This is a genomic window from Variovorax nivicola, from assembly GCF_051216475.1.
Classification (GTDB): Bacteria; Pseudomonadota; Gammaproteobacteria; order Burkholderiales; family Burkholderiaceae_C; genus Variovorax.
In genome coordinates, this window is record NZ_JBPJZK010000018.1 from 1 (window position 1) to 54,774 (window position 54,774).

The 54,774-nt window shown below is 62.6% G+C and carries 56 protein-coding genes, 5 pseudogenes and 1 riboswitch (1 of these 62 only partly in view); of the genes and pseudogenes, 35 read left to right on the top strand and 26 right to left on the bottom strand.

Annotated elements, in window-relative coordinates; translation table 11 throughout:
- Window positions 1-407: 407 nt before the first annotated feature.
- The 3 genes from lhpI to ACSFBF_RS34230 are packed head-to-tail and all read right to left on the bottom strand — an operon-like array spanning window position 408 to window position 6,352.
- A complete protein-coding gene (gene lhpI, locus ACSFBF_RS34220) occupies window positions 408-1,352 on the bottom strand; it encodes a bifunctional Delta(1)-pyrroline-2-carboxylate/Delta(1)-piperideine-2-carboxylate reductase (RefSeq protein WP_435462642.1) in 945 nt (314 codons plus the stop codon).
- A gap of 40 nt (window positions 1,353-1,392) precedes the next feature.
- Window positions 1,393-4,857: a molybdopterin-dependent oxidoreductase gene (locus ACSFBF_RS34225; RefSeq protein WP_435462641.1), complete on the bottom strand. Its 3,465-nt coding sequence runs from the start codon at window positions 4,855-4,857 to the stop codon at window positions 1,393-1,395.
- Between the two features lie 16 nt (window positions 4,858-4,873).
- On the bottom strand, window positions 4,874-6,352 hold the full coding sequence (locus ACSFBF_RS34230; protein ID WP_435474786.1) for a short-chain fatty acid transporter: 1,479 nt from the start codon (window positions 6,350-6,352) through the stop codon (window positions 4,874-4,876).
- A gap of 142 nt (window positions 6,353-6,494) precedes the next feature.
- Here ACSFBF_RS34230 and ACSFBF_RS34235 point away from each other — a divergent pair, with 142 nt between their 5' ends.
- Window positions 6,495-7,436, top strand: a complete 942-nt coding sequence (locus ACSFBF_RS34235) for a LysR family transcriptional regulator (protein ID WP_435462639.1) — start codon at window positions 6,495-6,497, stop codon at window positions 7,434-7,436.
- A 188-nt stretch (window positions 7,437-7,624) separates the two neighbouring features.
- A complete protein-coding gene (locus tag ACSFBF_RS34240; protein WP_435462638.1) occupies window positions 7,625-7,786 on the top strand; it encodes a hypothetical protein in 162 nt (53 codons plus the stop codon).
- Window positions 7,787-8,230: 444 nt separating this feature from the next.
- Here ACSFBF_RS34240 and ACSFBF_RS34245 read toward each other — a convergent pair.
- Window positions 8,231-8,413 (bottom strand): annotated as a pseudogene (locus ACSFBF_RS34245) (IS110 family transposase); the annotation flags it as partial.
- A gap of 273 nt (window positions 8,414-8,686) precedes the next feature.
- Between ACSFBF_RS34245 and ACSFBF_RS34250 the strand changes: the two are divergent.
- From ACSFBF_RS34250 to ACSFBF_RS34260, 3 genes and pseudogenes are all read left to right on the top strand, one after another.
- Window positions 8,687-8,914, top strand: coding sequence for a hypothetical protein (locus ACSFBF_RS34250; protein ID WP_435462637.1), 228 nt, complete (start codon window positions 8,687-8,689; stop codon window positions 8,912-8,914).
- Between the two features lie 321 nt (window positions 8,915-9,235).
- Complete coding sequence (locus ACSFBF_RS34255) at window positions 9,236-10,567, top strand: ABC transporter substrate-binding protein (protein ID WP_435462636.1); 1,332 nt, start codon at window positions 9,236-9,238, stop codon at window positions 10,565-10,567.
- 299 nt (window positions 10,568-10,866) lie between these two features.
- Window positions 10,867-12,270: pseudogene (locus tag ACSFBF_RS34260) on the top strand (IS701 family transposase).
- 22 nt (window positions 12,271-12,292) lie between these two features.
- Here the strand turns inward: ACSFBF_RS34260 and cysC are convergent.
- The 9 genes from cysC to ACSFBF_RS34305 all read right to left on the bottom strand — a co-directional run bounded on the left by cysC (window position 12,293) and on the right by ACSFBF_RS34305 (window position 22,390).
- Complete coding sequence (gene cysC, locus ACSFBF_RS34265) at window positions 12,293-12,883, bottom strand: adenylyl-sulfate kinase (protein ID WP_435462635.1); 591 nt, start codon at window positions 12,881-12,883, stop codon at window positions 12,293-12,295.
- Window positions 12,884-12,969: 86 nt separating this feature from the next.
- The gene (locus ACSFBF_RS34270; protein WP_435462634.1) at window positions 12,970-14,397 is read right to left on the bottom strand and encodes a glycosyltransferase; all 1,428 of its coding nucleotides are present in this window, start codon (window positions 14,395-14,397) and stop codon (window positions 12,970-12,972) included.
- Window positions 14,394-15,128, bottom strand: a complete 735-nt coding sequence (locus tag ACSFBF_RS34275) for an HAD-IA family hydrolase (protein ID WP_435462633.1) — start codon at window positions 15,126-15,128, stop codon at window positions 14,394-14,396. The genes ACSFBF_RS34270 and ACSFBF_RS34275 overlap by 4 nt, the downstream gene beginning before the upstream one ends.
- Window positions 15,129-15,141: 13 nt before the next feature.
- Entirely contained in the window at window positions 15,142-16,389 is a 1,248-nt protein-coding gene (locus ACSFBF_RS34280; protein WP_435462632.1) for an aminotransferase class III-fold pyridoxal phosphate-dependent enzyme, read from the bottom strand.
- On the bottom strand, window positions 16,390-17,889 hold the full coding sequence (locus tag ACSFBF_RS34285) for a GMC oxidoreductase (RefSeq protein WP_435462631.1): 1,500 nt from the start codon (window positions 17,887-17,889) through the stop codon (window positions 16,390-16,392).
- Window positions 17,886-19,160 carry a condensation domain-containing protein gene (locus ACSFBF_RS34290; protein ID WP_435462630.1) on the bottom strand — a complete coding sequence of 425 codons (1,275 nt, stop codon included), beginning with the start codon at window positions 19,158-19,160 and terminating at the stop codon, window positions 17,886-17,888. The genes ACSFBF_RS34285 and ACSFBF_RS34290 overlap by 4 nt, the downstream gene beginning before the upstream one ends.
- Before the next feature lie 184 nt (window positions 19,161-19,344).
- The gene (locus ACSFBF_RS34295; RefSeq protein ID WP_435462629.1) at window positions 19,345-20,679 is read right to left on the bottom strand and encodes an MFS transporter; all 1,335 of its coding nucleotides are present in this window, start codon (window positions 20,677-20,679) and stop codon (window positions 19,345-19,347) included.
- Window positions 20,676-21,647, bottom strand: coding sequence for a sulfotransferase family protein (locus ACSFBF_RS34300; RefSeq protein WP_435462628.1), 972 nt, complete (start codon window positions 21,645-21,647; stop codon window positions 20,676-20,678). The genes ACSFBF_RS34295 and ACSFBF_RS34300 overlap by 4 nt, the downstream gene beginning before the upstream one ends.
- A 56-nt stretch (window positions 21,648-21,703) precedes the next feature.
- A complete protein-coding gene (locus tag ACSFBF_RS34305; protein WP_435462627.1) occupies window positions 21,704-22,390 on the bottom strand; it encodes an acyl-homoserine-lactone synthase in 687 nt (228 codons plus the stop codon).
- A 599-nt stretch (window positions 22,391-22,989) separates the two neighbouring features.
- Between ACSFBF_RS34305 and ACSFBF_RS34310 the strand changes: the two genes are divergently transcribed.
- Complete coding sequence (locus ACSFBF_RS34310) at window positions 22,990-23,703, top strand: autoinducer binding domain-containing protein (RefSeq protein ID WP_435462626.1); 714 nt, start codon at window positions 22,990-22,992, stop codon at window positions 23,701-23,703.
- Window positions 23,704-23,773: 70 nt separating this feature from the next.
- Here the strand turns inward: ACSFBF_RS34310 and tnpB are convergent, their stop codons facing one another.
- Complete coding sequence (tnpB, locus tag ACSFBF_RS34315) at window positions 23,774-24,265, bottom strand: IS66 family insertion sequence element accessory protein TnpB (protein WP_435462625.1); 492 nt, start codon at window positions 24,263-24,265, stop codon at window positions 23,774-23,776.
- A 22-nt stretch (window positions 24,266-24,287) separates the two neighbouring features.
- Complete coding sequence (locus ACSFBF_RS34320; RefSeq protein ID WP_435462624.1) at window positions 24,288-24,776, bottom strand: ParB N-terminal domain-containing protein; 489 nt, start codon at window positions 24,774-24,776, stop codon at window positions 24,288-24,290.
- A gap of 70 nt (window positions 24,777-24,846) precedes the next feature.
- Window positions 24,847-25,108, top strand: a riboswitch (cobalamin riboswitch).
- A 154-nt stretch (window positions 25,109-25,262) separates the two neighbouring features.
- On the opposite strand from ACSFBF_RS34320, the gene cobM reads away from it, so the two are divergent.
- The 11 genes from cobM (at window position 25,263) to ACSFBF_RS34375 (ending at window position 33,881) form a co-directional block, all read left to right on the top strand.
- Entirely contained in the window at window positions 25,263-26,132 is an 870-nt protein-coding gene (gene cobM / locus ACSFBF_RS34325) for a precorrin-4 C(11)-methyltransferase (RefSeq protein ID WP_435462623.1), read from the top strand.
- On the top strand, window positions 26,129-27,076 hold the full coding sequence (locus ACSFBF_RS34330; RefSeq protein WP_435474793.1) for a sirohydrochlorin chelatase: 948 nt from the start codon (window positions 26,129-26,131) through the stop codon (window positions 27,074-27,076). Before cobM ends, ACSFBF_RS34330 begins: the two co-directional genes overlap by 4 nt.
- A complete protein-coding gene (locus ACSFBF_RS34335) occupies window positions 27,073-27,762 on the top strand; it encodes a precorrin-8X methylmutase (protein ID WP_435462621.1) in 690 nt (229 codons plus the stop codon). The genes ACSFBF_RS34330 and ACSFBF_RS34335 overlap by 4 nt, the downstream gene beginning before the upstream one ends.
- Window positions 27,759-28,862, top strand: a complete 1,104-nt coding sequence (locus ACSFBF_RS34340; protein ID WP_435462620.1) for a cobalt-precorrin-5B (C(1))-methyltransferase — start codon at window positions 27,759-27,761, stop codon at window positions 28,860-28,862. The genes ACSFBF_RS34335 and ACSFBF_RS34340 overlap by 4 nt, the downstream gene beginning before the upstream one ends.
- A gap of 14 nt (window positions 28,863-28,876) precedes the next feature.
- Entirely contained in the window at window positions 28,877-30,202 is a 1,326-nt protein-coding gene (gene cbiE, locus ACSFBF_RS34345; RefSeq protein WP_435474796.1) for a precorrin-6y C5,15-methyltransferase (decarboxylating) subunit CbiE, read from the top strand.
- Window positions 30,199-30,996 (top strand): precorrin-2 C(20)-methyltransferase, encoded by a 798-nt coding sequence (cobI, locus tag ACSFBF_RS34350; RefSeq protein ID WP_435462618.1) that lies wholly within the window; start codon window positions 30,199-30,201, stop codon window positions 30,994-30,996. Before cbiE ends, cobI begins: the two co-directional genes overlap by 4 nt.
- Window positions 30,986-31,738, top strand: a complete 753-nt coding sequence (locus tag ACSFBF_RS34355; protein WP_435462617.1) for a cobalamin biosynthesis central domain-containing protein — start codon at window positions 30,986-30,988, stop codon at window positions 31,736-31,738. The genes cobI and ACSFBF_RS34355 overlap by 11 nt, the downstream gene beginning before the upstream one ends.
- Complete coding sequence (locus tag ACSFBF_RS34360; protein ID WP_435462616.1) at window positions 31,735-32,139, top strand: cobalamin biosynthesis protein; 405 nt, start codon at window positions 31,735-31,737, stop codon at window positions 32,137-32,139. Before ACSFBF_RS34355 ends, ACSFBF_RS34360 begins: the two co-directional genes overlap by 4 nt.
- Before the next feature lie 69 nt (window positions 32,140-32,208).
- Window positions 32,209-33,189 (top strand): precorrin-3B C(17)-methyltransferase, encoded by a 981-nt coding sequence (cobJ, locus tag ACSFBF_RS34365; protein ID WP_435462615.1) that lies wholly within the window; start codon window positions 32,209-32,211, stop codon window positions 33,187-33,189.
- A complete protein-coding gene (locus ACSFBF_RS34370) occupies window positions 33,186-33,542 on the top strand; it encodes a (2Fe-2S) ferredoxin domain-containing protein (protein ID WP_435462614.1) in 357 nt (118 codons plus the stop codon). The genes cobJ and ACSFBF_RS34370 overlap by 4 nt, the downstream gene beginning before the upstream one ends.
- A 108-nt stretch (window positions 33,543-33,650) precedes the next feature.
- A complete protein-coding gene (locus ACSFBF_RS34375; RefSeq protein WP_435462613.1) occupies window positions 33,651-33,881 on the top strand; it encodes a hypothetical protein in 231 nt (76 codons plus the stop codon).
- 120 nt (window positions 33,882-34,001) lie between these two features.
- On the opposite strand, the gene ACSFBF_RS34380 is transcribed toward ACSFBF_RS34375, so the two are convergent.
- The gene (locus ACSFBF_RS34380; RefSeq protein WP_435462612.1) at window positions 34,002-34,448 is read right to left on the bottom strand and encodes a universal stress protein; all 447 of its coding nucleotides are present in this window, start codon (window positions 34,446-34,448) and stop codon (window positions 34,002-34,004) included.
- A gap of 412 nt (window positions 34,449-34,860) precedes the next feature.
- Here ACSFBF_RS34380 and ACSFBF_RS34385 point away from each other — a divergent pair, with 412 nt between their 5' ends.
- From ACSFBF_RS34385 to ACSFBF_RS34420, 8 genes are read left to right on the top strand one after another with little or no spacing between them, the layout of a single operon-like run.
- Window positions 34,861-35,232, top strand: a complete 372-nt coding sequence (locus tag ACSFBF_RS34385) for a hypothetical protein (protein WP_435462611.1) — start codon at window positions 34,861-34,863, stop codon at window positions 35,230-35,232.
- Window positions 35,233-35,234: 2 nt separating this feature from the next.
- Window positions 35,235-35,804 carry a GTP-binding protein gene (locus ACSFBF_RS34390; RefSeq protein WP_435462610.1) on the top strand — a complete coding sequence of 190 codons (570 nt, stop codon included), beginning with the start codon at window positions 35,235-35,237 and terminating at the stop codon, window positions 35,802-35,804.
- Window positions 35,801-37,189 (top strand): ATP-binding cassette domain-containing protein, encoded by a 1,389-nt coding sequence (locus ACSFBF_RS34395; RefSeq protein ID WP_435462609.1) that lies wholly within the window; start codon window positions 35,801-35,803, stop codon window positions 37,187-37,189. Before ACSFBF_RS34390 ends, ACSFBF_RS34395 begins: the two co-directional genes overlap by 4 nt.
- Window positions 37,190-37,212: 23 nt before the next feature.
- On the top strand, window positions 37,213-37,617 hold the full coding sequence (locus ACSFBF_RS34400) for a hypothetical protein (RefSeq protein ID WP_435462608.1): 405 nt from the start codon (window positions 37,213-37,215) through the stop codon (window positions 37,615-37,617).
- An 18-nt stretch (window positions 37,618-37,635) separates the two neighbouring features.
- A complete protein-coding gene (locus ACSFBF_RS34405; protein ID WP_435474802.1) occupies window positions 37,636-38,043 on the top strand; it encodes a roadblock/LC7 domain-containing protein in 408 nt (135 codons plus the stop codon).
- A complete protein-coding gene (locus tag ACSFBF_RS34410; RefSeq protein WP_435462606.1) occupies window positions 38,040-38,588 on the top strand; it encodes a hypothetical protein in 549 nt (182 codons plus the stop codon). Before ACSFBF_RS34405 ends, ACSFBF_RS34410 begins: the two co-directional genes overlap by 4 nt.
- Window positions 38,585-39,019: a roadblock/LC7 domain-containing protein gene (locus ACSFBF_RS34415; protein WP_435462605.1), complete on the top strand. Its 435-nt coding sequence runs from the start codon at window positions 38,585-38,587 to the stop codon at window positions 39,017-39,019. Before ACSFBF_RS34410 ends, ACSFBF_RS34415 begins: the two co-directional genes overlap by 4 nt.
- Window positions 39,016-39,681, top strand: coding sequence for a DUF2621 family protein (locus ACSFBF_RS34420; RefSeq protein ID WP_435462604.1), 666 nt, complete (start codon window positions 39,016-39,018; stop codon window positions 39,679-39,681). The genes ACSFBF_RS34415 and ACSFBF_RS34420 overlap by 4 nt, the downstream gene beginning before the upstream one ends.
- 131 nt (window positions 39,682-39,812) lie before the next feature.
- Here ACSFBF_RS34420 and ACSFBF_RS34425 read toward each other — a convergent pair whose 3' ends face one another.
- Both ACSFBF_RS34425 and ACSFBF_RS34430 read right to left on the bottom strand, forming a co-directional pair.
- Window positions 39,813-40,556, bottom strand: coding sequence for a response regulator (locus tag ACSFBF_RS34425; protein WP_435462603.1), 744 nt, complete (start codon window positions 40,554-40,556; stop codon window positions 39,813-39,815).
- Between the two features lie 101 nt (window positions 40,557-40,657).
- Window positions 40,658-41,704 (bottom strand): LysR family transcriptional regulator, encoded by a 1,047-nt coding sequence (locus ACSFBF_RS34430; RefSeq protein ID WP_435474805.1) that lies wholly within the window; start codon window positions 41,702-41,704, stop codon window positions 40,658-40,660.
- 524 nt (window positions 41,705-42,228) lie between these two features.
- On the opposite strand from ACSFBF_RS34430, the gene ACSFBF_RS34435 reads away from it, so the two are divergent.
- Window positions 42,229-42,384 carry a hypothetical protein gene (locus ACSFBF_RS34435; protein WP_435462601.1) on the top strand — a complete coding sequence of 52 codons (156 nt, stop codon included), beginning with the start codon at window positions 42,229-42,231 and terminating at the stop codon, window positions 42,382-42,384.
- Between the two features lie 165 nt (window positions 42,385-42,549).
- On the opposite strand, the gene ACSFBF_RS34440 is transcribed toward ACSFBF_RS34435, so the two are convergent.
- Window positions 42,550-42,816: a hypothetical protein gene (locus ACSFBF_RS34440; protein ID WP_435462600.1), complete on the bottom strand. Its 267-nt coding sequence runs from the start codon at window positions 42,814-42,816 to the stop codon at window positions 42,550-42,552.
- A gap of 79 nt (window positions 42,817-42,895) precedes the next feature.
- On the opposite strand from ACSFBF_RS34440, the gene ACSFBF_RS34445 reads away from it, so the two are divergent.
- On the top strand, window positions 42,896-44,320 hold the full coding sequence (locus ACSFBF_RS34445) for a glycoside hydrolase family 28 protein (protein WP_435462599.1): 1,425 nt from the start codon (window positions 42,896-42,898) through the stop codon (window positions 44,318-44,320).
- A gap of 885 nt (window positions 44,321-45,205) precedes the next feature.
- Here ACSFBF_RS34445 and ACSFBF_RS34450 read toward each other — a convergent pair.
- Both ACSFBF_RS34450 and ACSFBF_RS34455 read right to left on the bottom strand, forming a co-directional pair.
- Window positions 45,206-45,499 (bottom strand): addiction module antidote protein, encoded by a 294-nt coding sequence (locus tag ACSFBF_RS34450; protein WP_435462598.1) that lies wholly within the window; start codon window positions 45,497-45,499, stop codon window positions 45,206-45,208.
- On the bottom strand, window positions 45,471-45,791 hold the full coding sequence (locus tag ACSFBF_RS34455) for a type II toxin-antitoxin system RelE/ParE family toxin (protein ID WP_435462597.1): 321 nt from the start codon (window positions 45,789-45,791) through the stop codon (window positions 45,471-45,473). The genes ACSFBF_RS34450 and ACSFBF_RS34455 overlap by 29 nt, the downstream gene beginning before the upstream one ends.
- Before the next feature lie 178 nt (window positions 45,792-45,969).
- On the opposite strand from ACSFBF_RS34455, the gene ACSFBF_RS34460 reads away from it, so the two are divergent.
- The 4 genes and pseudogenes from ACSFBF_RS34460 (at window position 45,970) to ACSFBF_RS34475 (ending at window position 48,712) form a co-directional block, all read left to right on the top strand.
- Window positions 45,970-46,209, top strand: coding sequence for a hypothetical protein (locus ACSFBF_RS34460; RefSeq protein WP_435462596.1), 240 nt, complete (start codon window positions 45,970-45,972; stop codon window positions 46,207-46,209).
- A gap of 125 nt (window positions 46,210-46,334) precedes the next feature.
- Window positions 46,335-46,706, top strand: coding sequence for a hypothetical protein (locus tag ACSFBF_RS34465; RefSeq protein ID WP_435462595.1), 372 nt, complete (start codon window positions 46,335-46,337; stop codon window positions 46,704-46,706).
- Between the two features lie 674 nt (window positions 46,707-47,380).
- Entirely contained in the window at window positions 47,381-47,854 is a 474-nt protein-coding gene (locus ACSFBF_RS34470) for a hypothetical protein (protein ID WP_435474809.1), read from the top strand.
- Window positions 47,855-47,940: 86 nt separating this feature from the next.
- Window positions 47,941-48,712 (top strand): annotated as a pseudogene (locus tag ACSFBF_RS34475) (SDR family oxidoreductase).
- On the opposite strand, the gene ACSFBF_RS34480 reads toward ACSFBF_RS34475, so the two are convergent.
- The 3 genes and pseudogenes from ACSFBF_RS34480 to ACSFBF_RS34490 all read right to left on the bottom strand — a co-directional run bounded on the left by ACSFBF_RS34480 (window position 48,697) and on the right by ACSFBF_RS34490 (window position 49,854).
- A complete protein-coding gene (locus tag ACSFBF_RS34480; RefSeq protein ID WP_435462593.1) occupies window positions 48,697-48,945 on the bottom strand; it encodes a hypothetical protein in 249 nt (82 codons plus the stop codon). The pseudogene ACSFBF_RS34475 and the gene ACSFBF_RS34480 sit on opposite strands and share 16 nt — an antisense overlap.
- A pseudogene (locus ACSFBF_RS34485) lies at window positions 48,942-49,410 on the bottom strand (transposase); the annotation flags it as partial. The pseudogene ACSFBF_RS34485 and the gene ACSFBF_RS34480, both read right to left, overlap by 4 nt.
- An 18-nt stretch (window positions 49,411-49,428) precedes the next feature.
- A complete protein-coding gene (locus ACSFBF_RS34490; RefSeq protein WP_435462592.1) occupies window positions 49,429-49,854 on the bottom strand; it encodes a MerR family transcriptional regulator in 426 nt (141 codons plus the stop codon).
- Between the two features lie 146 nt (window positions 49,855-50,000).
- Here ACSFBF_RS34490 and ACSFBF_RS34495 point away from each other — a divergent pair, with 146 nt between their 5' ends.
- Window positions 50,001-51,050: a hypothetical protein gene (locus ACSFBF_RS34495; RefSeq protein WP_435462591.1), complete on the top strand. Its 1,050-nt coding sequence runs from the start codon at window positions 50,001-50,003 to the stop codon at window positions 51,048-51,050.
- 76 nt (window positions 51,051-51,126) lie between these two features.
- Here ACSFBF_RS34495 and ACSFBF_RS34500 read toward each other — a convergent pair whose 3' ends face one another.
- A complete protein-coding gene (locus tag ACSFBF_RS34500) occupies window positions 51,127-51,918 on the bottom strand; it encodes a winged helix-turn-helix domain-containing protein (RefSeq protein ID WP_435462590.1) in 792 nt (263 codons plus the stop codon).
- Between the two features lie 276 nt (window positions 51,919-52,194).
- A pseudogene (locus ACSFBF_RS34505) lies at window positions 52,195-52,707 on the bottom strand (IS110 family RNA-guided transposase); the annotation flags it as partial.
- Between the two features lie 8 nt (window positions 52,708-52,715).
- On the opposite strand from ACSFBF_RS34505, the gene ACSFBF_RS34510 reads away from it, so the two are divergent.
- The 3 genes from ACSFBF_RS34510 to tnpA all read left to right on the top strand — a co-directional run.
- Window positions 52,716-53,015 carry a hypothetical protein gene (locus ACSFBF_RS34510; protein WP_435474812.1) on the top strand — a complete coding sequence of 100 codons (300 nt, stop codon included), beginning with the start codon at window positions 52,716-52,718 and terminating at the stop codon, window positions 53,013-53,015.
- 213 nt (window positions 53,016-53,228) lie between these two features.
- Window positions 53,229-54,380 carry an ATP-binding protein gene (locus ACSFBF_RS34515; RefSeq protein WP_435462588.1) on the top strand — a complete coding sequence of 384 codons (1,152 nt, stop codon included), beginning with the start codon at window positions 53,229-53,231 and terminating at the stop codon, window positions 54,378-54,380.
- 95 nt (window positions 54,381-54,475) lie between these two features.
- Window positions 54,476-54,774, top strand: the 5' portion of a protein-coding gene (tnpA, locus tag ACSFBF_RS34520; RefSeq protein WP_435462587.1) for an IS66-like element accessory protein TnpA. 103 nt of this gene lie beyond the right edge of the window; 299 of the gene's 402 nt are visible here — the first part of the coding sequence; its start codon is at window positions 54,476-54,478; its stop codon lies off the right edge, out of view.

Sequence of the window (54,774 nt, forward strand, 5' to 3'; positions counted from 1 at the left end):
CTCCATCAATCCGCACAAACTTTGTCATCCGTTCCCGTTGGCAGAGTCCTCTCGCGAGGAATAACGGGAATCTCGATCATTCCGTGGACCGCTGAGACGCCAGACTTGTGGGTAATTGAAAGGTCCACCGCACGCATACATGATATGAGCAGGGAATCAGCTTGGAATACCACAAATGGGTGAGAGGCTAAGGTGCGTATTGCTACCGCTGAAAATAACGAGCACGGCCTGCACTGAGATTCCTCAACTTAGGGGGCCTACTCAACGGCGCACCGAATTCGCCATGTTCGCTCGGCGAAGGTCCGCACCATCCAAGACCTGCCGCTGTTGGCGCGACCTGTCGAACGATTCAATGACGGGAGCGTGCTCGTAAACGCCCACTTATCGAGTGTTGGTGCGCTTGCGCCTCAGTTCGGATCGGAAGCCTCGTAGACCACCACCGCAGCGGCCAAGTCCTCCAGCGCGGTACCCACAGCCTTGAAGACGGTCCGCCCGTCACTCTCGGCTCGTCCCGGAATCCTGCCCGCGGCCAAATCGGCCAACTCCCCTGCCACATCTGCGGCGGCGAACACGCCGCGCGACATGGGCCCGAGCAGTTCACCGCTCTTCTGCAACGCTTCTTGCGTATCGACAAACAGACGCGCGCCAGCAAAGCAGGCATCGTCGGCCTCGCGCATCTGCGGCGTGAAGCTGCCGATCAGGTCGAGGTGGCTGCGCGGCCGCAGCCACGCGCCCTGCACAAGCGGCTGCGTGGCGAGCGTGGCGCAGCTCACGATGTCGACATCATTCACCGCCTTGGCGAGGTCCGGCGCGACGGCCGCCTCGATGTTCTGCGCGCACAGCCGTGCGGCGAGTACCTTCGCTGCAGATTCGTCGCGGTCCCACACCACTACGCGTTCGATGGGACGCACGGCACGGTAGGCCTCGGGAATAAGACTGCCGACACGCCCGCAGCCGACGACCAGCAGACTGCGCGCATCGGTAGGCGCGAGATAGGAGGCTGCCAGGGCCGATGCGGCAGCAGTGCGCCGCGAAGTGATCTCGTTGCCGTCGATCTGCGCCAGCGGCTCGCCCGTGCTTGCGTCGTACAGCACATAGGTCGAGAACAGTCCGGGCAGGCCGCGCTGCGCGTTGTCCGGGAAGATGGTCACGGTCTTGATGCCCAGGTAGCGGTCGTGCTGCCACGCCGGCATGACCAGCACGGTGCGGGGCGGGTCGTCCGCCCCGGCCTGGAGCGAATGCGTGTGCCGTAAAGGCACCTCGCAGCCAGCGACGAACTTCTCCCGAAGTGCCGGGATCAGGCGGTCGAAGGGCAGCGCACGGCGAGTGCTTTCCGTATCGATGATTTTCATAAGGTTGCGGATGGAATCAAGTGGATGGAAGGGCCCGCAGTCATGCCTCGAGCACCACGTCTTCGAGGGGTACGGCTTGGCAGGTCAGGCACATGGCCAGGTCTTCAGGCTCGCTGCCGTGCAGGTGGCGGACCTTGCCGGCCAGCAGGCGCACGGCGCAGCTCTCGCATTGGCCCACGCGGCAGCCGCTGGCCATCTGCAGGCCGAGCGATTCGCCAAAAGTCAGGAGCGTGCCCTGTCTGGGCGTCCACGTCGCGGGGGCGTGGCCCGAGCGCGCGAAGCTGACGGTGAAGTGCTGGTCGCCGTCGGTGGGCGGCGCGGTGGGCGAGCGGAACACTTCGCTGAAGATGTCGAAGCGCGGAACGCCCCGCGCCATCAACCCGTCGGTCACGGCGTCCATCATGGCGGGTGGTCCGCACATGTAGAAACGGGCGCGCTGCGCGATCAGCGCATCGTCCACCACGCTCGCGTCGATGTAGCGGTTCGACTGGTAGTCGATGCCCAGGCGCTCCTGCGGCCGTGGTGCGTTGTAGTGGTCAACGACCCGCAACTGCGGCAGACGCGCGCGGTGCTGCGCAATGCGCTCGCGAAAAGCGTGGGTCACGCCGTTCTGGTTGGCGTAGTAGAGCCAGATTGCTGGCCCCTGCGCACCGTCGGGCAGCGATTCGAGCAGGCTGATGAAGGGCGTGATGCCGATGCCGCCCGCGAAGAAGACCAGCGGTTGCGGCGAGTGGCGCGGCAGCACGAAGCCGCCTGACGGCGCACGTAGCGCGAGGGTGTCGCCAACCCTCAGCGCGCGGTGCAGATGGCTCGACACGCGCCCCTCGTGCGGCGTGCCGTCGGCCGAGTGGCCGCGCTGGTGGCGCACGGCCACGCTGTAGCTGCGCCGGCCCGGCACCTCGGCCGCGCCCGTGAGCGAGTAGGCGCGTGTGACTTGCGTGCCGTCGTCGAGATGCAATTGCATCTCGACGTGCTGACCGGGGCGGTAGTCGGGCAGCTTGCCGTCGTCGACCGGCTCGAAGTGGATGCCCTGCACACCATCGGCCTCGGGCCGCAGCTCGCTGATGCGGAAGGGACGGTAGCCGGGCCACTTGCGCTGCCGAGTCTCGGTAGCCGGGTCGCGTTCGATGTCGCAGAGAAAGGAGCGGTGCGGCACCGAGCCGCTCACCGGGTCGCGGCTGTCGGCGGATATCAGCGCGTTGAAGTTGCTGCCCAGCGCGCCTTCGACCGGCAGGCCGTCGCGGTCGAGCTCGGGGCAGCCCTGCCACCAGCCGAACTCGGCCACGATGACGTCGTCCGCCAGATGGGGCGTGACGCGTGCGACGAAGCGGGCCTCGCCCACACGCGTGCGGATGCGCATCCAGTCGCCGTCCACGATGCCCTTTGCGGCCGCCAGCGCGGGGCTCAACTCGGCCACCGGATCGGGCGCGCGCTTGCGCAGCGAAGGCAGACTGCGGTGCTGGCTGTGGCAATAGAAGCCGTTCTTGGCCGAACTCAGCACATAGGGAAAGCGGCCCTGACGCGTGGCCTTCGCATCGCGCGGCGTGTCGGCCGGTTCGATGAAGGTGGCGACCGGCGGCTGGCCGTGGCGCAGCAGGGTTTCGGAGTAGAGCTCGACACGGCGCGTCGGGGTGTCGAAGCCGCGCACGCCGGTGGGCGTGGCGCGGGCGTATTTCTGCTCGCTTGCGTCGATGGCGCAGGCAATGCCTTCAGGCCGGGCGCGCAACTGGTCGACCGTGAGGCCGAGCGGCTCGAGAATGTGGTTCCAGCCAGCATCGAGACTGCCGCCGAAGAAGCCGTCACCCATGCCAAGGCGGGTGGCCAGATCGAACAGCACATCGTTGTCGGCGCGCGATTCGCCGCGCGGCGCAACCATGCGCTGGCGCAACTGCACCCAACCGGCCGCGCGGTCGTCGATCTCGAAGCCGATGCGCAGGCCTTCGCGCTCCCATGGCGTATTGACCGGCAGCAGGATGTCGGCGTACCGGGCGGCGGGTGTTTCGAACAAGTCGCAGTGCACGTGGAATTCGAGCTGCGACAGCGCCCGGTACGCGAGCGCGGTGTCGGCCTGCGACACGGGCAGGTTGGTGCCGAAGGCCATCATCGCGCGCACCCTGTAAGGCTCGCCTTCGAGAATCGCGCGGTAGGTGTCGCGCGCCGTCACCCAGCCGTGCGCGGGGGGGCCGATCGGGCGCTCCGCCAGACCGAGCGCCTTTGCGCGCTGCGCGTCAGGCAGCAGTGAAAGTGCGTTGACGGCGTTGACGCGCGGACCGACGCGAACGCGGTTCGCGCCGATGCGGTCGAAGCTGCCGCACAGCGCATACAGCGTGGCGACCGCGCGTTCGGCTTGTGTGGCGTTGGTGTGCTGGCCGATGCCAGTCCAGGCGTGATAGGCCACGCGGCGGCAAGTGCCGAAAAGGTCAGCGACCGCGCGCAACGAGGCTTCAGCAACGCCGGTGATGCGTTCGACATCCGGCGGCGTATAAGCGGCGCAGCCTTGGGCCAGCAGCTCGAAAGCCGGAGCGCACGACAGGCGATGTGCGCCCACATCGATCTCGACCGCGCCGCGCAGGCGAAAGTGGGCTGCGTCCTGGTCTTGCGCCGCCTGCGCGGTGTCATAAGGCACCGCGCAGGCGAGCGCGTCGTTCCACGCCACGAAGCGGTTGCCCTCCGCATCGGGCCACAGGTCCTGCTCGCGCAGGAAGTGTCCGTTGTCGCCGCGCACCAGCAACGGGGCATTGGTCCAAGCGCGCACGAAGTCTTCGTCGAAGCGCGCGTCCGCGATCAGCAGGTGGATCAGCCCCAGCGCCAGTGCCGCATCGGTGCCGGGCCGCACGGGCAACCAAGTGTCGGCCTGCCGCGCGAGCGCCGTGGGGCGCGGATCGATCACCACCATCTTCGCCCCGTTCGCGCGGCCTCGGCCGATGGCATTGGCCTGTGCCAGCCAGGTGTTCGCGGGGTTGTGACCCCACAGCACGATCAGTTCGGCCTGCGCGTAGTCGGCCGCGGGCATGCCGCAGCCGAAGGTGAAGGCGTGCGCGAAGTCCTTGTGCCAGTTGCAGACCTCGGTTGCGTAGCAGATGTTGGGGCTGCCGAAGAGGCGCACGAAGCGCTCGATCCAATCGATGCTGTCCGTCAGTGGTGTGCCGCTGGGCGTGGTCACGGCGAACACCACCGACTCGGCGCCGCTCTCGGCCTTGATGGTGCCCAGGCGCTGCGCGGTCTCGGCCAGCGCCTCGTCCCAGCCGATGCGCACCCAGCCCGGATCCGCTTCGGTCTTGGGCCTGGTGCGGCGCATCGGGTAGCGCAGGCGGTGCGGGCTGTGCACAAGCTCGGGCGCGGCCTTGCCCTTTATGCACATCGCCTGGCCGGTGGGGTGCGAGGCGTCGGGCCGCACCGACACCAGCATGTCGCCGCGCACCTCGTTGAGCGTGCCGCAGCGCGAACGGCAGAGCGTGCAGTAGCCCTGCTTGGTTTGCGTTGCCGCCGTCGTCGTCACTTGCATCCGGAACCTGCGCGACTCAAGGAATCACCGGCGCGACATAGCTCAGCGTGCGACCGAAGAACCAGAGCATGAAGAGCACCAGCGGCGCATGCACCAGCAATTGCAGGAAAGTAAAGCCCACGATGTCGCGTGCCTTCAGCGAGAGCACGCCCAGCAGCGGCAGCATCCAGAACGGGTTGATCAGGTTGGGCAGCGCCTCGGCCGCGTTGTAGACCTGCACGGCCCAGCCCAGGTGTACCTTTAGGTCGTTGGCCGCCTGCATGACGTAGGGCGCCTCGATGATCCACTTGCCGCCACCCGAGGGAATGAAGAAGCCCAGCACGGCGGAATACGCCCCCATCACCACGGCGAAACTGTCGACGTTGGAGATGTTCACGAACAGGTGCGCGATGCGGTCCGACAGCGTGATGCCTCCGTCGCCCTTGGCGGCGGTCAGCATGGCCGCGATGGCACCGTACAGCGGGAACTGGATGATCACGCCCGCCGTCGACGGCACCGAACGCGACACCGCGTCGAGAAAGCTGCGCGGGCGCCAGTGCAGCAGCAGCCCGATCATGAGGAACAGCAGGTTGTAGGTGTTGAGGCCCGAGATCGCGATCAGCGGGCTTTTGACCATGAACTCCTGCGCCAGCCAGCCGAAGCCCAGCGCGCACAGGAGCAGCGTGAGCAACGGGCTGCGTTCGAACCACTCGCCGGGGCGGCGCCCGGCGGACTCGGGGGGCGCCGGCTTCGCTTCCGCGAGATCTACGCCCAGGTCCTGCGCCGTGACCGCGTGCTTCGCGTCGGGCGCCGACCACAGTGCGATGGCCACCGACACGACGATCAACACCAGTGCCATGACGACCGACTGCCACAGAAAGATGGTCTGGCTGAACGGGATCACGCCGGTGATGTCAAGAATGCTCTTGGGCAGACTGCTGGCGTTGGCCTGCAACTGCGCCGCCGACGAGCTGAGCCCCAACGCCCAGGTCGCGCCCATGCCGAGGTAGGCGGCCGCGCCGCCGGCACGGTAGTCCATGCGCAGGTCGAGGCGGCCGGCCAGCGCGCGCACATAGAGCGCGCTGAAGATCAGCGAAATGCCCCAGTTAAAGAGCGACAGGATCATGCTGATCGCCGCCACGTACGCGATGGCCTGGCGCCCCGACACGGGCAATGCGGCCAGCTTGCGGATGAGTCGCGCGGCCGGCGGCGAGATCGCCACCACGTAGCCGCCGATGGCCACCAGCGCCATCTGCATCGTGAAAACAATCAGGCTCCAGAAGCCATCGCCGAAGGACTTGGCCACCGCCTGCGGGCTCGATCCGTTGAGCAGCGCGGCGCCCGCGACCACCACCACGGCGATGGCCGCGAACACGAAGGCGTCGGGAAACCAGCGCTCGGCCCAGGCTGTGAAGCGCAGGCCCAGACGGCTCAACAGCCCAGCATCGGCCGGGGCGTCTTGGGGTAGAGGAGGGTGGGCGCCGGAGCCGGCGGAAGTCTGTGATGTCGATGGCATAGGTTTCTCCTGCTGCTGCTGCTGCTGCTGGAACTGTGGGCGTCCTCGTCACACGCCTGACACGGCGTGCTGCTCGGATGTTATGAATTGCCATCGACAATTCATAATCTCTATTTTCAATAGAGCGATATAGGGTGTATCTATGTCGATAACGATCAAGCAACTGCAACACTTCGTGGCTGCTGCGCACACGGGACAGGTGTCCCGCGCGGCCCAGCGCTGCTATGTGAGTCAGCCGTCGCTGACCACTTCGCTCAAGAACCTGGAGTCCACGCTGAAGGTGCAGCTCTTTACGCGGCACTCCGACGGGCTGCGGCTCACGGTGCAGGGCGAGGGCTTTCTTCGGCACGCGGAGCACATGCTGCACACGCTCGAGGCGGCGGTGGAGGAAACGCGTAACTCGGTGTCCTCGGTCGAGGGGCGGGTGCAGATCGCCATCACCGACACCGTGTCCGAATACATGCTGCCGAAGATCATCGGCGCGATGCGCAGGCAACTGCCGCTGGTCGAGTTCGAGCCCGTGGAGCGCAACCGGCTCGAGATCGAGGATGGCCTGCGCAGCGGCGAGTTTGACCTGGCCGTGGTACTGGTGTCGAACCTCTCTCGCGCGCCGGACATCCGGCGCGAGAACCTGCTGAAGTCGCAGCGCCGCCTGTGGACGTCGTTCGACCATCCGCTGGTGGCGCAGAAGTCGGTGTCGCTGCGTGAGATCGCGCAGTTGCCCTTCGTGCTGCTGGACATGGACGAGCACGTGGACACCGTTGGCCGCTACTGGGGTGCGATGAAACTCAAGCCCAAGGTGGTGTTCCGCACCAAATCGATCGAGGCCGTGCGCAGCCTCGTTGCACAGAACGTGGGTGTGACTATCTTGTCAGATCTGGTGTTTCGCCCTTGGTCGCACGACGGCGGGCGCATCCGCAGGACGGTGATGTCGAGCGCGGTGCCCTCGATGGACCTGGGGCTGGCCTACCGGCGCGGGGCCGTTCTTTCCGAGGCCACTGCAGCCTCCGCGAGTACCTTGCGGTTGCTGGCCAAGACGCTGACGAGAGAGTCACAACCGCGTATGGGCGACGAGCCGCAGTAGATTTCGAGTTTGGTCACTTCCGCCACCGGCGGTCACAGCTTTCGCTCCGCCAGAGTTCGTGTCCTGGCACCAGTGACCAGTCCCATTTGTATGGACTCCGCTGGAGGCGCGGCGAGGGCGAGGCCACTTTCATGATCCGATCAGATACCGCAAGACTAGCAGCACGGGAGACTTCCAGAATACTGGGCATGAACAACCAGCGCTCTGCCGTTTTTGCGGCGTTTGTATCGGTTCACAAGATGTCCGGTTCGCGCCGCTCATCGCGAGGGGCGTTCCGTCACTGTGAAGATGCCGCGCCGCTCCTGCTGAACGTGTTGCCAAAACTGAGAAAACATGACGTCGCAATTTGAACTGACCCCGACCAACAAGAAACCCCGGCGCAAGCACAGCGTTTTGCCAAAACCGAGCTCGCACCGCTGCTGGCGCGCATGCGTTGCCAACCATTCCATCAAGTAGTCCCATTGTTGCGCCTCCGAGCTCAATTGATCATGCGACCGTTGGAGGTCTTCAAAAGCTGTGCGATTAGGGAACGTCTTATATGGGCGCCTCCCGGATCGCAAGTAACTCGTGGATGTGAAGAAGCAGGAGGCAGGGCTGCAGTCTTATATCCGGCCTGTTGTGCAGGCGGATATGCCTGCTGGCCCTGATGGTTTTCGCTGACAAGGTTCCCATCTGAACATCGAGCTTGGTGCTCTCGTTCCCTATCGGAGTGTCCTCGTCCCGGTCCGACCTGTCTGGCCCATCACACGCGTGGTCGCTTGCTCTCCTTTAAATCGGGTGCAAAGACTTCCCTGTCAGTGCGATGCCTGCCAGGCCTCGGGCCGCCAGGCTTGTCCGCGCGCCAGCACCGCCCAGATCGTTCGCGCCAACTTGTTCGCGACCGCGGCGACAGCCACGCTGTACGGTCGGCGCTGCAACAGAGCTGCCAGCCATGGCCATGTCGAGCTGTCCTTTGCTCTGATCACGACGGCTCGAGCGACTACTACCCCAGTGGCTGTAGAGAAATTGAGGCAGCAGGATTGGCGGTTGCATCGGGTGTATGGAGGACTCGCGTACCGTGCACGCCGGATCTGGCAAGCAGAGGATTGCCCCCAAAAATGAGCAGCTGCATTTCATTGCGACTGACTAGTCGAGAGCATTCCTCTTTGTAAATAATCCCCACATCGTAGTTTCTTGATGATGCGCATGCCTGTGTTGTCCGTAGAGCCGATTTTTGTGACAAGGACAGCAGCGAATGCAGATGCCGACTTTTGGCGATAGTGAAGGCGCAGTGTGCGAGCACCATTACCGGCCGAGGAATCGCTGGCTTTGCGTTGATCGGCGTCGTGATCGCGATGGTGATCGTGGCCGTTCCTGCGGCGATCACCACACGCAACTATCGCGACGATGTGCTGCGCGATCAGTTCGGGGGTGGCATCGTCGCCCGATTTTTAGTCCCATGGCCTTTCACTGCACGGTGGTCTTCCTCAGCCTGCTGATCACGGGCACCCCTGCAGCCTGTCGAGGCAGAGCCGGGCGTATGCCGACAACTATCGGGACCGGCAAATTGATCCTGCCGTCGCTGGTTGCACGCTATATGGTGATCCCCTGGGCCATGCAGGACCTGCGCCTCGTCAGTGTCGGCAGACGCGCGCGCTGCCGGTGGCCGCATCTCTGTTCATCACAGGTATGGGCGTAGGCTGGGGCGAGGTGATCGCAACGGACGGCCTCATCGCCATTCCGCCACTGGTCTTCACCTTCGCGGCGGCTCGACAAATTCCCACAGGACTGACCGCGAGTGCGGTGAAAGGATGATCCCCATGAAACGACGCGACATGCTGGCGCACACAACGCTGGCCGTTTTCGGCGCCAGCCTGCCGCTGGCCTCTACCCGCGCACAAGACCGATTCTCACGTTACCGCGGACAGGTCGTGAGAATGAGTATTCCGGTGCATCCGCACTACGATGCGATGCTCGAACTGCTACCGGTGTTCACACGCGAGAGCGGCATCAAGGTCGAGGTTGACCGGTTACCGATCCCGAAAATGAAGGAAAGACAACTCGCTGAGCTCGCCAAGCCGCAGAGCATTTTCGATCTGGCATGCTACGTGGTCATGTGGAAGAGCGAGTACGTCCGCAAGAACCTCGTGCACGAACTCGACACGTTTCTGAAGAACCCAGCTCTCGCGGATCCGGCTTTCGACATGGCGGACATCGCGCCCAACTACTTGGAGAATTTGGGACTGGTTGGCGGCTGGCGCGGCTACCTTGCGGGACCGACGGCGAAACTCTACGGACTGCCCTACGGCGCGGAGACATCGATTCTCGCCTACCGCACCGACATCTTCGCGAAGCACGGGCTCGTTGTGCCTGCCACGTATTTCGAGCTCGAGCACCTGCTGCCGTTGCTGCGCGACAAGTCCGGCATCGGCGCACTGAGTTCGCGTGGGCGGGTGGGCCATCAGTGTGTGCATGCATGGCTGCTACACCTCAATCCGATCGGTGGCAAGGTATTCAACCTCGATTGGTCGGCGCGCGCCAACGATGCCAAGGGTCTGCGTGCGCTGGAGTTGCTGAAGTTGGTGATCGAAACCGGACCGAAGGACGCCGTCGAATTCGATCAGTCGGCCATGATGAACGCTTTCCTGCAAGGCGAAGCCGCGATGTACCTCGATTCGACCGTGATCTTCGGTGCCGTGCGCGACCCGCAGCAATCGAAGATCGTCGGCAAAGTCGCATATGCGCGGCACCCGAAAGCCTATGTCCATGCCTCGCAGTCGGGTGGCCTCGGCCTCGCGATTCCTCGCACCGCAAGGAATGCCGAGGCTGGCTTCCTGCTGATGCAGTGGCTGACCTCAAAAGCGCAGGACAAGGCGGTGTGCCGCTTGGGCGGCGCACCCACGCGGCTGTCGACGCTCCAGGACGAGGCGTTGACGCGGCAGTACCCGGAGTATCTGACAATGCGTTCGCAGATTCAGGATGCCTCGCCCGATTGGCGGCCGATCATCGCGGAGTGGGACGAGATCAACACGCAAGCGCTAGGCACGAGTATCGGCGATGCGCTGCACGGCAAGGTTTCATCGCAGCAGGCACTTGACGGTGCGAACCAGAAGATCGCAGCCATCATGCGCCGCAGCGGCTACAAAGGTTGACCATTCGTACGCTTCGAAGTGAGCCTATTGCCCGGTGTTTCCTTTCCTCTCTTCTCAGGTGAGGCGGCCGACCAATACTGTCTCAGTATCCGGGCGTTCTTGCTGGTCAAGGCAAGTGCCGCTTCTGCCACCCAGATCTTTTTCTCAAGCGAACTACCCATTGCGATATTGGTCGCTTCGCTTATCGGCAGGCAGTTCGGGAACCTCGACCGTGGAGCCGAAATTGAGCAGCAGACTGTTAATCTTACTGTGTCATAAATGAAATAATGCGATCCTCTCGTCTTCGCACCGGAGGATTGATGAATGCAGCAGAGCGCTTCGATAGCTACCTGGAGCACTTGAGCGCAGGCTTGGGTCACATGGACCGGCACGCCGGCCTTCGTGGTTACTGCACGGGCCTGATGCTCCCCCTGTCGCGCAAGAGCGTGGAGCCCATGGCCGCGCGGGTGGATCCGACGCATGCCAGCGCGCGGCACCGAGCACTGCATCACTTCGTGGCCAAGGCCGAGTGGTCTGACACGCAGATGCTCCGTCGCGTGTGTCAATGGGTGATGCCCAGGATGGACTTCAGCCAGGGCGGCTGGTGGATCATCGACGACACCGAGTTCCCGAAGAAGGGGTGCCATTCGGTCGGGGTCACGCGCCAGTACTGCGGGATGCTGGGCAAGCAGGACAACTGCCAGGTGGCCGTGAGCATCTCGCTTGCAAGCAACCAGGGCAGCCTGCCCGTGGCTTGGCAGTTGTACCTGCCCGAGGATTGGGCGTCAGATCCTGAACGTCGCGCCAAGGCCGGCGTTCCCGATGAAGTGCGCTTCGCCACGAAGACGCAGATCGCGCTGCAGCAATTGCGTACGCTGCTGGATGAAGGCGCGCCGCGCCATTGCGTGCTGGCCGATGCTGGCTACGGCGTGGACAACGCTTTTCGTCAGGCGCTCAGCGATATGGGCTTGCTCTATGCGGTAGGTGTCACATCTGCCGTTGTGGTCTGGCCGCCTGGCGTTCAGCCGCTGCCACCCCAGCCTTACAGCGGCATGGGCCGACTGCCAGTGATGCCCAGGCGCACGGCGGCACTGCATGAGCGTCAAGGCATTGGCGCAGTCCCTGCCAAGCCGAGCGTTCCAGAACATCAGTTGGCGCGAGGGAACCAACGACACACTGAACGGCCGCTTTGCGGCCGTGCGGGTGCGCCACGCCGGCGGCAATACGGGCAAGGCACGCCTGCGTCCCGAGCAGTGGCTGCTCATCGAGTGGCCGGCAAGCGACGCTGAACCGAGCAAGTACTTCCTGTCCACCTTGCCAGAGGACACGCCGATCAACGAGTTGGTCGACGTGGCCCATCAGCGCTGGCGCATCGAGCGCGACTACCAGGATCTGAAGCAGGACTTCGGTCTCGGCCATTACGAGGGCCGAGGTTGGCGAGGGTTCCACCACCATGCCGCCTTGAGCATCGCGGCCTACGGGTTCCTGATGGCTGAACGCCTCGTCGCCGACAAGTCTGTCGGCGGTAAAAAAACTTCATCGAACGCCAGGTGCCTGCCGTTCCCGAGGATTACGTCCCCCGCGGAAGTCCTGCGCGCGCAGCGCCACGTGGCGACGTCGATCACGACACTGCGCCATCGACTGAGCTACCAACTGATCGCTCGTCTCGGGCAGTGCCCCTGCTGCGGAAGGGCGGGCGTAAAGCTACTCTTGTGACACAGTAAGACTAGAACTCGGGTTTTCGATTTAGCAGGTCGAAAGCAGCAAAATTTTTTGCACTGCCTCCTCAACAGTAACTTCAGCCGTGTCGATTTTAACGTCGGGCGATTGCGGGATTTCGTAGGGGGCATCCCAGCCTGTTAGTTGGCATAATTGACCTTGACGCGCGCGCGCGTACAGTCCCTTGGGATCGCGCGCGATGCAGGTCGTCAGACTGCTGCTTACATGCACTTCGAAGAATTGGTGTGGCTGGAACAGTGCACGCACCAGCCCTCGATCTTTCGAGTATGGAGAAATGGCCGTGACAATCACGATCAATCCGGCGTCGACGATGCTGTGCGCCAGGTAGCCGAGGCGGCGCACGTTTTCGCTGCGGTCGGCTTGGCTGAATTTCAGATCGGCATTTAGTCCTTGTCGGGCGACATCGGCATCGACAACATAGGCGTGTTTCCCGTTTTGCCAGAGGCTCAACTCCAGCGCGCTGGCAATGGTGCTCTTGCCCGCACCAGATAGCCCCGTCAGCCAAAAGCATGCAGGGCTTTGCTTCAGCCGCGCTGCACGGTCATCTGGCCCAATCGCTCGGGACAACGGTACGGTGTGGATTGCATCGGGGAGCATGGTATTCCTTTCGCTGTTTCAGGTTGGGGCGGACGCTGCAAGCGGGTGCAGACGCGCCTTGCAGGCCATTCAATAGGCAGCGCGCGTCAGCGCACGCCAGCCGGATCACGCCGCTCAAAACTCGTCAGAGCCGACCGAATCGCTCTATACCATTTTGGAATTTGTGAGATCTGCGTACTCGAGTGCAAACAGTTTGCGCGCCCGGTTTTGGCCATCAATTCGAAGTCACCATAACGGGTCGCAAGGCGATGCATCATTTCTGCCGCTTTGACCTCGATGTCCGGCTCGTCGAGGACAACGCCATTCAGTCCATTTGTGATTTGCGTTTTCAGACCAAAGGCGGACGACACCACAACTGGTTTTCCTCGGAACAAGGCCTCCGTTGTTGTCAGCCCGAAGCCCTCTTCGCGGGAGAGCTGGAATACCCCATGCGCGCTCTGTTGTAGCCGACCGACAATTTCGGCATTCGCGTCGTTGTCCTTCATCGAGACACAGGCCAGGTACACGCGCAGCCGCACCTGCTTGGGTAATTGGGAGCACAGGGTCACACATTGCTCGAAATACGCCCGCCCTTCCGGATCGTCAGCAACGGCCATGGGATCCGGTCCAGCGATCACCAGACGCATATCGGACACCTCGTCGAACGCCGCCGTCATGAAGCGCTCGAAGGCAGCAATGATCCGGTCAATACCTTTCAGTCCATCCCACCTGGATACGTGCAAAAAATACCGCGAGTCGAGAATGTTCTGAAGTGTTGGGCCGGGCTCTGAATCGCAGTTGTTAAACAAAACCAAATTTTCCAGCGACTGGCCAACTGGCCCCGTATGGTTGCGGTTCTTGCTTGAGAACGGACTGATCGATGGCTGGATAATGTCTATAGGGCGGCTTGTTTCAAAGGCATATCTCTTATTGCTTAAGACAATGCGCTCAAATGGATGGAGATATTCCCCCAAAAGCTGCCATATTTTGTCGACCGTAGAGGTCTGTTCAGGGTAGCCGATATGGCATCGCCAGATGGCTGGGTGCGGATGAGAATCCAGAAACTGTGATACAGCACAAAGAGGCTGAGGATCATGAGTAACCAGAAAATCATCAGGCTCGATGATTCTCTCCAGCTCCATGGCGCCTTGATTTGATTCCGCCAAGTAGTGCGGCAACAATTCATTCAGGCCTACCGCCGCGGCGTTGTGAAGGGAATTGTGAATTCCCTTGGTGAATTGAAAGAAATGTTCTTCTTTTGGTTTGAAGATGAGCCAGCGCGCATCAAAGCCAAGTTCTCGAAGGAGGCATATGTGGTGCGGAAGCATTTCGGCCACCCCGCCGCCGAATGCGGTGGAGTTTATATGCCAAATACAACGATTGCCGATCTTGTCTCGAGTTTCTCTGGAGGAACAAAATAGCTCAGCGAGAAGCTCCTTGTAGTCCTCGGGCTTCGCGATGTACTTTTCAAGTACCGAGCCTTCTACCAGCACCTCATCAAATAGCGGTGTGCGGCCTTGTGTTGATACTTTCATTGCGTGGCCTTTATTTTTATCTGGTCGGCAAGTTCGGCGCAGCCGCTTACAAAGGAAATCTTACGAAAATCCTCTATCCAGCCGTCGATGTCGCGGTGGCCTTTGGCATTGAGGCCGACACCGATGCAGGCGCACCCTGCAGCGATTGCCGCTTCAATTCCGGTTCGGGAGTCCTCAAAAACCAGGCATCTTTTGGGAGAGATACGCAACATGCGCAACAGCGTTTGATAGGGTTGCGGATGCGGTTTTCCCTGGCTCACGTCCTCGGCCGCAATCATGATTTTTGGGCAAGAGATTCCGACCGTCGCGAGCCGGGCAAGCGCAGAAACCCTGGCCGAAGAGGTCACGATGGATTTCCGTGCGGCAGGGATCGAGCCATAGAACTCTGCGGCGCCCCGGATCGGTTGCAGCAGTCCCATCGCCTGGATCTCGTAATTCGCAATGCGGGCTGCTTCGCGTTCGGGCGAGAGGCCGGGCGCAATCGACGCCACCAAGTCGACATCCCGGCGGGAGGCCGACATCCGCATGACGTGATCCGGAGAAATCTGCGCTTCCCGCGCCCAGCGGCGGAGTGCGCTTTCGATCACTGCCTCCGAATCCACAAGGACTCCGTCCAGATCAAAGGCCACGTGATCGTAGTCTTCGATCCGAATTTCGGTCATGGCTTCTTCCGGGGGATCTCCCAGCCACGGGACGAACCGGTGGTGGGTCTTTTTTGTTTGATCCTTCACGGCGCTGTTCCTGTCATGCCCAGTGATGCTTGTTGGACAGACATGCTTTTTCCGTGGCACGAAACGCCTCGGCGCAGTATTCGGCCACGGACGCGGCAGTGACCTCGACAGCCATGTCCTCGTCCTTGCGGTAGTCTGCGAGCGTTCGCTCAAGTGCCGGCTGCAAAGCTTTGAAGAACGCTTCATGCATGGACACATTGCTCATGTACGTTGCCGGGTAGCCGGTGTAGATGCCATGTTGCAGACATCTCTGTGCGAAGGCCTTTCCATGCCTTTTTGTGGGCAGAACAATGTCGAACATGGTGTCGCTGCCGAGAACGCGCGCTGGTATTTCGCTGCGCTCGAACGAGGTCTGGAACAGACTTTTGAGCGTTGAGCCAACTTCGGCGAGACGGGCCGCAATTCCGGCTTCTTCAAAGATTTCCTGTGTCAGGTTGCCAGCCACAAAGGCCCGGTTCTCGCGCAGGTAGGTATTGCCGAGATAGGCCCTGTCGGCTCCCGCCATGGCATCCATGGTGCCGACCACCGCGGAAAGGCCGACACCTTGTGCGATCCCCTTGGCCAACGTAATGAGGTCGGCTTTCACGCCATGTTTCTGGCAGTAGCCCCCCTTGGCGTAACGAAGTCCGCACAGGACCTCGTCGACGATCAGCAATGCGCCATGCAGCCTTGCCAGCCTGGAGATTTCCTGCAGCAGTTCAGGGGGAAAGACCGAGGGCTCGGGCGTGAAAAAAATCCCTGCGACTTTCCCCTCGTTCTTGGCCAGTTGCTGCTCCAGGATCTCGAGGTCATACTGAAAATCGTGGATGTGCTGATCGCTGGCTGGCGGATTGTCCGACCAGGGATGCTGCTGAAAGATGTCGTGCCATCCATGGAAGCCAGCCGTCAGGATGATCGACTGGCCTGTTCGGTGCCGGGCGATCCGAACCGCTGCTTCCGTTGCACAAGACCCCGTCCTCAGAAAGAACACTCTGGGCGTGTCTGGGAACATCATCGAGATTTTCCGGGCCAGCATCTGGCGTTGCAGGCTCACCGGCGATGGCAAGATGTCGGCTTCCTGCTCCATCGAACGCGCCAGCTTGGCCTTGAATACCGGATCATTGCTGCCGAACGGTGAAGCCCCGCTGCAGGACGTCATGTCCATATAGGTTTTGCCGTTGATATCCTCCGCCATCGCGCCGTTGGCTGAGCGAAACAGGATGGATGAACGGGTTTCACGTTCCCATTCGGCCAAATGTCCGGTAGCTTCAAAATCGAGCATTCAAATTACCCTTTCATCGAGTGACATGGCCATTCGCCTCGCATTGGCCATGATGGTGTGAGTCGGATTGCTGTTCCCTGCGAAATTCATGACGGAGCCATCCATGACATGAATGTTTTTGAATCCATGGATGCGTCCGCAGCTGTCTACGACCGAGGTCCTGGGGTCGCACCCGGCGCGCATCGTGCCGTGCAGGTGGGAGCTGCCTTTTGAGTGGGCAAAAGGCTCTCGCTCGATTCGACCTGCGCCAAGGTGGCGCAGAATTTCATCCGCGCGGTCGGCGAGAAAACCAATTCGCGCGCGATCATTTTGCGAATTGGCGTATTCGAAACGAATGCGAGGGATACCGTGGTGGTCAACGGTCTCGTCCAGCACGACGCGGTTGTGTGACCATGGTTCCTCACCGGCGATGTAGTGCAGGCGCACAAGACCGGTGTTTTCATGCGGCGATGGGAGATTCGCCTCGTAGATGAGGCCGCCCAACCCGCAAGGCACATCGACATGCTCGTAGAACTGGTCCGTATACACGGTCGCATGAGTTCCCCAGTGAGGGGCCAATGCAGCGGAGTTGCAATCGGCAGACTTCACGTGGCCGACCGAGTAGCCGCTGATCTTGAATGAGAGGCCTCGTCCGACAAGGTCGGAGCCGTTGCCTATTCCCTTCGGCGCATGCACGCTCTTCGACCGAAGCATCAATGCGGCTGTTTGCACGGCGTTTGCGCAGACGATCACCCTGTCGACCGGGATGCGGATCAGTTCCGATGAGAGCGGCACATAGCACTCAAGGGCTTCCGCCGTGGCGTCGTTGCGCAGCGCGATCCGATTGACAAAACAGCCATACAGAACCGAGATCATTCCCGGCAGGGCGTCGTCGTCCAGGATGTTCCTGGCCAGCACGGATGCTTTCGCCTCCGTGGGGCACACCAGTTCATCGCAGGCTGAACATGCGATGCATCCCTTGCGGGTCCCTGGCGGGCGGATTGCCAGTGGAATACGCTGCGGTCTTATTCCGAGCTCCCGCATCGCGTTGGACAGCATGAGTCCGCGAGGGCTGGCCGGATACGATGGAAATCCGTTCGAACCACTGACCTCCAGGAGATGCTCGATCTCCGCGTAGAAGGGTTCGAGGTCCTGGAGGGCGATGGGCCAGTCGACCTCCATGTCGGTCGCAAGATATCGGGAGGCCGACAGATCCGCCTGCCGGTATCTCAACGTGATCGCGTTGTAGAACTGCATTCCGCCGCCGACACCGCACGCGGTCCATGGATTGCCGTCGGCGGGGCCATCCGAAGAAGTGAATGCGCGGCTGTAGGCTGCTTGATGAGGGCCGTACATGGCGCCCGGGGAAACCAGGCCTCCAAATTCCAGGATGGCCACGCGGTAACCTTTTTCCGCCAGTGTCCGCGCGGCGATCGATCCAGAGGGCCCAGAGCCAACGATGATCGCGTCGAAGTTCGTGTAGTCACAGGAGGCGGCCGAAATATGTCTGATGCTTGTCACAGACAGTGGTCCTCGCCTCTGGGTCTGGGTGTGGCGGGCCAGCAGCCGGTGCTCGCGACGGTGACCAGGAGGTGCTTCGTACGTGCCACGTAGTGGGAAACCGCAATGCCCGCTGGGTCGGTGGCGGGGTGGCGGTAGTCGACGAATAGGCCGTCGTGAGTTCGCGAGATCCAAAGGCACACCTCGTCCGGATCGGTGCAGCGGCTACGCAGGGCGATGGTTCGCCAACGGTTCCAGTCGCGACTGCCGCGGGTACGGCGAGCGTCCATGTACGAGATCATGAAAGGATCGCGCAGGGGGTGGCCCAGCAGTTCCGCCACCCGCAACATCGGTGTCCGGGCCAACTCCTTGGCTTCGTCGAGACTGGAGAACGCGGCACTCACCGCCTCGTCAAAGGAGTCGGTTGCGCTCAAGGGGAAGGCAACCGGGACCATTCCCACATACCAGCCGATGGACCATTGCCAGGCGCTGGTCTGGGTATTGATGGGGACCATGGTGCGAAACTCGTCTGAGCCGGTGATTTCATGGCCGACCTTGGCGAAGCAGGCGAGCAGCCCGGATGCGGCGTCGCCTCCGGCTGCGCGGCAGACTCGGTCGAAGGCGCGTGCGGCGGATGCGTCAAGCAATTCGCTGCGTCCACTTGTCTGGGTGCCGGAGCTGTTGCTCAGATCGCTGACCGGTAAAGGGAACTCCGGCAGGCGGCCGCTGCCCTTGGCGAGGAATCGCCGCCAGTGGACGATGGATTCGTGGTCGGCGGTCAGCGCATCGGCGGCGGTCCGTTCGGCCTCAGCGAAATCAAGATAGCTGGCCGCGGGGGGAAGAGGAGGCGGGGCAGGCGTGCCATTGGAAATGGCGAGTGCTGCGGCGTACAAGGCTTGGATCTCATATATGGTCTGGCAAACCGAGTAACCATCGATCAGGCTGTGATCGGCGGCGAGACAGACCGTGGTCGCCTCCGGGCCGCTGATGGTGGTACAGATATATCCAGGCCAAGCGAGGGGACCGGCCTCGCTGTCGAACAACTCCTCCAGGTGCCACGCCAGTTTCCGGCCGTCGGCAAAATCTCCCTCTGCACTGGGTTGAATACTCACGGCACCGGCCGATAGTGTCATGCGCTGCAGGCCGGCCTCCGGGGTGGAGCTGGATGCAGGAGCAAGGTGACTGCGCAGGGTTTCGTGGCGATTCGCCCAGTCGCACAGGGCCGTGGCGAAGGCGTTCGCATCGAGCTCGGCGGGCAGTTCGAAGGCGCAACCCAGCCAGGACGGTGGCATAGGACCTTCGCCTGCCGCCTCGATTGCGCATGTGATGAGTGCTTCCTGGACGTGGGACGCTCGCCGGAGATCGGCTACCCAGGCCGCCGCGGACCTGTCCGGGGCGCGGGCTCGCCAGACGGTGAGGCGGCCTGGAGACAGGCTGAGTGACGACATGTCAGTGAATTTCATGATTGGGCATGTCCTATCTGCGAGGAATGAAAACGGTTGGCGCGGATGTCGGCGCGACTTGTGCTTCCGCAAGCTGCGGCGTGCGCACTGTCCACAGGTCGGACGCCAAAATCCAAGCGGTGGCTGTCGCGATCAGGGCGCCGCTGAACAGCAACGTTGTTCGGGAATCCAGCCACATTCCACAGGCGCCTCCCAGCAGGGCACCCAGCGAAGCCAGACCCCAGACGACTGTGCGGATGCTCGCGTTCACCCGGCCGTGCAGCTCAGGTGGCGTCAGTGCGTAGCGGATCGGTACCTGGTGGACGTTGTAGACCTGCTGGCCGGTCCATAGCAGGAGTTGCGACAGCCCTGCCGCCAGCCATCCCGACTCTTGAAGCACCGGGGTAAGTACCGCGCCGACGGCGCTGGCGAGGAGGGCTGCGACCAGCACGCGACCCAAGCCCAGCACCCTGGCAACTGGACGGGCGAGCAACGAGCCTGCGACAGCTCCAACCGCAGCGATGCCCGTGACTGTGCCGACCTCGGCGCCGGTCAGTCTCAGCGCTTCGGTCAGGTACACCAGGAAGACCGCAGAGTAGGCGCTGTAGCAAAAGATGAGCGTGCCGGTGGCAAGGGTGACCGCGCGCAGTCGAGGCGTGCGCAGCACGAACAATGCACCCTCGGCCGCCTCCGAGAGGACGCGGCCGATACTGCTGCTGCCTCGCATGACGCTCCGATGGTCCTTGCAGCCCTCCGTAGCCGACGAGGCTCTCTCTGGCCTCATCGCCACGTACGGGAGCAGCGCCGTCGCTAACAGGAACGACGCTGCGTCCGCGAGTATCGCAATGGGCGCGGAAACGGTGGCGATCAGCCAGCCCGCGAGAGGCAGGCCAAGCACCAGCGCCGCCGACTGTCCCAACTCCAGTCTGCTCTGCGCCTTTACCAGTTGCGGACGCCGCACGACGGTTGGCACACACGCCAGGAAGGCCACATCGGCGATCACCGTGGCCGCACCCACAAGAACGGCGACGATATACAGGTGAAGCATGCTGACGTTTCCGTGCAGAGAAGCAGCCAGCGGCACGGTGGCCAAGGTGAACGCCATTGCAGTGTTCGCCGTCATCAGAAGGATCCGGTGCGAGACCCGGTCGACGAGGACTCCAGCGGGCAGGCCCAGCAACAGGTACGGAACCCGTCCGCAGGCGAGCAATACCCCAGTCTCGAGCGGCCCCGCGCTGTGCAGTTGGATCGCGGTCAGAGGAAGGGCGAGAAGCGTCACCTGAGAGCCCAAGAAGGAGACCACCTGGCCTGTGAGAAGCAGGTAAAAGCTGCGAGACAGTCGAGGCGCTTCGTGCGTCTTCTGGCTCATCTCGCGTTCTCGGTATGCGGTGTCGATAGGCCGTAGCCCAGGCGTTCCAGTTCCTTCCCTGCGATCTGCTCGAACGCCTTGATTTCCCCGGACGTGAGGTCGTGCAGATATCGGCCGTTACGCCCCGTGTACAGCGGTTTGTTGGCGGCTTTTGCCGCAGGATGGCCCCAGGGTTTGTCGAACAGTGCGTGCTTTTGCTCTGCGTGGTGCAGGACTGCCTCGTCCCATGGCAGTCCGAGATAGTCCAGCATCTGCCCGATGGTCTGGCGAGGCTGGCTGACCAAGTCCTCGTACCGTACTTCCAGATAGCGACCGTCGGGGGCAGCTTGGCGGGGTCGGGTGAGAACCTCCAGCCATCCGCGCGCGGCCTGCTCGACCGTCCGGTAGCCCCAGTCGGGGACGGTCTTGATATGGGACGCAGCCAGGTCACGGCCATCGCGGATGATGTGGATGAAATGGGCTTGTGGCCAGATCGCGGCATACGTGCCGATGTCCTGAATCCGCCGCTGAAGCTTCAGGCCCCATCTTCCGGCCCCCGTCTGTTTACGTCGGAATTCGCCGATGGAGTCGATGAGCAGACAGCGATCCTCCAACGCGGACAGATCGGTGCCGCGTTCGACCATCAGGCGGGTTACCAGGTTCCGTATGTCGTCACGGCTGAGACCGAATCGTTCGCACTGCACAACGAAGTGAGCACCGTCGAACCACTCAGGGGCAACGCTGTCCTTCGTCGCATCGGCGAGCTGCGAGGCGTGGAGGTCCATCAGGTCGCATACCGCGAGGATGTGCGGGCCGAGGTCGACGGGTTCGGTGAAATCGATCTCCGGGCCGACGACCAGATCGGAGTGGGAGTCAAGCAGGATGCTGAGCAAAGTGGTACCGGAGCGATTCTCACCGCCGAGCAGCACAGGGTTGGAGTGCAGGGCAAGTGAAGGGGTGCCGGTGGGCTGGATGCTGGTACGGGGCACGACATCTCCTGTGGGCAGTGACAAGCGGGTTTGGTCAAATCAGTCCACCTGCTTCTTCACACCGCACGGGTAGCAAACTTGCTTGGAGCTGACGTGGGCGAACTGCATGCCAAGGCTGTGTCTATCCAACACGCAAAAATGGGCTGGCCGTCAACGATGGCCGGAGGTCCTGCACGGTGCGCCGCGAATCCGTATCGACGTAAAAGGCGCTCAATGCCCAAGGGGGACACAGTGATCAGCCGATGTACGCCGTGAGCAGCTGCGAAGCGCAGCGCCGCCTCAAGTAATGCAATCACCTTCGTAGATGCAAATTGCGAAAGTGCACCGGAGGCTGCGATTTCGTCGCCGCTCGCTGCGAACCGCGAAAGCTCCCAGACCTCTGGGTCCCGGGGGGGCTCGCCCGGGATTAGCTGCGGAAACACCTCGCCAAGCAGATACGGGCGAACGGTGGGAAGTAGACGGGCGGTGCCGATTACCTCGCCGGCGTCCCCTCGCGCAAGTAGATACATCGTGTCGTCGCGGTCGAATTGGTCCAATTCGGTGTCATGTGCGGTGACCAGCTTCCAGCCGAGTTTCTCGACGAAGATCTTGTAGCGATACTTGGCCAGCTCGTGAAGAGTGCCAGGAGCTAGAGAGTCGGATCGACCAGTAAGAATCTCCACCTTGACCTCTTTGCGTTGTGCGTGGAGGTGGATTTCACCGTTGGCTGAGTGATCTCGGAACTGCCAATTCTGGTAGTTCATCTGGTCTGAGATTTGCAGAACGAATTGCGTGCGAATGCGTGTCAGTCGAGGCGATCTACAGCAGTTGCGAGTGCGATAAGGTTTGGAGTGAAATCAAGATCAATTTCGTCCTCGCCGATCAAGAGGACGTTGCGTCGCAGTAGGCCGACTCGCACAAAGCGAGTCTCGGAAAGGCAGACCTCAACCACCAATCCCAGCCGATAGAAAGTGGGGATTCCGACGCCCTTCTACTCAGTGAACCCGCTGATATTGGCCTGTGTGCCGCAGAAGCGGTCTGCGTCTGGAGTTGTCTCCCTCTATCCCTGTTATGAGATGGCAAACATCGAGTGTCAGGAGCTGATTCACCGATATACGCAGATGGCCATCGCGCGAGACCGGTGTCTAACCAGAAATGCGTATTCGCCTACGGCAGGCGAACGTGTGCAACTCAACGATCAGCCACCGGAAAGCAAGCTGGGCCAGGATGGAGGTAGGTCGGATGCCCAAAGTCGATGACAACGAGTCGGCACAATTTGCACAACATTTAAAGTGAACCCGATCGTACATTTCATGCTGCTTGGACTCAAAAACTGACTTGACGCAACACGTGAGGTAGAGCTATGAACAAGTGGTCGGAGACGCTGCTGACGGCCTTGAACCGAACCTCTGGGGAAGAGGAGGTGTTCGCACTTGTTCTCTCATCAGCACGAGAACTCGGCTTCGAGTATTGTGCGTACGGTCTACGCCACCCGCTGCCACTGACTAGTCCGAAGGTTTTCATGATCAACAATTACCCGAGCGAGTGGCGGGAGCTCTATGTGCAAAAGGGGTATCTGCACATTGATCCGACAGTGATTCATTGCCGGAAAAGCCAAACCGCACTCGTTTGGAGCGATGACATTTTTGAAAGTGCGAGGGGGTTCTGGCATTCAGCACGCTCATTCGGACTCAATATCGGGTGGGCCCAGTCCTGTTTTGACGGGCATGGGGGAGTCGGAATGCTGACGCTTTCGCGGCGAGCAACGCCGCTCAGTCAGGCGGAGCTTGATGCCAACGAATCGCACATGCGCTGGTTGGTCAACATATGTCATCAAGCCCTTGCGAGAGTGGTATCGCCTCGCTTGAATATTGAACAAGATGTGCCATTGACTTCGCGCGAGATCGAGATATTGCAATGGTTAGCTGATGGCAAGACATCGAGCGAGGCTGCTGAGATACTTTGCATCTCGGCCGACACGGTGAACTACCATCTGAAGAATGCCGTGGTAAAGCTTCGAGCTGCGAACAAGACGGGGGCAGTAGTGAGGGCCGCTTTGCTTGGCCTTCTGAGCTAAGAGTGTTGATTTCTATGGAGTCCTGACCCGATGGGGAGGCGGACAAAAACTTGGACTACCAAGAGGTAGTTCATGTATTCGCACGAAGACTGGATTCGAGCTGTGCACCGCTCAGCGAGATCGAGCCCGACTCGGTCTGCGGCCAGATGAAGCGGCCACGCTCCAAGTGTTTGGCCAGCACACACATGCCGTCGTCGTCAACACACACCGGCATCAATGAAACCCCCTCGGCACTGTCCCCCATTTTTTCGAGCGCCGTCCTAAGCGACTCGATCGCTGCTGCAGAAAGATCCTTCCGCTTCAGCTTGATCGTTGTCAGTCCCTTCGCCGTCGTTGAAATTACGGCAACGAGAACTCCTTCCAGAATCACGTTCACATCCGGTTTCGGCAATTGAGCTTTCGACTCCGTTGGCTCTTCGTTTCCGAGCAGCAGCGCCAGCACCGCAAGACGATCCAGTTCCCCCTGAAATGCGGCCGCCTTGGTCGCCCGAAAAGCCATCTTTTCCGGATCTTCGTCCCAGGCTCGCTTCAGCGCCCCTGCGTCCCGGTATTGCAACTCCAAGGGTGACCTAAGGAAGGTCTGATCAAGTCGTAAATTGGCTTGATGGCGAGCGCGTGTGCTTGTCGTTGCGCTCGCAAGCTCGTCTCTCCAGGCGAAGGGCGACCATCAAGCGCTTGAGTCCCGACAACACTTCGAACCTCGCTTCCGGAAACTCCGGGTGCACTGAGGACGGCGAGCATGGCCGGACCAGAATTGGAACCATGTTTCCGCCCGCTTCACGCATCTGCTCCTGCAACTCGTCGGCACCGACAGCGTGGAAGAGATCGCCGTGCCGGATCGCCCAGCGCGATGGGGAGACCAGGTGCGGATCGATCAGTCCCGCTACGCCCGTGGCGCGAAAGTCGGGCGACCAAGCCTTCAATTGCGTCATAAGCCTATGAACCTCGTTGTCTTGGTATTGGGTTGAGGTCGAGGCCGGGGGGAAGGGCTCCTTCAGGAGCTTGATGTAAGGGACAAGTGCCACCGCAGAAGAAACAGTATGGATGGCGGGCTGGGGTGTTTCGAGACGCATGACGGCTCCTGAGGTCGACGGCCGACTCCGGCGGCGGCCCCTGCCAGCGCCCAGCCATAGCGGCTGATACACTTTGAGCGCGTTGTCAGGTGTCCTAGCGTCCCGTGGAAACGGCGGGGCGGCCAGGGTGAAACGGGAAGTCGGTGCGCAGCGGTGGTAAACACCGCGCCATGCCGACGCTGCCCCCGCAACGGTAAGCGAGTCAAAAGCAAAACCCCGGGATTCGGTCCCGCGCCACTGTGTCACGAAAAGCACGGGAAGGCGGTCTTTGCGGGAGAGCCGATGGCCCTCCGCTCGCGAGCCCGGAGACCGGCCTGACGACCAGCGCATGACCTTGCGGTGGGCGAGGATCGGCGGGCGACGCATGGCGTCTGGCTCGATGCATCCTCGCATCCGTCGGCGCCGCATCCACGGACGCCTCCCGATTTCTCCCTCCCGCCGGGTCTTACCGACCATCTATCGCGCGGCGGGCGCGGAGGAACCAACATGAACGAGCGAGCCATCGCTCCAGGCAGCGCCGCGGGCAGCGCGGCCCTGCGTACGTCCGCGCCGGGAACCGTCTGGTTCGTCGGCGCGGGTCCGGGCGACCCGGAACTCATCACCGTCAAGGGCCGCGGCCTCATCGAACGCGCCGGGGCGATCCTGTTCGCGGGCTCGCTCGTGAGCGAAGCCGCCACGCGCTGGGCGCCCCCCGATTGCGTTGTCGCCGACAGCAAGGACATGACGCTCGAGCAGATGTCTTCATGGCTGATCGCGCAGGCCGCGCGCTGCCAGACCGTGGTGCGCCTGCAGACCGGCGACCCGGGTCTCTATGGCGCGCTGATCGAACTGGTGCAGCCGCTGGATGCGGCGGGCGTGCCGATCGGCGTCGTACCGGGCGTCTCCTCCGCCATGGCCTCGGCGGCGGCGGCGGTGGAGAGCCTCACGCTGCCCGAGGTCACGCAGACCGTGATCTTCACGCGCGTCGAAGGGCGCACGCCGATGCCGGAAGGCGAGTCACTCGAGGCGCTGGCTGCGCACCACAGCACGCTGTGCATCTTCCTGAGCATCACGTTGATCGGCAAGGTCACGGCCGCGCTGACGGCCGCTGGCTGGTCACCCGACGCGCCCGTGGTGGTGGTCCACAAGGCGAGTTGGCCGGGTGAGGAGCAGATCGTGCGTGGCACGGTCGCCACCATCCAGGCGCTGTGCCGCGAAGCCCGCATCGTGAGCCAGTCGATGATCATCGCCAGCCCCACGCTGGGCGCGCGGCAGTGGACCACGCTCGCCAAATCCAAACTCTATGACGCGAGTTTCACGCACCGCTTCCGGCGCGCGAGCGTTCCCGTCGAAACCCTCCAGCAGGACCTTCCATGAGCACCGAAACCATTCTCCTGGTGGGCCACGGCTCGCGCGAAAAATCCGGCAACGACGAGATCGAGGCTTTCGCGGCGCAATGGCGCGAGCGGCAACCCGGCTGGCGCATCGAGGTCTGCTTCATCGAGTTCTCCGAGGTCACGATGAGCGAGGGCCTGCGCCGCGCGGCCGAGGGCGCGCAACGCGTGGTCGTGGTGCCGCTCATCCTCAATGCGGCGGGCCACGTGAAGATGGACATCCCGCAGGCCATCGATGGTGCGCGGCTCCAGTATCCGATGGTGCAGTTCCTCTATGCGCCGCACCTCACGGCCTGCGACCCGATCCTCGCGATCCTGCGGCGGCGCCTCAAGGGCGCGATGCAGGCGCTGGACATGCCCGACCCGACCACCACCGGCGTGGTGATCCTGGGCCGGGGATCGTCGGACCGACAGGCCAACGGCGACATGGCGAAGATGGCGCGCTGGCTGCTGGAGGAGACCGACCACGAACTGGTGGATCTGGCCTTCACGGGCATCACCTACCCGCGCCTGGAGAAGGCCGTGCAGCGCCAGAGCCTGCAGGGCATGAAGCAGGTGGTGGTGCTGCCGTACTACCTGTTCAACGGCACGTTGGTCGAACGCATTGCGCGCCAGGTTGAGAACCTGAAGGCGCAATACCCGACGATCCGCTTCGTCTCGACCCGGTACTTCGGCTTCGAGCCCGAGATCTTCGCGCTGCTGGAACAACGCGTGAACGACCTGCGCCGCGGCGTGCCGATCGCGCTCATGCCCTGCGACGGCTGCAAGTTCCGCGACTTCGCGGTGGCGCACGGCCTGGGCGGCCACCACCATGACGATGCGGTGCCGCACAGCCATGGCGAGGGGCATCCGCATCCGCACGATCACGCGCATGACCACGCGCATGGCCGCCCTCATGCGCACGACACAGCGCCAGCACTGCGATGAAACCGACGTCTTCCATGGCGGCCAACGTCGTCACCGAGCAACTTACCGCGGCCGGCCGCACCATCGAGCACGACTCCTTCGCGGTGATCGATCGCGAGGTGACGTCGCACGCCTACACGGCCGATCAATGGCCCGTGGTGCGCCGCATGATCCATGCGAATGCCGATTTCGACTTCAACGGCCTGACCGACTTCCACCCGGACGCGGTCGACGCCGCCATCGCCGCCATCCGTTCGCGAGCAAGCCGCGTGGTGGCCGATGTCGAGATGATCTGCGTGGGCCTCTCGGCCCCGCGCCTGGCCCATTTCGGCATGGGCACGCACCAGTTCATCAGCGACGAGGATGTGATCGCGCAGGCCACGGCCGAAGGCACCACACGCGCCGTGCAGGCCATGCGCAAGGCACACCGCTTGGGGCTGGTCGACGGCGCGATCATCGGCATCGGCAATGCACCGACCGCGCTGATCGAGATCGTGCGGCTGATCCATGAAGAGGGCGCGCGCCCCGCGCTGGTGGTCGGCATGCCGGTCGGCTTTGTGTCGGCGGCCGAGTCGAAGGACCTGATGGCGCTGGAGGCCGGCGTGCCCTGGGTCGTGATTCGCGGCCGCAAGGGCGGCTCCACCTTGGTGGTGGCCGCGATCCACGCGCTGCTGGGTCTGGCCGAGGCGCACGAGCACGCCGCATGATGAACAAGGACGCGCCCCGCGGCACCCGCACCGGTTTCACGACCGGTGCGTGTTCGGCCGCGGCAGCGCGCGCGGCGGTGATCGGCCTGGTCACCGGCCGGGTGCCCGAGGAGGTCGAATGTCTGCTGCCCAACGGCGACCTGGTGCGCTTCGCGGTGCAGGACGGCCGCGTCGACACCGCGGGCGTGAGCGCGCATGCGATGGTCATCAAGGACGCGGGCGACGACCCCGACTGCACCGACAAGGCCCATCTCACGGCCGACGTGCGCCTGTTGCCCGAGCTCGCAGGGCAGGTGGTGCTGGCGGGCGGCGTCGGCGTGGGCACCGTCACCATGCCGGGGCTAGGGCTGGCCGTCGGCGGGCCGGCCATCAACCCGGTGCCGCGCCGCAACATCGAGGCGAACGTGCGCGCCGTGGGCACCACGCTGCTCGACCAGGTCGGCCTCGAAGTTGCGATCTCCGTGCCGCAGGGCGAAGAGATGGCCAAGAAGACACTCAATGCACGCCTGGGCATCCTCGGCGGCATTTCCATCCTGGGCACGACCGGCATCGTCAAACCCTATTCCACCGCCGCCTACCGCGCGAGCGTGGTGCAGGGCGTGCAGATGGCGGGCACGCTGGGCCATGGCGTGGTCGTGCTCACGACCGGTGGACGTACCGAGAAGTTCGTGATGGCCGAAATGCCGGAGCTGCCCGAGCCGGCCTTCGTGCAGATGGGCGACTTCCTGCGCTATGCGATGGGCGCTGCGGTCAAGGCCGGGATCAAGAGGGTCGTGATCGGCGGCATGGTCGGCAAGCTCACCAAGATCGCGCAGGGCGAGACCATCACCCACGCCGGCCGCGCCGAGGTCGACACCGGCCTGCTGGCCGACCTGGCCGCAGGGCTCGGCGCGCCGCCCGACGTGTGCGACGCGATCCGCGGCAACGAGACTGCGCGCTATGCCGGCGAGCGCATGGACGCGCTCGGGCTCGGCACCGCTTTCCACACGGCGCTGGCACAACGCGTCATCCAGACGCTGCGCACGCGCTACCCCGACCAATTCGAACTGAAAGTGCTGGTCTGCGACTTCGAAGGCCGAAAGATCGCGGAGGCCTCCTGAACACCGACAAGATGATGAACAAATGCCGAATTCTTGGCGTGCTCGATGACGGCGATGCGAGCCTCGGCCGCAGCGCGCTGGCGCATCTGCAGCACGCGCAACTGGTGATCGGCGGCGCGCGCACGCTGGCCCTGTTCGCGTCGCACATCGCACCCGATGTGGTGCAGCGCGACCTGACCGGCGACCTGTCGCAGGTGCCCGAATGGATTCGCGCCGCGCAGGCCGAGGGGCGACGCGTGGTCGTCCTGGCCACCGGCGATCCGCTGTGCCACGGCATCGCGGCCTTCCTGGCGGCGCACCTGTGCCTGGAGGCGATCGAGGTCCTGCCCAACGTGTCGACGCTGCAGTTGGCCTGTGCGCGCCTTGGCCTGCCATGGCAGGAGATGAAGTTCGCTTCCGTGCACGCCAAGGACGCGGGCGACTGGCTGCCGGGCTCGCCGCCCGCGCATGGCCTGTATGCGCTGCTGCGCGACATCCGCCAGCACGATCGCCTGGCTGTGCTCACCAGCCCCGACAACACGCCCGACCGCATCGCGCGCATGCTCGTGGCCGAGGGCCTGGCCGACGACTTCGAGATGGCCGTCGCCGAGCGTCTGTGCCAGCCCGAGGAGCGCGTGGTCAGCGGCATGCGCATCACCGCCGCGGCGCAGATGCGCTTTGCGGATCCGAACGTGGTGCTGCTCTGGCGCACCCGGCTGCGTGCGCCGCAGGTGTTGTTCGGCCTGCCGGACGCCAGCTTCGAGCAGCGCCATCCCGAGAAGGGCCTGATCACCAAGAACGAGGTGCGTGCCGTCTCGCTCGCTCGCATGCAGTTGCGCGCCGACAGCGTGGTATGGGACATCGGCGCGGGCTCTGGCTCGGTCGGGCTCGAGGCCGCACGGCTGTGCTGGCGCGGCCACGTCTACGCGATCGAGAAGAACGCGGACGACAGTGCCATCGTCGCGCGCAACCGGCAGGCCATGGGCGTGAGCAACCACAGCCTGGTGCACGGCAAGGCGCCCGAGGGCCTGGCGGCGTGGGCCGACCCGGACGCGGTGTTCATCGGCGGCTCCGGCGGCGAACTGGCCGAACTCATTGCGCTGGTGCTGCGGCGCCTGCGCCCGGGCGGCTGGCTGGTGATGAATTTCGTGACCATCGAGAACTTCGCGGGCGCGGTCGAGGCGTTGAAGGCGCAAGGTGCGAGCTGGGACGTGCTGCAGCTTCAGGCCTCGCGCAGCAAGCCGATCCTGCACATGCATCGGCTTGCGGCCGAGAACCCGGTGTGGCTGGTCTGTGCGCAAAGGGGCGAGGCCCACGCGAAAAGAGATGAGGCCTGCGTGCAGGCGGGCGGTACGGTATGACGGCGCCCGGCATGCTCTACGGCGTGTCGCTCGGCCCCGGCGACCCCGACCTGATCACGCGCCGCGCCTGGTCGCTCCTGACGCGCCCCGACACCATCTGGACCTATCCCGTTCGCAGCCTGCGCAAGGAAAGCTACGCGCTGGACATCGCGCTGCGCGCCGGGCTGTCGACGCCCGCGCAGCATCAGGCCCTGCTGTTCCCGATGACGCACGACGTCGAGAAGCTCGCGCGCCATTGGCTCAAGGCCGCCGAGGCCGTGCGGGCGCTGCTGGCGACCGGGCAGGATGTGCTGTTCCTGGTCGAGGGCGATGCCTCCACCTACGCGAGCTTCTGCTACCTGGCGCGCGTGCTGCGCGAGCTCGACCCGGCCGCGCGCATCGAGGTCGTGCCCGGCGTGACCTCTTTCAATGCGGCCTGCGCACGGCTGCAGTTGCCGCTGTCCGAGCAGGACGACACCGTTGCCATCGTGCCGGCGGCCTACGGCATTGCCGCGGTCGAGAAGATGCTCGAGGACTTCGACACGCTGGTGCTCATGAAGGTCAAGCCGCTGCTCGACGACCTGGTTGACCTGCTGGCGCGGCGCGGTCTGCTTGAACACAGCCGTTTCATCGAGAAGGCCGGCTCGCCGGTCGAACGTATCGTGCACGAGGTGGCCAGCCTGAAGGGCACGAAAGTCAATTACCTGTCGCTGCTGCTGGTGAAGAACCCCGGCCGCGAACGCGGTGAGCTGGTGCGCGGCTGCCGCAAGAAGACCAGCACCGAAATCGAAGAGGACAACCCGAATGACGAATGACGCCGCATCCGCGGAAACCGCACCCCGCGTGGTGCTTGTTGCCATCACCAAGCATGGCGCGCAGCAGACGGCCGGACTGGCGCGCCTGTTGCCTGAGGCCAGCGTGTGCGTGGCCGACAAGTTCGCGCCGCTCATGGCCGGCCTGCCCAACCCCGTGCGCGCGTACGCGGGCGCGTTTCGTGACGAGATCGCCGCGCTGTTCGCGGACTTCGATCAGGTCGTGTTCTTCGTTTCGCTCGGCGCCGTGGTGCGCCTGATCGCACCGCACCTCAAGAACAAGGACGAAGATCCGGGCGTGCTGGTGGTCGACGATGCCGCGCAGTTCGTGATCCCGGTGCTCTCGGGCCACGTCGGCGGTGCCAACGCGATGGCCGAGCAGGTCGCCGCGCTGCTGGGGGCCACACCCGTGCTGACCACTGCGTCGGATGTGGGCAAGACCATCCCCGTCGACATCCTCGGGCGTGAACTCGGCTGGAAGGTGGAGGCGCCCAAGATCAACATCACGCGCGTCTCGGCCCATGTCGTGAATGGCGAACCGATCGCGGTGGTTCAGGAGGCAGGCAGCCCCGATTGGTGGACCCGCCCGACGCCTCTGCCGGCCAACATCCACCGGTTTGCGCGATTCGGCGAGGTCGACCTCGCGCGCTTCAAGGCCGTGCTGTGGATCACGCAGGCCGAGGTGAGCGCCGAACGCTGGACCGCGCTGGCGGAGCGCCTTGTGGTCTACAGGCCGCCCCAATGAGCCCGGTGCGCTATGCCATCGGCCTGGGCTGCGACCGCGGCACGCCGCAGGCCACGCTGCAGCAGGTACTCGACGAAGCGCTGACCAGCATCGGTGCGCAATTGGCACAGGTGGCGGCATCGGCCAGCATCGACCTGAAGGCCGACGAGGCGGGCCTGCTGGCGCTGGCCGCAGCCCACGGCTGGGCGATGCGCTTCTATCCCGCCGCGCAACTGGCGGACGTGCCCGTGCCGCATCCGTCGGAGACGGTGCGCAGGCACACCGGCACGCCCTCGGTCAGCGAAGCGGCCGCGCTGCTGGTCGGCGGCGGCCTGCCGATGACGGCGCTGGTCGTCCCGAAGCACAAACACCGCGGCGCCGACGGGCGCCACGCGACGATCTCGATCGCGCGAATGTCCTGAATCTCAATCCCGAATGGATCCCGCAATGAATACCTCTGTGCGCACCGCGCCAGCCCTGGAGTTGAACCGATGAGCGGCAAGATCTCACTCGTCGGCATTGGCCCCGGCAGCCATGACCATATGACCCAGCGCGCGCTGGCCGCGATCGCCGAAGCCGACGTGGTGGTCGGCTACAGCACCTACATCAAGCTGGTGGCCGATCTGCTCGAGGGCAAGGAAGTGATCCGCAAGGGCATGACCGAAGAGCTCGACCGCGCGGTCAACGCGCTCGAACGTGCGCGCGAGGGCAAGAAGGTCGCGCTGATCTCCAGCGGCGATGCCGGCGTCTACGGCATGGCCGGCCCGACCTACGAGGTGTTATTCCAGGCCGGCTGGACGCCGGACTCGGATATCACCGTCGAGGTGGTGCCCGGCGCATCGGCCATCAACGCCTGCGCGGCGCTGGTGGGCGCGCCGCTCACGCACGACTTCTGCTCGATCTCGCTGAGCGATCTGCTCACGCCCTGGCCGGTGATCGCACGACGGCTCGATGCGGTGGCGGCAGCCGACTTCGTGGTGGCCCTCTACAACCCGAAGAGCGGGCGGCGCACGCAGCAGATCGTGCAGGCACAGCAACTGTTCCTACGGCACCGTCGGCCGGGCACGCCAGTGGCGGTGGTCAAGTCGGCCTACCGCCGGCGCGAGCGCATCGAGTTCACCACGCTGGCCCACATGAGCGAGTGCGACATCGGCATGCTGACGACCGTGCTCATCGGCAACAGCCACACCTTCCTGCAGCACGGCCTGATGGTCACGCCGCGCGGTTACGCCAACAAGTACGACCTGGACGACGGTGGCAGCACGCGCGGCGGCGAGAAGCCCGGCCGCTCGCTGTCGACCGGGCTTCTGGGCTGGATGGCCAACCTGCGTGCCGACCATGCCGAAGGGATGAGCGTTGCTGTGCTGGCGGTGCAGCACTGTCTGCCGGCTGACTACATCGAAGCCGTGCTTGCAGCACCAGCAGAGGAGGAGGGCGCTGCGGCCGCGCCGGTCGAGGAGGCACAGGAATGACCGAGATCGTCAAACCGAAGATCGGCAGCTACAAGCGCCACCTGCTGGTCTGCACCGGCCCGCGCTGCAGCCCCGACGGCGCCTCGCAGGATCTGTTCGACAGTCTGGGCGACAAGTTCAAGGCGGCGGGGCTCAATGAGGGCGAACTGCGCGTCAAGCGCAGCCGCGTCGGCTGCTTCGCCGCCTGCAAGGGCGGGCCGGTGATGTGTGTGCAGCCCGACGGCACTTGGTATTACAACGTCACGCCAGAGAACATGGACCGCATCTTGTCCCAGCACTTGGTAGGTGGCGCGGTTGTGGAAGACCTAGTGTTCCACCAGGGGCCTGGGCTGACGGCGAATGAGGACACCTGAAACGCCGCAGATGTGCGCTGGCGAAGCCAGCAAGCGGTTCTTTGAACAAGGGACTCACTTGATCGAGGACCGGGACCTGCCCGAACAAGATTCTGATCCCTCGGCACAATGCGTTCCATGATCGAGTTGGAAAAATTGCCCGACGCGGAACTGGGCGCAAGGGCGGTCGAATGGCGCAGAAGAGCGCTGCAGGGTGATCTGAATGCTCGCGGCGTGGCTCACCAGTTGGAAGCTGAACTGCGTCGACGTGCTGGTGCCCCCTTCCCGGACTACGACACCCTTGATTTGAGGCCACTGGATCTCAGGCAGGAGCGGCGACGCTGGTGGTGGCCATGGTGAGATTTCACGTCCTATCGATCAAGGACCCTTCCCGACGCGGCGCCCGTGCCGTTCGGTGAATGTATGCCACAGGCTTGCGGGCTTCAGAGCTTGCTGAAGCGCACTGCGACGGCGTGACGCCTAACGCAGCACCAGCACGGGGATGTGAGAGTGGGTCAGCACATGCAAGGTCTCACTGCCCATGAGCAACCGTGCCAGGCTGCGTCGTCCGTGTGACGCCATGACGATCAGGTCGCACTGATGATTCTTGGCCGTCGCGATGATGGCCTCGGCGATCTGGTTCGATCGCGCAACCACGATTTGTGTATTGCGAACACCTTTGACCAGCGCTGCGGACTTGACGGCTCCCACCAACTGCTGGGCCATGGCGTCCGACTGCTCCTGCATGGTTTCGATCTCCCGCTGGTTCAGCACCATGGAGCCTTCGAAGTAGCTGTATGGCTGGAGGTGCACAACCGTCATGCTCACCAGATCGGCACTGCTCAGCAAAGCCAGTTCAATGGCGGCGGCGACCGCCTGAGCCGACAAATCCGAGCCATCGGTTGCGACAAGAATGCGCTTGTACATGGCAGGCTCCTTGGCCCCCGGCACCGCGGGCGCCCTGTGAATTCAGTCTAGTCCGTGGCCTTAAGGCCTACAAGGCCAGAGTATTGGCATCGGCCCCTAGACCGCTGCAAAGCTGGCGTGCCGCATCGCTGTACGGCTAGACAAGATTCGGTCAGTTGCGACTGGCCAAGCAGCGCAGCCATCTTGGAACATCGCATTGCACGAGCCTCAAAGGCGACACAGCCGAGACCAGGGGCATTGCTCCCGATTGCATCCAAAAATGAGAGGCTGAAATCCGATTTTCATCCGAGTAGATTTAAGACTTTGGAATTAAGCTTGCGCCGCAATCTTTCTCCATGGCACCGTCTGACGGCTTTGCAGAGCTACGGGGGACTCTTCATCAGCTGCAAGTTCACGCCCCTTCGCTTGAAACATGGATTACCTGTCACCGAGACTCGCAACGAGCGCCATCGACATATTTGAAACGAAGGTGCTGACCCTGGCGAGCTGGCCGCAACTAAGACAGGTTCCGGCAGACAGGCTTGGTTGCTATGCACGCATCTGCGTGCTTCTTGCCTACGCGCCCTCTGTTGGATTTCTGATCCATCGTCGGCTCGGCTTGGAAAGCGAGGAAGTCTTGCCCGTACTCCATGCCCTGCATGATGCGGGTCACTTGCGCGTGACCTGCGACGCGCATCAGCCAGGCAATACGACGATCCTCGAAGAAGAGGCTCCCAGTGTGGAACCCGAGATTGCTCGACGCACCACCCTCTGGGGCAAACTGTTGACCAAGTTGCTGAGCTGAGCATGGAGAGTCGCATTCTCTTTCTCGGTCCGGTGGGCGCTGGCAAGACCACCGCGGTGCGGACGATCAGTGACATCGATGCGGTAGACACCGATGTGCGGGCCTCCGACGAGGTTTCCGACCTCAAGGGGACAACCACCGTGGCCATGGACATGGGGATCCTGCAGTTGAGCGACGCCGACCGCATCGTCCTCTATGGCGCGCCCGGGCAGGACCGGTTCGATTTCATGTGGGAGATCCTGCTGGAGCAGAGCGACGCCGTGCTCTTGGTGCTCGATCATTCCGCGGCAGATCCGGTGGCCGACCTCCGCCGCTATCACTCCACACTGATGCGCGTGCCACGGCAGCGGCTGCCTATGGCGATCGGCCTCACGCATACCGACCGCGCGCCGCAACGACCGCTGGACATTTATGACGGCTTTCTGAAGACAGTGAAGGACCGCTGCGGTTGCATGATGTGCACGCCTCCCGTACTGTCCATGGACGCGCGCAGCCGCTCGGATGTGCTCGTGACGCTGGCGGCGATGCTGGAAGTCTCGCAGCGGTTGCCACTCAAGCCCTGCGCCGCATGAGGCTTCCCGCTCCAGGCTGCGTACTGTCGCTGCGCGGTCTTTGCATTTCCTACGACGACCGTCAGGTGCTGAGCCAGGTCGATCTGGATCTGCCTGAGAAGGGGGTCACCGTACTGCTCGGCCCCAGTGGCACCGGCAAGTCGGCGCTGCTGCGGACAGTGGCTGGCGAGAACGCCGGCCACCCCTCCATCCGAGTCGAAGGCCGCGTCGACTACGTGCTGCCGGATCGAAATCCGCCGCTGGTGATGCAGAAGGCCAAGCTGCTGCTGTCCGCCGTGCTTGAAAATCTTGTTCACGACTGGCCCGAGCGCGCCAATTTGACTGCCGCGCAGCAGCATGCCCATGTCACTCAATGGCTGGCCTCGTTGGGTCTGGAGCGGCTTGTACAGCACCTGCACGTACCGGTCATCAGCCTGCCTCTGTCGGACCAGCGCCTGGTGTCGGTGTTGCGCCGCGCAATGGTGACTTCCCCCTTGCTGCTGTTGGATGAGCCGACTGCGGGTCTTTCCGACGAACAGGCCGAGCCGATCCTCGCACTGATGCGCCGGCTCCGGCAGCAAAGTTCGCTTCTTGTGGCGATGCACAACCTCGGCCAAAGCCGGGCCATCGCCGACGCGGTCGTATTGCTCGCCAGCCGATGCGTGCAGGAGCACAGTGGCGCACAAGCCTTCTTCACCGCCCCGGCCAGCGAGTCGGGGCGACTGTTCTTACGCACGGGGTCGTGCCCGGAAGAGCCGCGGCATCAGCTTGAGAAAGAGCTGGCGCCGGAGCTTGCCAGCACGGCGCCAAAGCCGTCGCCTCCTCCCCATCATCCTCTTCCTCCTCGCTCGCCCGGTCCCAACGGATTCGCGTGGCTGATTCCCGGACGGCTCGCAGGCACGCCATGGCCCGGCCTCCTGCGGCCTGCGGCATACGACCTCGAACTGCTCCAGGCGGCCGGTGTCACGCAGTTGTTCTCAGTCACCAACCGGCCGTTCCCCGCCGAACTGGCCCAGGCCCACGGCATGGCGGTGGAGAACGATCCGATGGTGGACATGCAGCCGCCGGATATTCCGCAGGCGATCGCGCTGTGCCAACGCATAGAAGCTTCGCTGGCCAGCGGTGAGGTGATGGCCGTGCACTGCCACGCAGGACTCGGGCGGACGGGCACCACGCTTTGCGCCTATTGGATCTGGCTGCAGCGCGGGCGCACCACCGGCGAGCTTGCCTTGCAGCAGATCCGCCGCTTTCACCTGGGCTGGGTGCAATCCGCCGCCCAGGTCGACTTCCTCCATGTGTTCGCACTGGCCGTCGCGCGCATGAACTCCGCCATGCCGAGTCTTTCGACAACTGCGGGCCGCAGCGATGTGACTTTATCCAGGTCCGTGACAACAACTCCTCGATAACTATCCACGAAAGGCAATTCGAAATGTCCCAACTTGACAACATGCTGCAGAAGGCAGTTACCAGCGTCCCTGAATGTGTGGCCACCGGATTCATCGATCTCGCATCCGGCATGCTGCTGGGCGTAAAAACGGTGGACTCGCATCCGCAAGAGGTGATCGAGTTGCTTGCCGCCGCAACAGCCGACCTCTTCCAGGGCCCCAACGTGGTTGCCATCGAAAAGCTCTTTCGGACAGCCCGCGGCGTGTCGGAGGACGGTCAGCACTACTTCCAGGAAGTCATCGTCAACAGCAACAACCTGATCCATGTGTTCTTGCGCGGCAAGAGGCAGCAGCAGGTCGCGGTCTTCGTGTGCCGCAAGGGTGCCAACCTTGGCATGGTGCTCGCGAAGGCACGCATGGCGATGCCGGAAATCGAAGCCGGCCTGTAAAGCGTCGCGAGCGAAACCGTGGCCACCCACATCGCCGTAGCGCCAACGCAGGCCAGCCGGGCGCGGTCGGTCCTGCGTACCTTGAAAAGCACGCATGGGGCCATCGAAGGCTGCGCCTTCGTGACGAGCGATGGCAGGGGGGTGGCATCCGCACTCGGTCCGGACATGGATCCCGACCGCTTCGGCGCGATGTGTGCCGCGCTCATCGCTTTGGCCTCGCGGGCAGCACGTGAAGCCGCCCGCGGAGAGCTCCTGCAACTGATCATCGAGGGCCGGGACGGGCCGATGCTGGTCACGCATGCTGGCTTGCACGGCGTGCTGTCCGTTTCGGCCAAGCCTCAGTGCCCGCTGGGTCGCCTGATCCTGGACGCCAAAACCACCGCGAATTCGCTGGCCAAGATCTTCGACGGTGAAGCCCCTCCATGACAGCCGGCGTGCAACGCTTCATCGACCTCACGCCCCAAGGAGCGCTCATAAGCACGGTTGGCCCCGCAGCCGACCTACGGGGCCGGTTGCTGCGCGCCTTGCTGCTGCGGGAGCCCCATCGTGCGTGGAGTGGCGAAGAACTCGCACAGCTGTTGCCGCATGAGCAGGCACACACAGCTCGGGCGCTGTTCGGCCTTCACCGCGTGGGCTGGATCGCCGTCAGCTTGGTGCCACCTGCACCTGAAGAACGACACTGGGCTTCTCTCCAGCTTGACCTGGAATCGCTGATCGACGACGGTGCCACGCTGGCTGCGTTGCTCGATCACGATGGTTTCGTCATTGCGCAGGCGGGAGGGGACGCATCGCTGGCCGATGATCCGCTCTCCGCGCCGCGGCAGGATGCGGTGCAACTGCACGTCGGCGACGGCGCACTGAGGGCGACCTACGGTTTCGCGCTGCAGGGAACGCCGATGGAAAAGTGCCCGTCGTTGGTGAGGCTCATACGCCGTCTTGCCTGTAGGCGATCGGGCCATGAATACGCATGAGCTCCTTCGTTTCTGATCTTCACGAAAGCACGTCGCTGGACGCGCATTTGCAGGCCGAGCTGCGTCGCCTGCATGAGATGTGTCACGACCTGCAAGCCGCCGCCATTGCCACCGACGAAGGCTTGGCCTTGTGCGCATCGGGCAGCGAACTGCCCGACGTGGCCTGCGCAACAGCTGCTTTCCTGCTCAATTGGCTCAATACGCATCTGGGGATGCTGCAAGTCGGCGGTGCGTGCGAGGTGATGATCTGGACCAGTTCCGGTCCGTGCTACATCGCGCGTATCGCCTCGCTGCCTTATGTGATTGCGCTTTTTGCAGCCGGCCAGATGCCTGCCGCGGCGTTGCGCCACGCGGGCGCCCTTGCTTCAAGCCGCCTCGTCCCTGTGCTCACTCCGCTGACCGAACGCTCCATCGAGCACGACAACGCATGATGAATCAACAACCGCCTGTCGTCTTTGGCGTGAGCCACATCCGGCTACCCGTGCACAGCCTTGCTCGCTCGAAGGCCCTCTATCGCGATGTACTGGGTTTCGAGGAACGAGACCAAGGCACGGGATGGTGCGAGCTGGACGCAGGCGGAACCATCGGGCTGCTGCTCGTGGAGTCCGAGCACATCGAACAGCATGCCAGTCTTCGACTGTTGACGGCCAACGTGGAGGCCGCACTCGATGCGCTGCTGTCGCGAGGCGGCTGCACACTGGCCGAAGACGTGACCAGAACGGCCGAAATGACGCTCACCGCGACCGTGCGCGACGCTGACGGCCATCTGTTGACCGTATGGCGCACGTTGACCGAAGACGAATACGACGCTGCGCCGGAGCTGCCCAAAGTACTTGCATGGGACGACGATGCCGAGGTGCTGCTCAAGCAGTTGCTCAAGAGTGTGCCGGCTCTCTTTCGCGGCATTGCTCGGCGCAAAGTCGTACGGGTGGTGGAAGAGCTCGCGGCAGGTAGCCGTATGGTGATGCGTGAGGAGGTGATCCGGGGTTTCATCCTGGCGAGCCCGAAAGTCACGCGGGAGCGCAATCGCAAGCCACTCATGGATGCCGGCATCGACGTTGATCGCTACCGGGGCGACTGGGAAGCCGACTGACACCAGTCAATCGGCCTCCCACAAAGTACCCAGGATCGGCCGCTGTTGTCTAGGCGCTCGCTGCATGGGTCATGGGTATAGCGCTGCGACAGGCAGTGCCGGTAGCGTAAGCAGGGGCTGACCTGAGTCGTTCATTGGCGGTGGCGAACTGCATCGCCCCTGCCGCTGGGCTCGAACATATAGCCCACACCCCAAACTGTCTGGATGTACGAAAACGGTCCGTCCTCCAGGAGCTTTCGAATGCGTGAGACCTGCACATCCAGACCTCGTTCGAAGGCGCCGTGATCGCGGCCACGTGCCACCTGAGCGAGTTTTTCCCGTGACAGCGGCTGTCCTGCATGGCGGGCCAGTACTTTGAATATCGCGAACTGAGCAGTCGTGATGCTCAGAAGCCGGCCGTCTTTCCGAAGCGTGCGCGTGCTCATGCTGAATTCGAACGGCCCGAATCGGACTGATTCGTCTCCGATCGAAGGCCCACCCGGCTCCTCCCTTGGAGGACTTCTGCGCAGGATGGCCTGGATGCGGGCACGCAGTTCCCGTGGATTGAATGGTTTGCAGACATAGTCGTCGGCCCCCATCGTCAAGCCCGCGATTCGGTCAGCATCTTGAACCTTTGCACTCAGGATGATGATCGGTGTTCGTACGCCCGCGGCACGCAGTTGCAGACAGATCGAGAGGCTGTTCTCGTCTGGCAACTGCAGGCCAAGCACGATGAGGGCAATGGCGCGGCGATGCAGAATCGCGGAAAGTGATGCACCGTCATCGGCCTCGAATACTTCAAAGCCTTCCTGCGAAAGATAACTGCCGAGCAGTTCTCTCACGTGCGAATCGTCATCGACGATCGCGATCGCGTCGCCACCATGGGCTGTCATCATAGAAACAAACCTTCGCGCATGAGCGATGTTGGGCAAGGCCTCGCCGACTTATTCAACGCGGCTGCCCGCGCGTCTTCGCTCTTTTCAAACTCGTCTTGCTCTTACGCAGAGACGAAGGACAGCTCGGCTCTGACTCGCATAAGCGCGTCTTGAGTCTCAGCAGATGGTCGGAGAATCTGACCTGGCTGACCTGGCTGACCTGGCTGACCTGGCTGACCTGGCTGACCTGTCCGGATCCCGGTGCTAGGGCCCCACTCCAGCAAGCTGAGCTTCTCCACCGCCATGTCGGCGAACGCCGACACCGCCTGCGGAAGCTGTTGGCGACTCGTGTAAAGAACATTCAGACCGCAACCGGCCCGCTTGTACTGCGGCAGAACAGGGACGAGCTTGCCCGACTCCACGTCGGCAACGGTCAAGACCGAGGGCAGTGCAGCGATTCCGAGTCCGGCGCAGGCAGCCAGTCGCTGCGCATCCAGGGAATCGCTGATGAAACGCCCGCTCACTTTGACATCAACCTCTGTGTCATCGGGGCCCTGCAGGCGCCAGGTGGAGCAGTTGCCGGAGTCCGGCGGCGAAATCACGCACTCGTGCTTCGTCAGTTCCTGCAGGGTCGTGGGGGCCCCGTGCGCCGCGAGATAGGCCGGGCTGGCAAGCAACTCTCCATAGCTGGTGAAGATCTTCCGTACAACGTAGCTTGAGTCCGACAAAGGACCACCGCGGAAAGCGATGTCGATGCGCTCGGCGATCAGGTCGGCCAGGAGGTCGCTGAGCACGAACTCGAGCCTCACCAGTGGATGCTCGTCGAGGAATGCATTGGCCCATTCCATCTGGAAGAGCTTGAAAAAATTAACTGGCGCTGCCACCCGCACCAAGCCCTTCAGTTCTCGGTTGTCCATCCTCTGCCGCCGACCGGCCCTCATCAGCTCCTGGACTGCCGGGCCACACTGCTCATGAAAATCCTGGCCCGCGTCCGTCAATGTCAAGTTTCGGGTGGAGCGCTGCATCAGCCGGACACCGAGGCGTGTTTCGAGTTGTTGGATGCGCCGGCTGACGGTCGCTGGTGGCACGCGTAGGCGTCGGGCCGCCTTGGCGAAACTGCCACAGCACACAACCTCCACGAACATCGCGACATCATTGAGATCGAGCACAGGGGTCTTTCATCGGAGGGAGGTGTGCTGTCCTATCGTGTGTCGGACGTGCTTCGGTCCTTGCCGGTCACCGATTTCCATGAATTTGAATCCAAATTCATGGAAATACCCGAGTAACCCATTAAGATCGTTTGCCGCCAAACGAGATGCCTCGCAATGACTGGAATTGTTGATTCCAACTTCTGCAAGATGGCGTTTGCACTACCTTTTGATTATGAAGTTGCATCAACTGGTTGTTCAAATCAATCAATTAAAATCATCGCAAAAGTTTGGCAAGACGATCACACAACCGTCTTCATCGCTTCATGATCAGTGTGCGAAGAGGCGCCCCACCGAGGCAATCGGTGCGTACGCGAGACGCAGCGCCTCCACACCACCATGGTGATCGTGTCGTAGACCGGCAGCAGCCCACCCCTTGCCGATGCCGATCTTCAGCAGCGCGAAGGTCGTCACAGTCCATGATGATCGTTAAACCGTAGCAGCGAGAGTCCGATAAGCAGCGGTTGCTGCCGGCGGCCGAACGCGTGGCTGGCAAGGACTCGGGCAGGGAGGTTTTTGAGCTGCCCATCTATCTCTCGCAGTTTCCCTTCCCCAATGTGCTGGGCATGGTTGAGTCGCGCGCGTTCGCGCCGTTCCGGCACATGCTCTACAAGTGGTACTGGCTGCGCGACGAGAAGTAGGCGTGCGCTGAAGATGAATGGGGAAGCGCGAGGCCGCGCCGCATTCGATCATCCATGAAAGACAGCACCTCATTTCTGCTTCTAGTCATAGATGCCTCGAATGCAAAGAATTGGCGGCCTCCGCCAAGTTCAACTCCCCTCCATGAGCGACCCAACAGTTTCCATTCAACCATTTGCGCAAGGCCCCAACTTCATCGCCAACGCACGCTGGCTGACCGGCATTGCGCTGGTTTCATGTGTCGCCGCTTGCGGAGGAGGAGGTGGTGGTAGCGGCTCATCGCCGGCGGCCCTGGCTTCCTCCGCCTTGGCTTCCTCTGGCTCCTCTGCGTCGGCGGATGCGGGTTCCGCGACAATGTCGGCGTCTGCCGCATCGGCATCGAACAGTGCATCGTCGTCCTCATCGTCCTCATCGGCTGCCGCGAGTGTCGGCACCCAATGGGGCACCGTCAGCGAGCCTGCATTGCCAAGCTCGGCCGCAGTGTGCGCCACACTCGCAGCCCGGCTGAGTCCGGTGAATGATTCGCTCGACGCTGCCGACGGCAATGCCTCGACCTCGCAGCCCGATGCCCAGCGCATCCAGGGCGCCATAGACGCCTGCCCCACGGGCCAGGCCGTGAAGCTGGTGCAAGGCAGCTCCGGCGAAGCGGGTTTTCTCAGCGGCCCGCTGCAACTGAAGGCCGGCGTGACGCTGTGGATCGACAGCGGCGTGACGCTCTTCGGTTCACGCAACCCGGCGGACTACGACAACGGCCCCGGCACCTGCGGCACTGCGACCTCGTCGGACGCCAATGCCTGCGATCCGCTCATCAGCGTGAACAGCGCGACCAACAGCGGCATCGTGGGTGACGGCACGATCGATGGCCGCGGCGGCAGCCTGCTCACCAGCGGCCCGAACGCGGGCCTGCGCACCTGGTGGGACGTGGCCTACCAGAACAAGACCTCCGGCCTGAACCAGCAGAACCCGCGAATGATCCAGGTGAAGAAAGGCAGCGCCTTCACGCTCTACCGCATCACGGTGCAGAACTCGCCGAACTTCCACATCGTGACCAGCGGCGTGAAGGGCGTGACCGCATGGGGCATCAAGATCCTGTCGCCGAGCCTGGTCTACACAAGAGCCGGCTATGCCTGCCCTGCGGGAACGACGCCGGACGCGGTAACGCCGGCCACCTGCTTCACGCCCGACACGGTGAAGAACACCGATGGCTTCGATCCGGGCCAGTCGAGCCAGGTGCTGCTGGCCCACTCCTACATCAGCGTCGGAGACGACCACGTGGCAGTGAAGTCGCACAGCGGTCCGGCTTCGAGGCAGCTGACCTTTGTGCACAACCACTTCTACTATGGTCACGGCATGTCGATCGGCAGCGAAACCGATGCGGGCCTGAGCCAGCTTGCGGTCAACGACCTGTCCATCGACGGCTTCGACAGCGTCAACGGAGGCGGCTTGCGCATCAAGTCGGACTCGTCGCGCGGCGGTTCGGTCGACAACGTGAGCTACAGCCAGGTCTGCATGCGCAACGTGCGCCGGCCGCTGGTGTTCGATCCGTTTTACAGCGGCTCGACCGGCAGTCTCTATCCGTCTTTCGCCAACATCTCGATCAGCGACTTGCACAACCTGGGCAGCAACAAGTACGGCGGCGGCCTGCTCACCTTCGTCGGGTACGAGCTCAATGGACAGAAGAACCCGCTGACCATCTCGCTGGACAACGTGGTGTTCGACGGCACCCAGCCGACCTTCGAGGCCGGGCATAGCGGCGGCCCCCAGCCCGCGGCCACGCATTTCAGCTTCGGGCCGGGCGCGGTGAGCTTTGCATCGGCCATCACCGAGTCGGCGGCGAAAGACGTCACGGTCACCGGCCCGCCCGGGAACTCGACGGCCATCGATTGCAGCTCGGCCTTCGTTCCACTGAGCTCGGTGCTCGCGAGTTCGCCGATCTGATTGGCGGTCGGTGTTGTGTTGCAATCGCATTTTTTCAAAGTGCAGGCAGCAGACGCCATGAGTACGCCCTGTTGGATTTCGGTGGGGCGACGGGCGTGGAGTTGATCGCAGGCGAACATCCACAACGGTCCGGAGTCGACAAGCCCGTGCTGCAGGCGATTTACGCGCTGACTTCCGCCGAGTGACACCAATTCGTGATGAATCATGCGTTGGAGGGTTTTCACCATGCATCTGCGTGATGCACTCTTGAGAGCTCAGTTGAAGTAGCAGTTTCCGAAACATCGATACGACGCTGGCCCCAACGCCAAGCGCCTGCACTCCGCGCTCGGCTATCGTCCACCCGACGAATTCGAATCCAAACTCGCTCGGCAGGTGGCTTAATTCGGACGAACCCGATGGTCAGCCGCAGAGGTTCACTCCACTCGCATCTCGAAAAGAGTACCTTTTATTTTGTAGAAATTCAGCGCACTTTCTTTTGGTTTTGATCGCGTCTAAAGTGAAACAACAGGAAAAAAGCAAGCCAAGGAAGCAACCAAATTAACGAGACATTTTTGCTCGTTCCTCTGCAGCGCTCGCCTCGTGGCTGCGACGGTGGGTTGGTGAGGCTGGCGGTTGAAGTTGTGTGCCTCTGTCTGATCGCATTGCACGGTTGCCGGATATTGTCGATTCGGCCGGAGGCACGTTTCGCTGGCTGCTCGAACATCCACAGGCAAGGATCTTGAGGGCATTTTCTCCAATGCTTGTTGAATTCCGCAGATCTCTGACCCTGGGATCAGTCCTGACTGAAAAGAAACGCCACGCACAAAGTGCGTGGCGCCGAAGACCGGTCAAAGGGAGGAGGGAGGAGGAGGCTGACCGGCCGGTGCAAAGTGTACCGGCCAGCTATCAGGTATGTGCCGGCTCCACCGTCAGCTTGAAGCCCAGCGCGTTGATGACCTTGAACAGGGTATCGCTGCTGGGTGCCCTTTCTCCCGAGAGGCTCTTATACAAGCTCTCGCGGGAGAGACCCGTGTCCTTGGCGAGTTGGGCCATGCCTCGCGCGCGCGCAATGGCGCCCAGCGCTCCAGCAAGCTCGGCCGGGTCGTTGTCATCCACCACCTGGCGCAGGTACTCCACCATGTCTGCCTCGCTGGCGAGGTAGTTGGCGATGTCAAATGGACGGGTCTTGATCTTGCTCATTTCGCAACTCCAGAGCCATCTTTTTGGCTCGTTCAATGTCGCGCTGCTGGGTCGACTTGCCGCCACCACCCAGCATGACGATGATGGCCCCATCCTGCTCAATGAAATACATGCGCCAGCCGGGGCCAAAGAACTCACGCATCTCGGAAACACCTTCATCGACGGGCTCTACGTCGCCGAGGTTCCCTCGGCGTGCTTTGTCGAGCCGACGGGCCAGTCGGATGCGCGTCATGCCATCCTTCAGACCCGCAAGCCACTCGGAGAACTCATCGGTTTCGATGACCGTGAACATGGAGGTATTGTAGCCGGAAGGATACAGCCATGCAACCGCCACTCCAAGTGGTCCGACTGGAGAGAGGCGGCATTTCACCGCGCCTCGACACGCTCGCTGGCTCGATCAAGCGAGCTGGTGCGATGAGCAAAGCGTACCAATTTACGGAAAGGACGATCACCCACCCTGACCCTCGTCGATGGGGCTGGAGGCCGCGGCGGGCAAGGACAAGGTCGCGGAAATCCTGCCGTCGATGGGGTCGGAGGATTTCGGCGCGTTCGGCACCACGGGCGTGCCGGTGGTCTTCTGGATCCTCAACGCCTCGCCTTATCCGGACCGCGCCGGCCCGACGAACCACTCGCCGCTGTTCACCATCGGCGAATCTGAGATGCGTATCGGGGTGCGGGCATTGACCGGCGCACCTGACGCGCGCCAGTGACACTTCGCCCTGAAAGTTCGTGGCGTGACGTTTGGGAACGTTCTTCACAGTAACGATGTACGCGGTGGCACATGGCCGGCCGTTGGACACGCATCAGGGCTATTTCTCGCCCTTCAGGAGATGAAATGACTTTTCCCCGAGCTGCTCTCAAGCTGGTTGCCGCAGGCTTCGTCGCTGCCGGTGCCTTGTTCATCGCCGCATCGGCCAATGCGGGCACGAGCTGGTCCATTGGCGTCGGCGTCCCCGGCCTGGTCGTGAGCGAGCCCGCACCGGTCTACTACGAGCCCGCGCCTGTTTACTCGCGCCCGGCCCCGACCTACTACCAACCCGCGCAGCCGGCATACTCCGTCCCGGCACCCGTCTACTACGAGCCTGGATCCCGCTGGGAAGAACGTCGCGCGGAGCGTTGGGAAGAGCGCCGCGCAGAGCGCCGTGAATGGCGTCGCCGGCAATGGGAGCGCGAGCAGTACAGGCGTTATTACGAGGATCGCGACTGATTAGTGCAAGCGCAGGCAACGTCGATCGGTACGAATCTGCCGAGGCGCTATTGCGCCGCGAAGATCGAACTGCGGCGTACTCAACGTACGCCGTTAACCCTCCTCACACTGGCTCGCTTCCGGGCATCGAACGGCGGGCCCTTGCCATCTATCGCGCCCGCCTGACTGTCGGGCTGCATTCAAGACCAGCGTCGCAGACGCCGCGATTTGCGCCGTCATCTGATCATTGAGCCCTGTACGGAGCGTAGGGGGTAGGCTCCAAAGGAACCACTCTACAGATACTGCGGTGAAAGCAACGCCTGTTATGAGCAAGGACATGAACTCCATTTTTCTTACCTTCACTGAAACACGCTGCGAGCAACGGGGAAGTCTGCATCTCTTTCGCACACTCGCCTACCCACTATTTGGCGTAGCCCATACCTGATTGAGCATGCTCACGATGAGAATGCGCATGATTCACGTCCTCTTCATCAAGGAGTAATTAACCGAATCGCGCTACTTTGAATGTTGCCTTGCGCCATGTACCTATGACCTTCATGTTTCGTAACGTCGTAATCCCCGCAACCGTTGATTTGCACTTCGAGAAGTAATTCACGAATCGAGCATGTGTGCAAGAAAAATGCACGAGCGCAAGTCCAAGTGCGTCCAGATACTCGCGTGGAAGGCTTTCACACATGAAAGAACCGGGAATGACCAGTGGGCAGAACACATACAGTGCCAGTGGACTCATCTGCACGATGGAGATTCCCATCCTGACGAGGAATGAGAACTACAAGTACCTCCCCGTTGTTGCCACCTTTCGGTGGCTGCCAGGCGAAAGCGTGAATGACTGGGTCATGCCCAATGGTAGACCGCGCAGTGACAGGGAACTCGCGGCCGAGATCCTGATTTCGATTCGTCGTGTACAGGAGGCAGGGAGTTCTTCACCATCGCGAAAGCTCAGCGTTTCGCACGTCCTCGAACTGGACCGCGCCGCCGCACTGGTGGTCTCGACGTTTCTATCGGCTCTGCCTCGACTCGGCGAACCCGCTCTCGATACCAGGCAGCAACGATTTGCTGAGGGCGAAAGGGAGTTTTCTCTACGACCCCTGTCGTATGGAGTTCAGGAGATCTGGCCGTGGAACTCAAAATCTACTCGCGTCACCTGACCGCTTCCTGGAAGGTGGTGCTGCTGCCTATCGATAGGTCAAGAGTTTCCGTCACGCATCACGTCGCTCTACCAAGGAGTTCATTCATGTCCGCACGCACTCTCAAGAACAAGGTCGTCGTCATCGCCGGAGGTGGCAAGAACCTCGGCGCCCTCATCGGCCACCAGATGGTCGACGGCGGCGCCCGCGGCGTCGCCATTCACTACAACAGCGACGCCTTGCGCGCCGACGCCGAGAAAACAGCCGCCGCGCTCAAGGCCAAGGGCGCCGACACGCTGCTGGTGCAGGGTGATCTCTCGGTGGTCGACAACAGCGTGAAGCTGTTCGACCAGGCCGTGAAGCATTTCGGGCAAGTCGACATCGCCATCAACACCGCCGGCGTGGTCATCAAGAAGCCGATCCTCGACGTCACCGAGGCCGACTACGACAAGAGCTTCGACGCCAACGCCAAGGCCGCTTTCTTCTTCATCCAACAGGCTGGCCGCACGATGGCCGATGGCGGCAGCATCGTCACGCTGGTGAGCTCGCTGCTGGCGGCCTACACGCCGTTTTATGCGATCTATCCGGGCTCGAAGGCGGCGGTGGAGCACTACACGCGCGCCGCGTCGAAGGAGTTCGGCGAGCGCGGCATCTCGGTCAACGCCATCGGCCCCGGCCCCATGGACACGCCGTTCTTCTACGGGCAGGAGAGCAAGGAGGCCGTCGAGTACCACAGCAGCGCCGCCGCGCTCAGCAAGTTCTCGAAGAAGGGCCTGACCGACATCGAGGACATCGCCCATCGTGCGCTTCCTTGTCACCGAAGGCTGGTGGATCACCTGGCAGACGATTTTTGCCAACGGCGGCTACACCACACGCTGATTCACGCGCTGATCCGACCGATTGACCGGCGTTGCCGTCAAGATGAGCGGCAAGACGAAGGCATTTTGCGAATACAAACAAGCAAGCATTAGCAGTGCTGTTGAATTTCGGCCCTCGATGCCGATTAAGGTGCTCGTCGCGAGGTCCCCGGAGCTGTTTGGCGGTTTCGTGATCGCGTCATTGCGCACGGCACACGATGCCGTTGCGCTTTTCGCGCTGGTGCGGTGCTTCATTGCGCCACCGTCTGCGGCATCGAACGGAAGATTCGAGCCATCCGCACGATGTTGCTCGCAGTCATCGTCAACTTGAACTGCTGGTCCACGCGCTGGAGCCCGCGGTAGACCGTCTGCCGGATGCGCCCCACCGTCTTGCCCCAGCCGAAATGCATCTTCGATGCGCTTTCGCTTCGTCTGGCTCACTGCGTAACCGGGATGTCGGGTCGTCCTCGCATCGATTGCGCTGCCGCCCCAGCGCGTCGCATAGCTGGCCACATGCGGCGTGACGCGCCGCTCGCGGCACGCCTGCACGAAGTCGCGTGTGTCGTAGGCCTTGTCCGCGGCAATTGTTCTTGGGTGCTTGCCCGGTAGCGTATCCAGCGCCGCAGCACGCTCGCCGTAGTCATCGGCGTGCGTGACCACCGCGCCCACCACCAAGCCCGATCTGTGCTCCATCAGCACATGGCCTTGGTAAGCAAGGATGCGTGCCTCGTCAGTTGCTCAACAGCGCTGCACACATTGGCACGCGTGCAATTCGGCGATCAATGCACAGGACTTTTCGTTGGCACTCGAGTGGCAGGCTTGCACCAAGTGCTCCAGGATCGACTCAAGCTGGCGCAATTCAGCCAACTCGGCGCGCACGTCCACAAGCTTGCGTTCGGCCAACTCACGCGCTTGGGCGCAATCCGTCTTGTCGTCCAGCCTGAGCAGGCCCGCGATTTCGTCGAGGCTGAAGCCAAGGCGCTGGGCGTACCTGATGAAACGCATGCGCCCAAGGTCGTTTTCTCCGTAGCGCCGGATACGACCCTGGAGGCGTTGCGGCTCCGGCAGCAGGCCCTTGCGCTGATAGAACCTGACCGTCTCCACCCCGACACCCGAGACCTCGGCAAATGCACCAATGCTTAGGCTGTCAACGTGGTGATTCATTTGGCTTGACTCCGTACTTCGGTACGGAACTAATCTTACTTCAGTGGAAACAGTTTGAAACCTAAATCATCGTGATCAACTACCTCGTGGCTGTTCCCCGGCCAATGCCGTCCACAAGCGCCCCCGTACGTTCCAGGGATGAGGCCATGGAGGAAGCGGTGTCGATTTCGGCGCTCGCCCGCCATCGCCCGACGTCGCACGAGGACGAGGACGATGATCGGTACCTGCCATGCAGGCCAAAGGCGCCAGCCGTTGCGCTGCCCGCGCTGTGCTTCGCAGACATCGACGCCGCCCAGTACATTGGTATCGAGATCGAGGCCTTTCCTCTGACTTCCTTTGCTTCTTCCGGCGCAGACAATGGCGAATGGCTGGAAATTCCCAATTCGGCAGGCGTGCGCACCGTCCCGATGTATTTGGTGCTCTTGCGAAACAGATCTGGCGTCGCCGAGCGGATCGCCGATTTCGCCACCTGTGTCGAGGCAGTCGACTATGCCGAATCCATCATCGCGCTTCAGTTGAATCGAGGATTTCACTGGACGCGAAGCGGCAGGATCTTTGATATTTACTGCGTCACTGGGCGCCTGGGCGATTCGCTGTTCCTGGGCAAGGAATCAATGCCCGGTATGCCTCGGTGGGTTAGGAATCCGGCCGATGCCATGCAGTTCAACTGCGGTATTGAGGAGGAGAAGATGCCCAAGTCCTTCTTGCCGGACGGCCAGTTTGACAAGCGCTCCTGGCTGGCCGCCAAGGTTCTTTTTGAGCGAGCCCGAAAAGCGGAAGTTGCCTCTTCGACAACAGTCATCATCAAGACCGAGCCGAAACATCGATTCGCCCCGTCGTTCGCACAGGTCCAAGTGGACGAAGAACTCTGCGTCGAGATCATGCGTCTGCAACGGTTGTGCATTGACAGAGAACTCGGCGAGGTTCGCCTGGACATTGCTCCGTTGAGATGGGGCCCTGATGATGCTCGCACGGATCTGGCACTATTTCGCGATCAGTTGATCGTCACCCAGACCGCTTTCCAGTTCGCGGTGCAGTCAGGCGCATTGTGTGGCCGCGTCAAGACCTGCGCACAGAACATCGTCGCTTTTATTCGGTCCGTAGACACGCATCGCCCCGAGCAGGGCGTGTTGTTGATGGAAGAGGAAGACGACCGCGTCACTTCGGCGAATGACAATAGCGAAGACGTGACCTGATACCTCTGCATGTGCGGACGTCGCAGCCAACGCGACCACACCTTTGGCGCAGCGGCTGCGCCTCGCAGACCGACTTCTAGAGAGCTTGCGACGCCACACTCAACTGATAGCCCCGTGTCCGGATCGACTGCAGTTCCAGGCCATGCAGGTCAGCGCGCAGCCGAAGCTTCTGCCGCAGGCCCGACAGGTTCATGTCCAGCGATCTCGAGTTCGACTGGCGGCCCTGTTCCCAGACCACCGAGCGCAACCAATCGCGAGTCAGAGGACGGCCCATGTTTCGAAAGAACTCCACGGCCAGGTCAAACTCGATGGGCTTCAGCTTGACTTCGTCGCCGGCCACTTCCGCCGTGTTCAAGCGCAGGTCGAAACGGTAGGCACCCCATTCGACAAGCGGCGCGGCCACAGGCATCTGTTGGTCTTGAAGGCATGACGCCATCAACTGGTACGTTCCGCTGAGCGATCCGGGAGTCACGATGACGGCATCGGCCACGCCTCCATGCAGGATCGACAGTTCTCGGGCATGGCTCCTGGAAGTGCTCACAATCATGGGAATGTCGATTCCCAGAAACTCTCGCAATTGGGCGATGAGAAACTCCCCCCAGTCGAGATTGTCCAGGCAGGCCAGCACCAACGCTTCGAAGCGCGGCTCTGGTGCGAGGCATTCCTGCAGCAAGTCCTTGACGCAGGTGAAAGCCACTGGCACATAGCCCAGCCGCCGGATCGCTCGGCGCATGCGTTTCCTGGTGCACAAGTCGGGGTCGAGCACGGCAATGCGAGAGGCATTGAGCTCATGCAGCGGTGCTGCTGGCCGCATCAAGGTCTCCACGAAGCCGACAAACGATGAAGAGAGATCATTCTGATTCTGCATCGAAACTAGGGATGGTCTTATATGGGCGCCTCCCGGATTGCAAGAACTCGTGTGTGTGAAGAATCAGGAGGCAGGGCTGCAGTCTTATATCCGGCCTGTTGTGCAGGCGGATATGCCTGCTGGCCCTGATGGTTTTCGCTGACGAGGTTCCCATCTGCAGATCGAGCTCTTCGCTCTTAATCCCTATCGGAGTGTCCCCGTCCCGGTCCAACCTGTCTGTCCCTTCACGCGTGTGGTCGCTTGCTCTCCTTCAAAGCGGTCGTCTATCAATCCTTGTCAGTGCGCGGGCTGCCACGCTTCAGGGCGCCAGGCTTGTCCGCGTGCCAGTACAGCCCAGATCGTTCGCGCCAGCTTGTTCGCTACCGCGGCAACAGCCACGCTATAGGGCCGCCGCTGCAACAGTGCTGTCACCCATGGCCATGTCGAGCTGTCCTTTGATCTGATTACGACGGCTCGAGCACCGTGCATCAGCAGCGTTCGCAGGTAGGCATCGCCACGTTTGCTGATGCCGAGCTGCCTGACCCGTCCACCCGTGCCAGTTTGGCGCGGAACCAAGCCGACCCATGCGGCAAACTCCCGAGCATCCTTGAATGCCGACGGCGTGCCCATGCTGGCGACCACGGCCGTCGCCGTAAGAAGACCAATGCCGGGGATTTCGGCGACGGCCTTGCATGCCGGTATTTCTCGCATCTGCTGCGAGAGCCGTCGCTCGATGAGGCCGATGTCAGCCTGCAGCTGCCGGACTCGCCTGATCTGCTCATCCAGACTGTCCACGAGCATCGCTGGCAGCCAAGCATGTGTCCTACGTTATCGCCGCATTTGCGGTGGTGCTGGTGATACAGGCGTGGGATTTCATGAAGGCCGTTCAGACGGTGCGAGTCGTTGCTGTTGAAGGTTGGGCAGATGCGCGCCCGGATCGACTGGCCCAACTGGAGGCCGTCATTGAATGCACTGACGGGCGTGATGGCTCGAACTTGTTTCTTGTGGCCGATTGCGCCATGAAGGCGGGTGGTGAAAGCCTGCGTGCCGTTGTCGCAGCGGCCGAGGATCGAGCCGATTCGGCCATGTCCTTTCCACTGTCCCTCTTTGCGCGCTGATCGCGGGGGCGTACCCGTTGCGTTTCAGAGGAGCGTTGTTGGAGCTGGCAGGTTGGCCGGCAGCCGGGACACGGCATATTGAGCATCGTCGGGGGGCGGCAGCGCTGGGGCGGTTTTCAAGTTCCTATAATTCTCTATAATCAACTGTAATTCGATGTATTCGCCCCTTTCGGGGCTATCTTGGTGCGGCCTCATGTGGCTGGAGGTCCCTTCATGCCAAACCCCGTTTTTCATCGTACTCAGCTTGCCGAGCAGATGGTCAAAGCCATCATGGCCTCTGCCGTGGGATCCGCATCGGCTTCTGGGCTGTTTCTGGCTGCCCCAAGGCGGACGGGCAAGTCGACTTTTGTGCGTGAAGATCTGCGGCCGGCACTACAAAATGCCGGCGCGATCGTGATGTACGTTGACCTGTGGGCCAACAAACAGGCCGACCCAGGCACGGTGATCGTCGCCGCAGTGCGTGCGGAGCTCTCCAAGCACGACGGCATTGTGGCCCGCCTGGCGAAGTCTGCGGGCCTCGAAAAAGTCACGGTGGGCGGCGTTGCCTTCTCGCTCGATCGTGTGGGTCTGGGTAAGGAAGTCTCTCTGAGCGGGGCGCTGGCGGCACTGTCGGACGAGACGAAAAAACCGATCGTCTTGCTTATTGACGAAGCTCAGCACGCGATCACCACTGAAGCCGGATACGACGCGCTGTTCGCACTCAAGGCCGCGCGTGACGAACTCAACAGCAGCGCACATCATGGCCTGCGGATCGTGGCCACCGGCTCGAATCGCGACAAGCTCGCGATGCTGCGCAACAGTAAAGACCAGGCGTTCTTCGGGGCACCGCTAGTCAGCTTCCCGGTGCTGGGGTTGGACTACGTCGAGTGGTTCTGCCACGGCGTGGCTCTACCGGGCTCACTGGATCCAACGGAAGTGATGAAACTCTTCGAGCGCGCGAGCTTCCGGCCCGAGATCATAGGGGCCGCCGCTGATACCTTGCGCTTCGATTTCGGCCTCCATCCGGCGAATGTCGGTCCTGCCTTCGCGAAGGCAGTCGACGAGCAGATCGAGGAAGCCGACGTTCAGACTCTGAGGGTCATTCACGCGCTGACGCCGCTGCAGTCGGCGGTGCTGCGCGTTCTCGCCTCGGAGGGGGAGAATTACGCACCGTTCGAAGCCAGCACCATGCAGAGTTACCGCGCGGTACTCAAGGCGATTGCGCCCGACGAGACCGTGACGCCGGAGGTCTCGAACGTACAGCAGGCGCTCGTTGCGCTTCAGGAGAAGTCGCTCGTATGGAGGGAGAAGCGGGGCGTGTATTCCCTCGAGGAAAGTACAACTGCAGAGCTACTGCGTCGTCACGGATTGCTTGACGGTCATTGATTCCAGAATCTTGGGCGTGAGCGTCCAGTCCGACCATCTTGAAAGCCGGTTCGGAGCATAGGAGCCTCGAGTCCACTTCAACTCTTGGTGGACACGTGAACACTATCCCCGATCAACAAGCCGGCAGTGGCCGGCGGCGTCGCATGCACAGTGACGAGTTCAAGGCCGGTGCGGTGGCGGCCTGCGCGCAGCCTGGCATGTCGATGGCCGCAGTGGCAATGGCTCACGGCATCAACGCCAACCTTCTGCGGCGATGGGTGCACGAGGCCGAGATGAAGCCAAGAAGCGAGGTCGTGCGCGCAGACGTCGTGGATGCAGCCAAGGCGCAAGAGCCCAAGACCGTCTTCGTGCCGGTCAGCTTGCCGACACCGGCGCCACCTGCTCAGGCCCCAGA

What these genes read in the sequence shown, in the direction of transcription:
- lhpI (WP_435462642.1), bottom strand. Translation starts at nt 1,352, where the DNA reads ATGAAAATCATCGATACGGAAAGCACTCGCCGTGCGCTGCCCTTCGAC.
- ACSFBF_RS34225 (WP_435462641.1), bottom strand. Translation starts at nt 4,857, where the DNA reads ATGCAAGTGACGACGACGGCGGCAACGCAAACCAAGCAGGGCTACTGC.
- ACSFBF_RS34230 (WP_435474786.1), bottom strand. Translation starts at nt 6,352, where the DNA reads ATGCCATCGACATCACAGACTTCCGCCGGCTCCGGCGCCCACCCTCCT.
- ACSFBF_RS34235 (WP_435462639.1), top strand. Translation starts at nt 6,495, where the DNA reads ATGTCGATAACGATCAAGCAACTGCAACACTTCGTGGCTGCTGCGCAC.
- ACSFBF_RS34240 (WP_435462638.1), top strand. Translation starts at nt 7,625, where the DNA reads ATGAACAACCAGCGCTCTGCCGTTTTTGCGGCGTTTGTATCGGTTCAC.
- ACSFBF_RS34255 (WP_435462636.1), top strand. Translation starts at nt 9,236, where the DNA reads ATGAAACGACGCGACATGCTGGCGCACACAACGCTGGCCGTTTTCGGC.
- cysC (WP_435462635.1), bottom strand. Translation starts at nt 12,883, where the DNA reads ATGCTCCCCGATGCAATCCACACCGTACCGTTGTCCCGAGCGATTGGG.
- ACSFBF_RS34270 (WP_435462634.1), bottom strand. Translation starts at nt 14,397, where the DNA reads ATGAAAGTATCAACACAAGGCCGCACACCGCTATTTGATGAGGTGCTG.
- ACSFBF_RS34280 (WP_435462632.1), bottom strand. Translation starts at nt 16,389, where the DNA reads ATGCTCGATTTTGAAGCTACCGGACATTTGGCCGAATGGGAACGTGAA.
- ACSFBF_RS34290 (WP_435462630.1), bottom strand. Translation starts at nt 19,160, where the DNA reads ATGCCACCGTCCTGGCTGGGTTGCGCCTTCGAACTGCCCGCCGAGCTC.
- ACSFBF_RS34295 (WP_435462629.1), bottom strand. Translation starts at nt 20,679, where the DNA reads ATGAGCCAGAAGACGCACGAAGCGCCTCGACTGTCTCGCAGCTTTTAC.
- ACSFBF_RS34305 (WP_435462627.1), bottom strand. Translation starts at nt 22,390, where the DNA reads ATGAACTACCAGAATTGGCAGTTCCGAGATCACTCAGCCAACGGTGAA.
- ACSFBF_RS34310 (WP_435462626.1), top strand. Translation starts at nt 22,990, where the DNA reads ATGAACAAGTGGTCGGAGACGCTGCTGACGGCCTTGAACCGAACCTCT.
- ACSFBF_RS34320 (WP_435462624.1), bottom strand. Translation starts at nt 24,776, where the DNA reads ATGCGTCTCGAAACACCCCAGCCCGCCATCCATACTGTTTCTTCTGCG.
- cobM (WP_435462623.1), top strand. Translation starts at nt 25,263, where the DNA reads ATGAACGAGCGAGCCATCGCTCCAGGCAGCGCCGCGGGCAGCGCGGCC.
- ACSFBF_RS34330 (WP_435474793.1), top strand. Translation starts at nt 26,129, where the DNA reads ATGAGCACCGAAACCATTCTCCTGGTGGGCCACGGCTCGCGCGAAAAA.
- ACSFBF_RS34335 (WP_435462621.1), top strand. Translation starts at nt 27,073, where the DNA reads ATGAAACCGACGTCTTCCATGGCGGCCAACGTCGTCACCGAGCAACTT.
- ACSFBF_RS34340 (WP_435462620.1), top strand. Translation starts at nt 27,759, where the DNA reads ATGATGAACAAGGACGCGCCCCGCGGCACCCGCACCGGTTTCACGACC.
- cbiE (WP_435474796.1), top strand. Translation starts at nt 28,877, where the DNA reads ATGAACAAATGCCGAATTCTTGGCGTGCTCGATGACGGCGATGCGAGC.
- cobI (WP_435462618.1), top strand. Translation starts at nt 30,199, where the DNA reads ATGACGGCGCCCGGCATGCTCTACGGCGTGTCGCTCGGCCCCGGCGAC.
- ACSFBF_RS34355 (WP_435462617.1), top strand. Translation starts at nt 30,986, where the DNA reads ATGACGAATGACGCCGCATCCGCGGAAACCGCACCCCGCGTGGTGCTT.
- ACSFBF_RS34360 (WP_435462616.1), top strand. Translation starts at nt 31,735, where the DNA reads ATGAGCCCGGTGCGCTATGCCATCGGCCTGGGCTGCGACCGCGGCACG.
- cobJ (WP_435462615.1), top strand. Translation starts at nt 32,209, where the DNA reads ATGAGCGGCAAGATCTCACTCGTCGGCATTGGCCCCGGCAGCCATGAC.
- ACSFBF_RS34370 (WP_435462614.1), top strand. Translation starts at nt 33,186, where the DNA reads ATGACCGAGATCGTCAAACCGAAGATCGGCAGCTACAAGCGCCACCTG.
- ACSFBF_RS34375 (WP_435462613.1), top strand. Translation starts at nt 33,651, where the DNA reads ATGCGTTCCATGATCGAGTTGGAAAAATTGCCCGACGCGGAACTGGGC.
- ACSFBF_RS34380 (WP_435462612.1), bottom strand. Translation starts at nt 34,448, where the DNA reads ATGTACAAGCGCATTCTTGTCGCAACCGATGGCTCGGATTTGTCGGCT.
- ACSFBF_RS34385 (WP_435462611.1), top strand. Translation starts at nt 34,861, where the DNA reads ATGGATTACCTGTCACCGAGACTCGCAACGAGCGCCATCGACATATTT.
- ACSFBF_RS34390 (WP_435462610.1), top strand. Translation starts at nt 35,235, where the DNA reads ATGGAGAGTCGCATTCTCTTTCTCGGTCCGGTGGGCGCTGGCAAGACC.
- ACSFBF_RS34395 (WP_435462609.1), top strand. Translation starts at nt 35,801, where the DNA reads ATGAGGCTTCCCGCTCCAGGCTGCGTACTGTCGCTGCGCGGTCTTTGC.
- ACSFBF_RS34400 (WP_435462608.1), top strand. Translation starts at nt 37,213, where the DNA reads ATGTCCCAACTTGACAACATGCTGCAGAAGGCAGTTACCAGCGTCCCT.
- ACSFBF_RS34410 (WP_435462606.1), top strand. Translation starts at nt 38,040, where the DNA reads ATGACAGCCGGCGTGCAACGCTTCATCGACCTCACGCCCCAAGGAGCG.
- ACSFBF_RS34415 (WP_435462605.1), top strand. Translation starts at nt 38,585, where the DNA reads ATGAGCTCCTTCGTTTCTGATCTTCACGAAAGCACGTCGCTGGACGCG.
- ACSFBF_RS34420 (WP_435462604.1), top strand. Translation starts at nt 39,016, where the DNA reads ATGATGAATCAACAACCGCCTGTCGTCTTTGGCGTGAGCCACATCCGG.
- ACSFBF_RS34425 (WP_435462603.1), bottom strand. Translation starts at nt 40,556, where the DNA reads ATGATGACAGCCCATGGTGGCGACGCGATCGCGATCGTCGATGACGAT.
- ACSFBF_RS34450 (WP_435462598.1), bottom strand. Translation starts at nt 45,499, where the DNA reads ATGAGCAAGATCAAGACCCGTCCATTTGACATCGCCAACTACCTCGCC.
- ACSFBF_RS34455 (WP_435462597.1), bottom strand. Translation starts at nt 45,791, where the DNA reads ATGTTCACGGTCATCGAAACCGATGAGTTCTCCGAGTGGCTTGCGGGT.
- ACSFBF_RS34460 (WP_435462596.1), top strand. Translation starts at nt 45,970, where the DNA reads ATGGGGCTGGAGGCCGCGGCGGGCAAGGACAAGGTCGCGGAAATCCTG.
- ACSFBF_RS34465 (WP_435462595.1), top strand. Translation starts at nt 46,335, where the DNA reads ATGACTTTTCCCCGAGCTGCTCTCAAGCTGGTTGCCGCAGGCTTCGTC.
- ACSFBF_RS34470 (WP_435474809.1), top strand. Translation starts at nt 47,381, where the DNA reads ATGAAAGAACCGGGAATGACCAGTGGGCAGAACACATACAGTGCCAGT.
- ACSFBF_RS34480 (WP_435462593.1), bottom strand. Translation starts at nt 48,945, where the DNA reads ATGAAGCACCGCACCAGCGCGAAAAGCGCAACGGCATCGTGTGCCGTG.
- ACSFBF_RS34490 (WP_435462592.1), bottom strand. Translation starts at nt 49,854, where the DNA reads ATGAATCACCACGTTGACAGCCTAAGCATTGGTGCATTTGCCGAGGTC.
- ACSFBF_RS34495 (WP_435462591.1), top strand. Translation starts at nt 50,001, where the DNA reads ATGGAGGAAGCGGTGTCGATTTCGGCGCTCGCCCGCCATCGCCCGACG.
- ACSFBF_RS34500 (WP_435462590.1), bottom strand. Translation starts at nt 51,918, where the DNA reads ATGCAGAATCAGAATGATCTCTCTTCATCGTTTGTCGGCTTCGTGGAG.
- ACSFBF_RS34515 (WP_435462588.1), top strand. Translation starts at nt 53,229, where the DNA reads ATGCCAAACCCCGTTTTTCATCGTACTCAGCTTGCCGAGCAGATGGTC.